Annotated in this window: 38 protein-coding genes, 1 tRNA gene and 1 pseudogene (1 of these 40 cut by a window edge); 16 read left to right on the forward strand and 24 right to left on the reverse strand. The window is 63.5% G+C overall.

Annotated features, from left to right (window positions below):
• On the forward strand, positions 1-624 hold the end of the coding sequence (hflX, locus tag RFM98_RS23965; protein WP_320311116.1) for a GTPase HflX. It extends 765 nt beyond the left edge of the window; only the last 624 of its 1,389 coding nucleotides appear in the window; its start codon lies beyond the left edge, outside the window; the stop codon is at positions 622-624.
• 8 nt (positions 625-632) lie between these two features.
• On the opposite strand, the gene mazG is transcribed toward hflX, so the two are convergent.
• Complete coding sequence (gene mazG / locus RFM98_RS23970; protein ID WP_320311117.1) at positions 633-1,457, reverse strand: nucleoside triphosphate pyrophosphohydrolase; 825 nt, start codon at positions 1,455-1,457, stop codon at positions 633-635.
• Positions 1,458-1,536: 79 nt separating this feature from the next.
• Positions 1,537-2,721, reverse strand: coding sequence for an amino acid aminotransferase (locus RFM98_RS23975; RefSeq protein ID WP_320311118.1), 1,185 nt, complete (start codon positions 2,719-2,721; stop codon positions 1,537-1,539).
• A gap of 137 nt (positions 2,722-2,858) precedes the next feature.
• Between RFM98_RS23975 and RFM98_RS23980 the strand changes: the two genes are divergently transcribed.
• From RFM98_RS23980 to RFM98_RS24000, 5 genes are all read left to right on the forward strand, one after another.
• Positions 2,859-3,392, forward strand: a complete 534-nt coding sequence (locus RFM98_RS23980; RefSeq protein WP_430682343.1) for a sigma-70 family RNA polymerase sigma factor — start codon at positions 2,859-2,861, stop codon at positions 3,390-3,392.
• On the forward strand, positions 3,389-4,162 hold the full coding sequence (locus RFM98_RS23985; protein WP_320311120.1) for an anti-sigma factor family protein: 774 nt from the start codon (positions 3,389-3,391) through the stop codon (positions 4,160-4,162). The genes RFM98_RS23980 and RFM98_RS23985 overlap by 4 nt, the downstream gene beginning before the upstream one ends.
• A gap of 41 nt (positions 4,163-4,203) precedes the next feature.
• A complete protein-coding gene (locus RFM98_RS23990; RefSeq protein WP_320311121.1) occupies positions 4,204-4,920 on the forward strand; it encodes a Bax inhibitor-1/YccA family protein in 717 nt (238 codons plus the stop codon).
• Positions 4,921-5,104: 184 nt separating this feature from the next.
• On the forward strand, positions 5,105-5,980 hold the full coding sequence (locus RFM98_RS23995) for an aldose 1-epimerase family protein (RefSeq protein WP_320311153.1): 876 nt from the start codon (positions 5,105-5,107) through the stop codon (positions 5,978-5,980).
• 179 nt (positions 5,981-6,159) lie between these two features.
• Entirely contained in the window at positions 6,160-6,588 is a 429-nt protein-coding gene (locus tag RFM98_RS24000; protein WP_320311122.1) for a hypothetical protein, read from the forward strand.
• Between the two features lie 175 nt (positions 6,589-6,763).
• Here RFM98_RS24000 and RFM98_RS24005 read toward each other — a convergent pair whose 3' ends face one another.
• The gene (locus tag RFM98_RS24005) at positions 6,764-7,207 is read right to left on the reverse strand and encodes an SAM-dependent methyltransferase (RefSeq protein ID WP_320311123.1); all 444 of its coding nucleotides are present in this window, start codon (positions 7,205-7,207) and stop codon (positions 6,764-6,766) included.
• 12 nt (positions 7,208-7,219) lie between these two features.
• Entirely contained in the window at positions 7,220-8,131 is a 912-nt protein-coding gene (locus RFM98_RS24010; protein WP_320311124.1) for an agmatinase, read from the reverse strand.
• 40 nt (positions 8,132-8,171) lie between these two features.
• On the opposite strand from RFM98_RS24010, the gene RFM98_RS24015 reads away from it, so the two are divergent.
• Together RFM98_RS24015 and RFM98_RS24020 are read left to right on the forward strand one after the other, a co-directional pair.
• Entirely contained in the window at positions 8,172-8,801 is a 630-nt protein-coding gene (locus RFM98_RS24015) for a lysozyme inhibitor LprI family protein (RefSeq protein WP_320311125.1), read from the forward strand.
• 50 nt (positions 8,802-8,851) lie between these two features.
• Positions 8,852-9,169, forward strand: a complete 318-nt coding sequence (locus tag RFM98_RS24020; protein WP_320311126.1) for a hypothetical protein — start codon at positions 8,852-8,854, stop codon at positions 9,167-9,169.
• Between the two features lie 300 nt (positions 9,170-9,469).
• Here the strand turns inward: RFM98_RS24020 and RFM98_RS24025 are convergent, their stop codons facing one another.
• Positions 9,470-10,387 carry an NADP-dependent oxidoreductase gene (locus tag RFM98_RS24025; protein ID WP_320311127.1) on the reverse strand — a complete coding sequence of 306 codons (918 nt, stop codon included), beginning with the start codon at positions 10,385-10,387 and terminating at the stop codon, positions 9,470-9,472.
• Positions 10,388-10,634: 247 nt separating this feature from the next.
• On the opposite strand from RFM98_RS24025, the gene RFM98_RS24030 reads away from it, so the two are divergent.
• Positions 10,635-11,054, forward strand: coding sequence for a hemin receptor (locus RFM98_RS24030; RefSeq protein ID WP_320311128.1), 420 nt, complete (start codon positions 10,635-10,637; stop codon positions 11,052-11,054).
• Between the two features lie 40 nt (positions 11,055-11,094).
• On the opposite strand, the pseudogene RFM98_RS24035 reads toward RFM98_RS24030, so the two are convergent.
• The 8 genes and pseudogenes from RFM98_RS24035 to RFM98_RS24070 all read right to left on the reverse strand — a co-directional run.
• Positions 11,095-11,281: pseudogene (locus RFM98_RS24035) on the reverse strand (helix-turn-helix domain-containing protein); the annotation flags it as partial.
• Between the two features lie 174 nt (positions 11,282-11,455).
• Positions 11,456-12,277 carry an MBL fold metallo-hydrolase gene (locus tag RFM98_RS24040; RefSeq protein WP_320311129.1) on the reverse strand — a complete coding sequence of 274 codons (822 nt, stop codon included), beginning with the start codon at positions 12,275-12,277 and terminating at the stop codon, positions 11,456-11,458.
• A 3-nt stretch (positions 12,278-12,280) separates the two neighbouring features.
• Positions 12,281-13,075, reverse strand: coding sequence for a TatD family hydrolase (locus tag RFM98_RS24045; RefSeq protein ID WP_320311130.1), 795 nt, complete (start codon positions 13,073-13,075; stop codon positions 12,281-12,283).
• A complete protein-coding gene (metG, locus tag RFM98_RS24050) occupies positions 13,075-14,622 on the reverse strand; it encodes a methionine--tRNA ligase (protein ID WP_320311131.1) in 1,548 nt (515 codons plus the stop codon). The genes RFM98_RS24045 and metG overlap by 1 nt, the downstream gene beginning before the upstream one ends.
• Before the next feature lie 132 nt (positions 14,623-14,754).
• The gene (locus RFM98_RS24055; protein ID WP_320311132.1) at positions 14,755-15,810 is read right to left on the reverse strand and encodes a DNA polymerase III subunit delta'; all 1,056 of its coding nucleotides are present in this window, start codon (positions 15,808-15,810) and stop codon (positions 14,755-14,757) included.
• Positions 15,807-16,481, reverse strand: coding sequence for a dTMP kinase (gene tmk, locus RFM98_RS24060; protein ID WP_320311133.1), 675 nt, complete (start codon positions 16,479-16,481; stop codon positions 15,807-15,809). The genes RFM98_RS24055 and tmk overlap by 4 nt, the downstream gene beginning before the upstream one ends.
• Before the next feature lie 73 nt (positions 16,482-16,554).
• The gene (locus RFM98_RS24065; protein ID WP_320311134.1) at positions 16,555-17,733 is read right to left on the reverse strand and encodes a D-alanyl-D-alanine carboxypeptidase family protein; all 1,179 of its coding nucleotides are present in this window, start codon (positions 17,731-17,733) and stop codon (positions 16,555-16,557) included.
• Positions 17,734-17,863: 130 nt separating this feature from the next.
• The gene (locus tag RFM98_RS24070; protein WP_320311135.1) at positions 17,864-19,126 is read right to left on the reverse strand and encodes a septal ring lytic transglycosylase RlpA family protein; all 1,263 of its coding nucleotides are present in this window, start codon (positions 19,124-19,126) and stop codon (positions 17,864-17,866) included.
• Positions 19,127-19,719: 593 nt separating this feature from the next.
• On the opposite strand from RFM98_RS24070, the gene RFM98_RS24075 reads away from it, so the two are divergent.
• Positions 19,720-19,809, forward strand: a tRNA-Ser gene (locus RFM98_RS24075).
• 673 nt (positions 19,810-20,482) lie between these two features.
• On the forward strand, positions 20,483-20,653 hold the full coding sequence (locus RFM98_RS24080) for a hypothetical protein (protein ID WP_320216866.1): 171 nt from the start codon (positions 20,483-20,485) through the stop codon (positions 20,651-20,653).
• Positions 20,654-20,829: 176 nt separating this feature from the next.
• Here the strand turns inward: RFM98_RS24080 and RFM98_RS24085 are convergent, their stop codons facing one another.
• Together RFM98_RS24085 and RFM98_RS24090 are read right to left on the reverse strand one after the other, a co-directional pair.
• The gene (locus RFM98_RS24085; protein ID WP_320311136.1) at positions 20,830-21,336 is read right to left on the reverse strand and encodes a cupin domain-containing protein; all 507 of its coding nucleotides are present in this window, start codon (positions 21,334-21,336) and stop codon (positions 20,830-20,832) included.
• A 393-nt stretch (positions 21,337-21,729) separates the two neighbouring features.
• Positions 21,730-28,551, reverse strand: a complete 6,822-nt coding sequence (locus tag RFM98_RS24090; RefSeq protein WP_320311137.1) for a hypothetical protein — start codon at positions 28,549-28,551, stop codon at positions 21,730-21,732.
• Between the two features lie 753 nt (positions 28,552-29,304).
• On the opposite strand from RFM98_RS24090, the gene RFM98_RS24095 reads away from it, so the two are divergent.
• The 3 genes from RFM98_RS24095 to rimO all read left to right on the forward strand — a co-directional run bounded on the left by RFM98_RS24095 (position 29,305) and on the right by rimO (position 31,995).
• Positions 29,305-29,712, forward strand: a complete 408-nt coding sequence (locus RFM98_RS24095; protein WP_320216868.1) for a DUF930 domain-containing protein — start codon at positions 29,305-29,307, stop codon at positions 29,710-29,712.
• 185 nt (positions 29,713-29,897) lie between these two features.
• Positions 29,898-30,557, forward strand: a complete 660-nt coding sequence (locus tag RFM98_RS24100) for a TerC family protein (RefSeq protein ID WP_320311138.1) — start codon at positions 29,898-29,900, stop codon at positions 30,555-30,557.
• A 124-nt stretch (positions 30,558-30,681) separates the two neighbouring features.
• Positions 30,682-31,995 carry a 30S ribosomal protein S12 methylthiotransferase RimO gene (rimO, locus tag RFM98_RS24105; RefSeq protein ID WP_320311139.1) on the forward strand — a complete coding sequence of 438 codons (1,314 nt, stop codon included), beginning with the start codon at positions 30,682-30,684 and terminating at the stop codon, positions 31,993-31,995.
• Positions 31,996-32,075: 80 nt separating this feature from the next.
• On the opposite strand, the gene RFM98_RS24110 is transcribed toward rimO, so the two are convergent.
• From RFM98_RS24110 to RFM98_RS24145, 8 genes are all read right to left on the reverse strand, one after another.
• Positions 32,076-33,143, reverse strand: coding sequence for a BMP family ABC transporter substrate-binding protein (locus RFM98_RS24110; protein ID WP_320311140.1), 1,068 nt, complete (start codon positions 33,141-33,143; stop codon positions 32,076-32,078).
• A 51-nt stretch (positions 33,144-33,194) separates the two neighbouring features.
• Positions 33,195-34,169 carry an ABC transporter permease gene (locus tag RFM98_RS24115; protein ID WP_320311141.1) on the reverse strand — a complete coding sequence of 325 codons (975 nt, stop codon included), beginning with the start codon at positions 34,167-34,169 and terminating at the stop codon, positions 33,195-33,197.
• Positions 34,169-35,299 carry an ABC transporter permease gene (locus tag RFM98_RS24120; RefSeq protein ID WP_320311142.1) on the reverse strand — a complete coding sequence of 377 codons (1,131 nt, stop codon included), beginning with the start codon at positions 35,297-35,299 and terminating at the stop codon, positions 34,169-34,171. Before RFM98_RS24120 ends, RFM98_RS24115 begins: the two co-directional genes overlap by 1 nt.
• Positions 35,296-36,873, reverse strand: a complete 1,578-nt coding sequence (locus tag RFM98_RS24125) for an ABC transporter ATP-binding protein (protein ID WP_320311143.1) — start codon at positions 36,871-36,873, stop codon at positions 35,296-35,298. The genes RFM98_RS24120 and RFM98_RS24125 overlap by 4 nt, the downstream gene beginning before the upstream one ends.
• A gap of 326 nt (positions 36,874-37,199) precedes the next feature.
• Positions 37,200-38,177, reverse strand: a complete 978-nt coding sequence (locus RFM98_RS24130) for a quinone oxidoreductase family protein (RefSeq protein ID WP_320311144.1) — start codon at positions 38,175-38,177, stop codon at positions 37,200-37,202.
• A gap of 133 nt (positions 38,178-38,310) precedes the next feature.
• Positions 38,311-39,072, reverse strand: a complete 762-nt coding sequence (gene pcsA / locus RFM98_RS24135) for a phosphatidylcholine synthase (RefSeq protein WP_430682344.1) — start codon at positions 39,070-39,072, stop codon at positions 38,311-38,313.
• Positions 39,073-39,125: 53 nt separating this feature from the next.
• A complete protein-coding gene (locus tag RFM98_RS24140; RefSeq protein WP_320216061.1) occupies positions 39,126-39,740 on the reverse strand; it encodes a DUF1326 domain-containing protein in 615 nt (204 codons plus the stop codon).
• A 12-nt stretch (positions 39,741-39,752) separates the two neighbouring features.
• Positions 39,753-40,643 carry a DUF2182 domain-containing protein gene (locus RFM98_RS24145; protein ID WP_320311146.1) on the reverse strand — a complete coding sequence of 297 codons (891 nt, stop codon included), beginning with the start codon at positions 40,641-40,643 and terminating at the stop codon, positions 39,753-39,755.
• Between the two features lie 101 nt (positions 40,644-40,744).
• On the opposite strand from RFM98_RS24145, the gene RFM98_RS24150 reads away from it, so the two are divergent.
• Both RFM98_RS24150 and hspQ read left to right on the forward strand, forming a co-directional pair.
• Positions 40,745-41,956: a UbiH/UbiF family hydroxylase gene (locus tag RFM98_RS24150; protein ID WP_320311147.1), complete on the forward strand. Its 1,212-nt coding sequence runs from the start codon at positions 40,745-40,747 to the stop codon at positions 41,954-41,956.
• A gap of 212 nt (positions 41,957-42,168) precedes the next feature.
• A complete protein-coding gene (gene hspQ, locus RFM98_RS24155; RefSeq protein WP_164772605.1) occupies positions 42,169-42,492 on the forward strand; it encodes a heat shock protein HspQ in 324 nt (107 codons plus the stop codon).
• A gap of 4 nt (positions 42,493-42,496) precedes the next feature.
• On the opposite strand, the gene RFM98_RS24160 is transcribed toward hspQ, so the two are convergent.
• A partial coding sequence (locus tag RFM98_RS24160) for a hypothetical protein (RefSeq protein ID WP_320311148.1) occupies positions 42,497-42,690 on the reverse strand: 194 nt, incomplete at its 5' end.

Genomic DNA, 42,690 nt, shown 5'->3' on the forward strand with positions numbered 1-42,690 from the left:
CTGGCCGAAGACATGCTGTTCGCGACGCTTGATCCGACGTTGCGGCGCGTGCGGCTGCCGCACGGCACGCCGGTTATCCTGTCGGACACGGTCGGCTTCATCTCCGACCTGCCTACGCATCTGGTGGCGGCGTTCCGGGCAACGCTGGAAGAAGTCGTCGAAGCCGATCTGGTGCTGCATCTGCGCGATATCTCCGATCCCGACACGGCGGCCCAGGCCGAGGACGTCGAACGCATCCTTGGCGATCTCGGCGTCGATGCCGCCGACACGAACCGTGTGATCGAGGTCTGGAACAAGATCGACCTGCTCGATGAAGGCAACCGGGAGCGGTTGCTCGCCGAAGGGGCAAGCGGCAAATCTCCGCCGATCGCCATATCGGCTGTGACCGGCGAAGGACTGGACACGCTGAAGGCGCTCATCGAGACGCGCGTGTCGGGCGAGCTGGAAACGATGACGGTTACGTTGAGCCCGGCCCAGCTCGGCCAGGTCGACTGGCTCTACCGCAACGGCGACGTTGTTTCGCGCACCGACAATGAGGATGGCAGCGTCACCCTCTCGCTGACGGCCACACACAGCGCCAGGCAGGAAATCGAGAGCCGCCTGCATCGCAAGCACGGCAGCTAACCGGCTGTTTACTTTGCGCTTTTGGCCTGCTGCCAGAGCGCTTCCATTTCGTCGAGCGTAGCCTTCTCCAGCGATCTGCCCGAAGCCTCCAGGGCCTGCTCGACATAGTGGAACCGCGAGCGGAACTTTTCGTTGGTGCCGCTGAGCGCCGCTTCCGAATCGAGCTTGAGGTGGCGGCCGAGATTGACGACGGCAAACAGCATGTCGCCGAACTCGTCCTGGATGGGCGCGGCGTCGCCCGTGGCAAGCGCCTCGCGCAATTCGCCGATCTCTTCCTCGATCTTGTCGAGGATCGGTGCTGCCTCGCTCCAGTCGAAGCCGACACGCGCTGCTTTCTCCTGCAGTTTCAGCGCACGCGTCAGGGCAGGGAGCGCCACCGGAACGCTGTCGAGATAGCCCTTTCCGTGATCCTCAGGATCGAGTCCGCGCGCAATGCGGGCGTCGCGCTTCTCGGCTTTTTCGGCCGCCTTGATCTTCTCCCACATCCCCTTGGCCATGCCGGCGCTGCGCGCCTTCTCGTCGCCGAAGACGTGCGGATGGCGGCGGATCATCTTGGTGGTGATGGCTTCGACGACATCGCCGAAAGCGAACTCGCCAATCTCCTCAGCCATTTGCGCGTGATAGACGACCTGAAGCAGCAGGTCGCCCAGCTCTTCGCGCAGATCGTCGAAGTCGCCGCGCGCGATCGCATCGGCCACTTCATAGGCCTCCTCGATCGTGTAGGGCGCGATGGTCGCGAAATTCTGCTCGATATCCCAGGGGCAGCCGGTCTTCGGCGCCCTGAGCGCCGCCATGATCTCGATCAGCCGGGAAATGTCCTTGGAAGGCGTCATGGGTCGAGCCTATCCCGCGACTGGCGTCCGACCAATCCCGGCTGGACACCGAAACGAGTTGTCCACAGCCGTCGGGATCTCAGTCGAGCACCGAGACGATCGCCTTGGCGAGATCGTCCATGCCGTCCTCCGGCAGGCCGGCCACGTTGATGCGGCTGTCGCCCACCATATAGATGGCGTGCTCGGTGCGCAGGCGTTCGACTTGCGCCTCGGTCAGCCCCAGCCTCGAAAACATGCCGCGATGGCTGGCGACGAAATCGAAGCGGTCGGAGTTGGACTGACGCCGGAGCGCCTCGGCGAAGGCGACCCGCAGCCTGAGCATGCGCAGCCGCATCTCCTCGAGCTCCGTCTCCCAGTCCTTCTTCAGATGAACGTCTTCCAGCACCATGCGCACCGCCGCCGCGCCATGATCCGGCGGCATCGAATAGAGCGCGCGCGCGGCCGCCAGCATCTGGCTTATCGCCACATCCGCCTGGGCACCATCCTTGGCCATGATCATCGCGGCACCCACGCGGTCGCGATAGACGGCGAAATTCTTCGAGCAGCTCGAGGCGACGACCATTTCCGGCACTTTGCCGGCCAGCAGCCGCAGACCGGCGGCGTCGGCGTCGAGGCCCTCGCCAAAGCCTTGATAGGCGATGTCGACGAAAGGCAGCAGGCCGCGCTCCAACAGCACATCGGCGACCTTGGCCCACTGCGCCGTATCGAGGTTGGCGCCGGTCGGGTTGTGGCAGCAGCCATGCAGCAGCACGACATCGCCGCTGTTGGCTGTCTTGAGCGCCCCGAGCATCTCGTCGAAGCGCACGGCACCCGAAGCGGCATCGAAATAGGGATAGTCACGCACCTGCAATCCAGCAGCGCGCATCACCGGCAGATGGTTCGGCCAGGTCGGATCGGACAGCCAGACGGTGGCACCTGCGCGCGTGCGTTGCAGAAGCTCTGCCACCAGCCTGAGCGCGCCGGATCCGCCCGGCGCCTGCGCGGCACGGATGCGCGAATGGTCGGCCTTCTCGCCAAAGGCGAGCTTGATCATGGCGGCGTTGAAGCCGGTATCGCCGGCAAGGCCGAGATAGGTCTTGGTGTCCTGGGCGGCCAGCAGACGCTTCTCGGCCTCGCGCACGGCGCGCATCACCGGCGTCCTGCCGTCGATGTCCTTATAGACGCCGACACCGAGGTCGACTTTACCCGGCCGTGGGTCGTTGCGGTAGAGGCCGATCAGGGCAAGGATCTTGTCGGCGGGCGCGGGCTGCAGGGTCTCGAACATCGAAAAGGACTCCAATGGCGGCGGAGTGATACGCAAATCGATCCCGCCGCGCCAGCGCTTTCCTCCGTGCCGGCGACACGTAAGAAGAAAATGCCGGGCAGGGGGATTAAAACCCCTACATGCTCCGTAAACAGGGCATGAAACAGTCGATGGCACGCTTCGACATTGTCGGGCAATTGGGGTCGCTGCGGCGTTATGCACGCTCGCTGACGCGCGACAGCACTGACGCCGAGGATCTCGTCCATGACGCGCTGGTGCGCGCCTATGAGCGGCGCGCGACCTTTCGCTCGGGCGGCAATTTGCGCGCCTGGCTGCTGGCGATCGTGCACAACATCTTCATCGACCGCATGCGCTCGCGCCGTTCCGAGGCGGCACGCATCGAACAGGCCGGCCTTGTTGCCGACCAAAACATGCCGGCGTCGCAGGACCATTCGGTGCGCTTGTCGCAGGTCCGCGATGCATTTCTTTCGCTGCCCGAAGAACAGCGCTCCGCCCTGCATCTCGTCGCCATCGAAGGGCTTTCCTATCAGCAGGCCGCCGAAGTCATCGGCGTGCCGCTCGGAACTTTGATGTCGCGCATCGGCCGCGCCCGTGCCGCGCTGCGCGAGATGGAGGAGGGGGCTCCGCTGAAAGCCAGGCCTCATCTCAGGATCGTGGGAGACGATCAATGACCGCCATTGTCGACCCCGTAACCGATGCCGACCTCGACGCCTATGTCGACGATCAACTGGATGTTGCCCGCCGCATCGAGGTCGAGGCGCACCTCGCCGCGCGTCCGGAAGTGGCGGCGCGCGTGATGTCCGATCTGAGGACGCGCGATGAACTGCGCGTCGCGCTTGCCGGACCTTTCGGCATGGCGCGTCCGGCCACCACCGAAGCGGCGCGGCGGCTGGAAAGGGCGCTTGCCAGGGGGCGCATCCTTGCCGTGCTGCAGCGGGCAGTGGCAGCGGCCGTGCTGGTCGCGGCAGGCTGGCTGGCGAACGGCATTTTCGGGCCGATCGCTGTGACCAAGGTGGTCGCTTCGACGCAGCCGCCGGCCTATGTCGAGGATGCGGTCCGGGCGCACCGGACGACCTTGGTGCGCGAGACGATGCCGTCGCAGCGCGAAGCGCCGGGCTACAATGCCGACGAGATCCGCGCCGCGACGGCGATCGTGATGCCGTCGCTGCCCGACGACTGGAAGATCCGCGACGTCCAGGTCTATCCCTCGCAATTCGGGCCGAGCGTCGAGGTTGCGGTCGAGACCAAGGACATCGGTCTTGTCTCGCTGTTCGCCATCAGGCCGGGCACGTTCGATGTCGTGAAGCCAACGATCGCGCCCTCCGATGACATTTCAACTGCATATTTCCAGATCGGCGAGGTTGCCTACGCGGTGGTCGGACGCGGCGACGCCGGCAATCTCGACCGTGCCGCCGAAAAACTCGCCAAAACTCTCTACTGAAAACAGACGCTCTACTGAGACTTCCAGCTAAGGAGAACCAAATGAACAGCCCCAATCTGGGATACCGAATGGGCACCGGCGTCCAGGCCGGAGCCGTCTATGACGAGGGCCTGCGCAAGCACATGCTGCGCGTCTACAACTATATGGGCCTCGGTCTCGTCGTCACCGGCCTCGTCGCCTTTTTCGTGGCCTCGACGCCGGCACTCTATGTGCCGATCTTCTCCAGCCCGCTGAAATGGGTGGTGATGCTGGCGCCGCTCGCTTTCGTCATGATCTTCTCGTTCAAGATGCAGACGATGTCGGCCGCAAGCGCCCAGGCGATGTTCTGGGCCTTCTGCGCGGTGATGGGCCTGTCGCTCGCCGCCGTGTTCCTGGTCTTCACCTCGACCAGCATCGCGCGCACCTTCTTCATCGCCGCCACCATGTTCGGCGCCACCAGCCTCTACGGCTACACGACCAGGCGTGACCTGTCGCAATTCTCGTCCTTCCTGATCATGGGCCTGATCGGCGTGGTGATCGCGAGCCTGGTCAACCTGTTTCTCGGTTCGACCGCGCTGCAGTTCGCCATCTCGGTGATCGGCATTGCCGTCTTCGTCGGCCTCACTGCCTGGGACACGCAGACGATCAAGGAGCAGTATGCGGAGAACTTCGATGCGGAATCGCAGCAGAAGCTCGCCGTCTTCGGCGCCTTCTCGCTCTATCTGAACTTCATCAACATCTTCCAGCTGCTGCTGAATTTCACCGGCGAGCGCGAATAGGCCGGACCGTAGCAGGCAACACTGCTGACCTCGGCACGGCCGGAGGGAAACCTCCGGCCAATTCTTTTGCCAGTACGACGAAAGAGACCTGCACAACCGAGTGAGGTGCGGCATGCCTGCCACCCTTGAGTATACGCTTGGCCTTTTGGTAGCCTGCCGGCATGCGAGCGACCGCGAGGACGTAATGGAACAGCTGACGCTTCACGCTGACGGCATCTCGGCAACCATCGTCGGGCAGGGGGCCGAACTGGTCTCGCTGCGCGATGCCGACGGCACCGAGCTTCTGTGGCAGGCAGGCCCCGCGTGGCGCCGTCATTCGCCGGTCCTGTTCCCGATCGTCGGCCGGCTGAAGGGCGATCGGCTGCGGCATCGCGGACAAAGCTACCCGATGACGCAGCACGGCTTTGCCCGCGACAGGCGCTTTGCCTGGGCCGGGCAGGGACCGACCTCCTGCGTGTTGGTCCTGACCGATGACGCCGAGACGCGGACGCACTACCCGTTCGCCTTTCGCCTCACCATCGGCTACGACCTGAAACCACGGCAACTCGGCGTGACCTTCGAAATCGCCAACACCGGCGACCAACCGCTGCCGGCCTCGATCGGCGCGCATCCGGCGTACAACTGGCCGCTGCTGCCGGAACTGCCCAAGGAGGCCTACCGGCTGACCTTCGCCGACAATGAACCGGCGCCGGTCCGTCGCCTGAAGGACGGCCTGCTGCTGCCGGCCTCGCAACCAACGCCCATCGAGGGAAAGACGCTGCCGCTTTCCGAAAAACTATTCGACGACGACGCCGTCATCCTCGACCGTCCGGCCAGCACAAGCGTACGCTATGCCGCCGGGCGCGGGCCGGCGATCGAGATGTCGTGGCAGGGCTTCAACGAGCTGGGTATCTGGTCCAAGCCCGGCGGCGCGCCGTTCCTGTGCATCGAGCCCTGGCACGGCATCGCCAGCCCCGTCGATTTCGACGGCGAGTTCGCCGATAAGCCGGGCGTCATGCTGATCGAGCCGGGCGCGAAACGCACGCTGAGCTACCGGATCGCTGTCGGCCGGGAGCCATAGGCATGGCGTTTGCGATCAAGGCCGAAGTCTTTTCAGCGCGACGCGGGCGACCGGGGACTTGCGGCAACCGGGAACTATCCTACGCAACATACTCCGACAGCACGCGTTCTATTGATTGGCAGAGCCCTGGCCGATCTGAGGACTGGCTTCATGTGCTGACAATGTCGGAGGCGATTAGGATGGCTAAGTTCAAAGAAGCCCTTGAGCGCGGCAAGAAAGCCCACCGCCAGCAAGGGGAGGATGCGAATGCTCCGATGGCGGATTTCGGCACCCAAGCCAGGGCGTGGCTAAACGATGTCGTTGTTGCGGCGTTGGAAGCAGCAAAGGCTGAGGTGGCGGGCGAGATGACCATCGACGTAGACACTGCATCGCGCCGCCGGGTCAAAGAGTTAACGCCCTCCCTTCAGTTCCAGATCTACGGAAAGCCAGGATTGAAAAAGACGGCCGGAAGGGCATTCACCGTCAACGTTCAGCTAAGTGGGGAAGTATCGGTTTCCTCGCCAGGGATGGTGACTGAGGATGTTGGAAACATAGGAGATCGGTCTGCCGAACGATTTCGCAATTTGGTTGCCAAGCTGATCGAGGACGCCGCTAAGAGCATGTGCTAGCCCGTTGCTCGAGCGTAAAAATATGCTGGATTGAAGTAGATGTTCGCTGCCGTATTGGTGGGGCTCCTTATGGCACGGCACTCATTTGATTGGCTGTCGCTTCTGGTCTTTGTAGGACTTCGCGGCGTCGTCGATCTTGCGCCAATGCCGCACCGACGGCGCGGCGGCTTCTATTTCAAGATGTCAGGCCACCGACCAAATCGATCTCCTTCAATGGATCGCCGCCGTCAACGAAGAGCCGCCCACCTGGCTTCAGGGCAGCCCTGATGCGCGTCAGTGCCGCCCGACCAGCCTCGGGATGACGGCCGTCGAGCGCGCCGACCCTCATGGCGAAGGCGATGTCGAAAAGGGCGTCGCCGGAGCTCAATGCGAAGTCCTCGATTGCCACGCATCTGAAATCAACGCAGGCCGACGCAATCTCATCGGCCGATCCCGCCCGTGCCAATCGAATTGCCTTTTCCGAACGGTCGATGGCCAGAACGAAGCCGCCACCGATACGCTTCGCGACGGCACGGGCGGCAACGCCGGGACCGCATCCGATCTCCAGCACCCGAAATCCTGGTTTCAACGGGAGGGCTTCGACGAAGGCGGATATCCGCGCGGAGATTTCAGCAGCCATGGGAGCCGGGTTTCAAACCTGCCGGACGACGGCGCCTATCACATTGACGAGAAGGCGCGCGGCGGTGAGTGCCGATAGGCCGTCTATATCGGCGGGAGTGTAGAGTTCGACGAGGTCGAACCCCGCGATCACGGCCCGCTTGCCGAGGCCGGCGATCAGGTCGATGACCTGCGTGTAGGTGAGGCCGCCGGGCGTACGCGCGGCCACACCCGGCATGATGCCGGGATCGAGGCCGTCGCAGTCGAGGGTGACGACGACTCGCGCTCCGTCCGGAATATTCTTGAGAGCCGCTTCCACACCCAGGGTATGAACCTCGCGCGCGGTCACGAAGCGACTGCCATAACGGTGCGCCGCCTCGATTTCGGTGAGGCGGGCGCTGCCGACACTGCGCAGGCCGACCTGCACGATGCCGGCCACATGCGGCATCTCGCTCGCCCGCCGCATCGGGCTCGAATAGCCATAGCGTTCGCCATGCACTTCGTCGCGCCAGTCGATATGGGCGTCGATCTGCAGGATCCAGATTGGTCCGTGGCCGGTAAAGCCGGCGAGGAACGGAATGACGACGGAATCATCGCCGCCGAGCAGGATCGGCACAGCCGGCAATGCCAGCACCTCGCGCGTCTTCGCCTCGATCCGGGCCCGGTTGCCGGCATTGTCATGCATGGTGGTGGAGATATCGCCAGTATCGATGCAACTGGCCGGCTTGCCGTCGAACAGCGGCCCGTCCAGATCGAAATCCCAGTTTTCGAGAAGCGGTGCATCGTCCTGGCTGGCAGTGCGGATGGCATCGGCGGCCAAGGCTTGGCCGCTGCTGTCCTGGCCCGGATAGGTGGTGCCGTGACCGGCGCCGAAGATCACCGCACGCGGTATGCGGCCTTCGGCGAGGCGATCGGGAAAGCCGAGAAAGGAAAGCGAAGCGATCATTCTGTATGCCTCTTTGTTGCGTTCCAGATGCGACGGCAGTTTGGGGCAGGGTAGTTGCTTCAGCCCGGAGTTTTGCGACAATTCGCGTCTCGGGCAACAAAATGGGGCTGCAGCGATGAAGAGTCTTCCAATATTGGCGGGTTTGCTCCTTGCCACCTTATCGCCTGCGATGGCCGAGGAGAAACTACGTGCTTCGGATAAGGCCGCACTGGCCGAATGCCTGAAATATGTCGGCGATTTTCCCGGCGACGTCCCCGGGGTGAACGATAAGCCGACGCCGGCCATCCATATCGACAACGCCATCAAGCTCGCCGGACACCAGGCTGCCTCGTGCATCAACTACCTGACCGAGCTGTGCTCTTTCGAGAGCGACGACGGCCAGTCGCAGCTCGGAATGATCGATTGCGCCAACCGCGAGGTTCGTGTGTGGGAGGATCATCTCAACACGACCTATGCGGCGCTGATGGCCAAGGCCGCGCCCAGGGCGCGGGAAGGCTACCGCAAGATGCAGCGCGCCTGGATCGCCTATCGCGACGCGCGATGCGCGGCGGAAGCGTCCGCCGAAACCGTCAACACCGATCGTCAAAGCAACATCATCGTCAGCTGCCTACTTGATGCGACGGCCCGGCAGGCGCTCATCCTCGATGACGAGCTATCGGATCTCAAGTGATCGGGCTGAGCGCGAGGTATCGAAAAGGCCACGTCGTTTCCGGAGGTATGATGCCGAGGTTCTCATGGCGGGCAGGGCTCATTTTCGGCCTGTGCGCTACGCCTGTCGCCCTGCTGCTGGCGCTCTTCTCCGCCGGATCCGGGCATGGCGACTGGGTGTTGGCGCGCGCGCTCTATCCGATACCTATGCTGGTGACGCTCTTGACCGACAAAACCGTCACCAGCCTGTCCGTGGGGCTGGCTCTGGTACAGTTTCCCGCCTATGGGGCATTCGTCGCGCCAGGCGGAGGCATCCGATGGCTGGCGCTTGGCCTCGCCCATATCGTTGCGGCCGCAGCTGCCTTCAGCGGCATTCTCGACTATTTCTAATGCATGTCGCCCAGAAGTGTGCAGCGGTTCTGGGACAACGACATGCATCAAACTAAGGCGTCGCCTGAATCCGTTTCAGCGCGACGCGCTTTAGGGCCGCGGTGGCGACGGGTCGATGCTGTCACACGATGAAGGATGGCGCATCTCCGTCGATAAGACGCCCCTGACTGGCTTAGGGCGAGCGTATTGGCGCGTTCCCTGGAGGAAGCGGTCGATCCAAGGGGCGCGCGGGAACCAATCTGCCAGGAATATCCGTTGCAGATGCGAGGACTGTGAATACCATCATTTCTTCCAGACTTCTCACGAGCGAACGCGGATGACTGTCTTCCCGGCCCGTCGCTCAGTCGAATTGAAGGTAGCGATCGCATCTTCGAGGGACGAGACCTTGCCGATGTTCGTCCGCAGTCTTCCGTCCCTGACCCGCTGAACTATCTCCGAAAGCTGGGCGCGATCGGCCTCGACGACGAAGTCGACCGCCAGGCCATCTGGAGGTCGAATATCCGTCGGTCCGACGGCTGTCACAAGCGTTCCTCCGGCCCGGATCAGCGCTGCGGACCGCTTCTGAATGTCACCGCCGATGACATCGAACACCAGATCGACGCCGCCGACGTCTTCCAGGGTGTCGTTCCCGAGGTCGACGAATTCATTTGCACCGAAGTCGAGCGCCTTCTGGCGATCGGCGGCGCGGCCGGTGCCGATGACATAGGCTCCCGCCTCTCGTGCAAGCTGCGTCACGACCGAACCGACGGCGCCGGCCGCGCCATGCGCAAGCACGCTCTGCCCAGCCTGAAGACGGCCATGCTGGAACAGGCCCTGCCATGCGGTGAGGCCCGAGATCGGCAGGCTCGCGCCCACGGTGAAGTCGACGTCGCCCGGCAATGGCGCGAGATTGCGTGCTTCCATGGCGACATACTCGGCGAGCGTGCCGTCGCGATGCCAGTCGGACAGGCCGAATACCCGCTGACCGATTGACAGCCCGGTTGTGCCGTAGCCAAGCGCGGTGACCACACCGGCCAATTCATGGCCGAGGATCGATGGCGTCCGGTCACGAAAGGCCCGATCCGCCCAGGTCGAAGGCCACTCCAGTTCGGTGTTGACGAACCCCGCCGCATGAACCTGAACGACGACGTCGTTTATCGCAGCTTGCGGCTCGGGCCGCTCCACCAGCTTCATCCCGGCCGTTCCCGAAGCCTGATCAGTGACAACGATTGCTTTCATCGGAATTGCCTTTTCTTTCGTCTGTCTCTTCGGTGGAAATGCTGCCTGCTGGCCGGATTTCCTGAACTTGGCGGACACCCTCGCAGCCCGATCGGGTGCGGTCGAGCCTAGCTCCCCGGCTTTAGCTTTGACGGTCTGTAAACGACCTGGAACGAAGGGGAGGGCCCGTCCCTTGTCGACCTTAGCGCATTGCTGAGAAAAGTGTTTCTTGCGACGATGGGGCGACCAGAGGATTTGGAGATGCCTCATGACAAAACGCACACCCCCGCCTGGCATTGGGCCGCATAATGGCCGCGAACTGCAAATGATGCTTCAGGGTGAGAAGCCAATGGCGTTGTTCGCGGCAGAACCCGGTATGTATGCAGAAGATATCGGTGATGCGCATTTCAAACCCTTTGTCGATGATGGACGTATCCTCAAGTTCACCTACATTGATCCTGAAACCTCTATTGAGGAACGTCGCTACTGCCTGCCAACAGAGGAATGGCGCTGTAAGCTTAGCCAGATGATCTCACGAATGTGCCGCAACGGGGCGGCCTTTGACGTCTTCACGACGAATGATTTAGCGAGGCTAGAAGGCACTCTTCTTGGCTACCCAAAGGACGGTATTGAAGCGTTCATTGCACATGCCACGGCGCTGAAGATCTCGAACTTCAGAACAGATTAAACGGCTGCAGCCCACATTGGCGCGATGTCACTGAGGATCGATCCAATGCGGCGTTGCGGAAGTCCTCATCATGACGGCGATTGCTCAGCTGGCCGCGCTTCTTCGACGCCAGCCCGCAGGCGCCGTCCTGGTCATAGGCCTGCAACAGCCGGTGAACCTGACTGCGGCTGAGAATCCAGCAGCTCCGCGGCCTGGACGACGCTCAGTCGTCGGTCGCGGAGCCACATGAGAAAGTCGCATAAGATATATTATGGAACTATCGCGTCAGCCGCAGGCCCGGGAATTGCTGGGGCTTTCGCCGCTGGTGACAAACTCCGCAGAATGCTCCATGCGGCGCTTCGCGAATTCCAAACTAACGGGCAAACGAGCGACGAGCTGCAATGCCAACTGAGCAGTCGTCGCTATCGCTCTGACTCGTAAGGGATTTCGATCGCCATGCCATCGTAGGCCGGCACCACATGCTCCGGCGTCTCGGCCATCACCGCGGCATAGTCCAGCGGCACATGCATATGCGTCAGCACGGCATTCTTTGGCGCCAGCTTCTCGATCCAGCCCAGCGCCTGACCAAGCGACAGATGGCTGGGATGCGTGTTGTACTGCAGCGCGTCGATCACCAGCATGTCGAGGCCGCGCAAACGCTCGGCGGTGGCATCCGGGAAGCCGCTGATATCCGGGCAGTAGGCAAGCCCGCCGATGCGAAAGCCCAACGAGATGATGTCGCCATGGAACTGCGGCAGCGGCTCGAGGGTGAGGGCGCCCCCCTCGCCTTCGATCACCACCGGTACCACGTGGTCGATGATGTGGGCCTTGACGATCGGCGGATACGAACTGCCGGCCGGCGTCTCGAAGCAATAGCCGAACGCCTCGCGCATCCGCCGCATCGTCGGCTCATCGGCATGGATGTCGATCCGGTGCCGCTGGTCGTGCACGTAGCCGCGCAGATCGTCGATGCCGTGGATATGGTCGGCATGCGGATGGGTATAGACGACGGCGTCGACGCGCCTGACCGAAGCCATCAGCATCTGCTCGCGGAAATCCGGTCCGGTGTCGATGACGACCGTGGTGCGCGCGCCATTGGCGGCAATCCGCTCGACCAGGGCCGCGGTGCGCATGCGCCGGTTCTTCGGATTCGCGGGATCGCAATTGCCCCAGTCACCGGTGATGCGCGGCGTGCCCGGCGATGAGCCGCAGCCGAGAATGGTAAAGCGCAGCCGGTCGCCCATGTCTCAGCCTGCCGCCATGTCCGGGCGCGGCATCTTGGTGAACAGCCGAAAGAAGTTCCCGGTGGTGATATCGGCGATCTCGGCCTCGCTGACGCCGATGGTCTCGGCAAGCACCTTCGCCGTGTTCGCCACATAGGCCGGTTCGTTGCGTTTTCCCCGATACGGGATTGGCGCGAGGTAGGGCGCATCCGTCTCGACGAGCAGCCGGCCGCGCGGCACGTCGGCGGCGATGGCGCGCAGTTCGGTCGAGTTCTTGAAGGTCAGGATGCCGGAGAAAGAGACAAAGCCGCCCAGCGCCACGCCGACTTCGGCCAGCCTGCGCCCGGACGAAAAACAGTGCAGAATGAAAGGGAAGGCGCCCTTCCCTGTCTCGTCCTCGAGGATCGCCGCCATGTCATCGTCGGCGTCGCGCGAATGGATGACCAGCGGCAGGCTGGTCCGGCGCGAGGCCGCAATGTGGGTGCGAAAACCTTGCGCCTGCGCATCGCGCGGCGCCTTGTCATAGTAGTAGTCGAGCCCGGCTTCGCCGATCGCCACCACCTTTGGATGGCCGGAAAGCCGCACCAGTTCGTCGGCGGTGACGTCGAGCTCTTCCGCCGCATTGTGCGGATGGGTGCCGACCGAGCAATAGACTTCGTTAAAAGTTTCAGCGATTTCAAGAATTTGCTGAAAACGCTTCACGCGCGTCGAGATCGTGACCATGCGGCCGATCCCGGCGGCGAGAGCGCGGGCGACGATCGTCGCCCGCTCCTCGGCGAAGTCCGGAAAGTCGAGATGGCAATGGCTGTCGACCAGCATCAGGCGTTGCCATCCTGCTCGACATAACGTGGGAACACGCCCTCGGGCGCCGGCAGCGCGGTGCCCGGCACCAGCGCGTGGTCGGCATGGACGTGCTCGAAAGCGCGCCTGTCCGCGGGCACGGCCAACAGGTCGAGCAGCTTGGCGGCCGATCCGGGAACGAAGGGCTGGCAAAGCACCGTCACCCGGCGCACGACCTCGGCGGTCGTCCAAAGCACCGTTTCCATGCGCTCCGGATTGGTCTTCTTCAGCGCCCACGGTTCCTGGGAAGCAAAATAGCGGTCCGCTTCCGCCACCACACCGAAGATCGCCGCCAGCGCCAAATGGATGCCCTGCTCCGCCATCGCCCTGCGCGAAACGGCCAACGCTTCGATCGCCTGGTCGAGGATCGCCGTGTCGGCCTCGGTCAGATCGCCGCGCTTCGGCACCGCGCCGCCGCAGTTCTTGGCAATCATCGACAGCGAGCGCTGCGCCAGATTGCCGAGGCCGTTGGCGAGATCGGCATTGGTGCGGTTGACGATTGCTTCATGGCTGTAGCTGCCGTCCTGGCCGAACGGCACCTCGCGCAGGAAGAAGTAGCGTACCCGGTCGACGCCGTAATGCTCGACCATGGTGAACGGATCGACGACGTTGCCGACCGACTTCGACATCTTCTCGCCGCGGTTGAACAGGAAGCCGTGGGCGAAGACACGCTTCGGCAATTCGATGCCGGCCGACATCAGGAAAGCCGGCCAGTAGACCGCATGGAAGCGCACGATGTCCTTGCCGATGATATGCGTGGCCGGCCAGTAGCGCCATTGCTCGGCCTGGGTGTCGGGATAGCCGGCCGCGGTAATGTAGTTGGTCAAGGCATCGACCCAGACATACATGACGTGCTTGTCGTCGCCTGGCACGGGCACGCCCCAGTCGAAGGTGGTGCGCGAGATCGACAGGTCCTTCAGCCCCGACCTGACGAAGCTCATCACCTCGTTACGCCGCTCGGCCGGGCCAACGAAGTCGGGCTGGCTCTCATAGAGCGCCAGCAATTTGTCCTGATAAGCGGACAGCCGGAAGAAATAGCTTTCCTCCTCGTTCCATTCGACCGGCGAGCCAAGCGGCTCGCGCCGCACGCCATCCTCGCCGAGCGTGGTTTCGCTCTCGTCGAAATAGGCCTCCTGCCGCACCGAATACCAGCCGCTGTAGCGGTCCAGATAGATGTCGCCATTGGCGGCCATCGCCTTCCAGATCGCCTGGCAGGATGCGTAGTGGCGTTGTTCCGTCGTGCGGATGAATTCGTCGTTTGAGGCGCCGACCGTCTCGGTCATCAAGCGGAAGATTGCCGAATTGCGGTCGGCAAGCGCCAGGGGCGTGATGCCTTCCTTCTCGGCCGTCTGCTGCATCTTGAGGCCATGCTCGTCGGTGCCGGTGAGGAACAACACATCCTTGCCGTCCAGACGCTGGAAGCGAGCAAGCGCGTCGCTGGCAATGACCGTATAGGCATGGCCGATATGTGGCTTGCCGTTCGGATAAAAGATCGGAGTGGTCAGGTAAAATTTTTCGCGTGACATGAATGAACCGTCATGAATGTCTGAATGTGAGTTGTGGCGGTGGATATCGCATCGGGACGGCGATTGCCATCCCGTTGCATGCCGCCCAAAGTGGCCCCGGTTTTGGGGCGGCGGCATGCACCAAAGCAATCGTCACATTCGCATCGCAGAATTCAGGCGGTCGATCATGGTCAGGGCGTGCTGCTTCTTGTCGAGATTGTAGGTCTCGGCCTCAGATATCGTGTTCAGCGCCTCGTGCCAAGCCTCCGACAGGGTTTTGGCCCTGGCGAGGTCGCCCGCAAGTGCCGCTTCGCTGGCGGCGGCCGATAGCAGATCGAGCGCGCGGCGGTTGAAGATGTCGAACTGGATCGCCTGGTCGCGTCCCGCCACGGCCTCGGCCAAGCGATGCGCGGAGGCAATGTCCGGCTTGCTGGCCGCCACCAGCGTGTCGAGCGCGCCGGCGATCTCCAGCCCGCCATATTGGGTGAGCAGGATCGCGTTGCGGGCGCTGCCCCCTGCCCGCTCGGCAAGTGCTGCGCGCGCGGCCGGATCATCCGGCGGCGGCGGCTCGACATTTTCCAGCACCGCCATCAACTCGTCGGCAGCCAGAGGCGCCAGCCGCACCATCTGGCACCGCGAGCGGATCGTCGGCAGCAGGCTGCCCGGCGCGTGCACGATCAGAATGAACAGGGTGCGCGCCGGCGGCTCTTCGAGATTCTTGAGCAAGGCATTGGCGGCGTTGGTGTTCATGTCGTCGGCCGGATCGACGATGACGACGCGGTAGCTGCCGTCATGCGAGGTCATCGACAGGAAGCGGCTGACCCTGCGGATCTCGTCGACGGTCAGCACCGTCTTGAAGCTCTTGGTCTTGTCGTTGGCCGGACGGGTGAGATGCAGCACCGAAGGATGCGCACCGGTGGCGATCTGGCGAAACAGCGAGGAAGCCGGATCGGGAACGGCGAGCGTGTCGTGCGCCGCCTTGAAATCCGGATATTTCAGAAGGTGGTACGCCAGGTGGAACGCCAGCGTCGCCTTGCCGATGCCGTGCGGTCCGGCAAAAATCAGCGCGTGCGGCAGCTTGCCGGCGCGGTAGGCGCTCACGAGCATTGCCGCCGCCGGCGCGTGGCCGATCAGCCGCGGCGTTTCTGCCGGCTCAGGCACGCCATCCAGCGTGTCGTGCTGTTCTGGGGCGATGCGTTCGAAGATCATGCCGGCGCCGTCTCAATCCTTTGCGCCTGCATCCGCGCTTCCAGCGCCGTGAAGACGGCGGCGGTGACGACATTTTCCACCGCATCAGGATCGGCGGAGGCGTCGATGACGATGCAGCGCTCCGGCTCCGCTTCGGCGATGGCCAGGAAAGCCTCGCGCCGTCGCTGATGGATAGCCAAAGTCTCCTTCTCGAAGCGGTCGGCGGCATCACCGGCGCCGCGCCGCGCGGCGGCCCGCCTCAGGCCTTCAACGGGATCGATGTCGAAGATCAGCGTCATGTCCGGCATCATGCCGTTGATGGCAACCGCTTCCAACGCCTTCATGAAGTCGGCATCGATGCCGCCGGTGACCCCTTGGTAGACGCGCGAGGAATCGATGAAGCGGTCGCACAGCACGATCGAGCCGCGCTCGACCGACGGCCGGATGACCTGCTCGACATGATCGGAGCGCGCGGCAGCGAACAGGATTGCCTCCATCTTCGGACCGAACGGCTCGGCCGCCCCCGACAGAAGCACATGCCTTACGGCCTCGGCGCCGGGCGATCCGCCAGGCTCGCGGGTGACCAGAACCTCGTATTTCTTGGCGCGCATGCGCCGTGCCAGCCGCTCGATCTGCGTCGACTTGCCTGCTCCTTCGCCGCCCTCGAAGGTGATGAAAAATCCGCTCGCCAATCGCGACTGCCTTTTGCCCGTGCTGGCCGCTGTCATAGCTCCCGTCCGACAAAAGGTCCACGAACTTGCCCGATCACAAATGTTTCCGACGCAGCCAGCCGACAGCGAGTTCCTTGGCGGCGTCGAGCGCGCGCTGCGGCAGCGTGCCCACTTTCACTGACTCGGCGGCATAGAGTGGCGTCTGCTGGCTGAGCGTGTCGCCTATCCAAACGCGCAGTTCTCCGACCGGTTGCCCCTCCTCGACCGGTGCCGACACCGGGCCCTGATAGACGATCCTGGCGGTCAGCTTGTCGCGGTTGGCGATAGGCAGAAAGATGTCCACCGGACCTTTTGCTTTCAAGGCCAGGCCGGACTTGGCGCCGCCGAAGACCTGCGCCTCGCCGACCACCTCGTCCTTGGCGAAAATCTCGGTCTTCTGGAAGGAACGCGAGCCCCAGTCGAGCAGCTTGCGCGCCTCTTCGGAGCGTTCGCGGTCATTCGCCAGTCCGCTGAGCGCGGCGATCACGCGGGTGCCGTTGTGGCTGACGGTGCCGACCAGGCCGAACCCCGCCTGCTCGCTGGCGCCGGCCACGAAGCCGTCGGCTTCGATGCCCATGGCGATCAGCGGATTGCGGTTCCTCTGCGCGATCTTGTTCCAGGTGAAGTCCGGCTGGCCGTAATAGTGGAAGAACTCGGGATAGTCGCGCCACAGATGCAGCGCCAGCATCGTCAGCTCCCGCATGGTCGTCTGCTGGCCGTCGGCCGGCAGGCCGGTCGAATTGACAAAGGTCGACTTCGACAGGCCGAGTTGGCGGGCGCGATCCGTCATCTGCGCGGCGAAATTTGCTTCCGAGCCCGCCATGCCCTCGGCGAGCACGATACAGCCGTCATTGGCGGCCTGCACGGTGACGCCTTGGATGAGGTCCTCGACGCGGACCGCGGATTTGAGCTTGGCGAACATGGTCGAGGTGCCGGACGGCGCGCCGCCGGTGCGCCAGGCGTTTTCACTGACGACGAAAGTATCGTCGAGCGTCATGCGCTTCGACTTGATGGCGTTGAAGACCATCTCCATCGTCATCAGCTTAGCCATCGAGGCCGGCGGGATCGGCTTGTCCGGGTCCTTGGCGAAGAGCACCGTGCCGGTGTCGGCATCGATCATGAACGCCTGCGTTGCCTTGGTCTCGAAAAGCTGCGCGCTCGCCGGAACGGCGCAAAGTAGCATCAGCACCAATCCCAGAAGGCTGGCGAAAGGTGGAAAAATGCGGAATTGCATGAAATCTCGACCCAATCTGAGCAACACCGGAAAACGCGCAGCGATTGTTCGCCCGGAATTGCGCAAAGACTACCCCGCGGCCAAGCTATCAGGGTTTTTTCGGCCGGATCAACGGGCAGTCCGAATTTGATCAGTTACGCACAGCCAGCGCGTCCGGCGCGCCATGCGACCAGGCTGCCTGGAGCAGGTCGTCGATGCTGCCATGGCCGTCCGGATAGACATTGACCGCATACCAGTCATTGCCGTCGAGTTCGGTGCGCTGGATCTCGGTCCGGCCGAACGGCTCGAGCGCCGCGGCCACGCGCTTTGCCTCGGCGGCCTCGTCGAAGGAACCGGCGGCGACGTAGTCGGATCCAGGAACCTGTTCCTGGCGATTCGATTTCTTCCACGACTGCAGGATATCGGCCGGCGACATGCCGCCGGTGTCAAGCGCGGCAAAGACATCGGCGCGCTCTACCCGTTCATCCGCATAGGACAGCGAAGCCATGGCGAAAGGCGAATTCGCCGGCAAGGTGATCTCGGGCCGCTGCGGCACGATCGGTCCGAAATCCGGCAGCACGACATCGCTGGCGCCCGGCACCGAGAACGCCGCCGGCTGCACGGCCGGCTGATCCGACAAGCCCGGCTGCGCGGCAAAGGCTTGCCCCGAATTGGTCAACTGGCCGGGGAACGGAACGGCGGCTGGCGGCGCGCTCACCGGCACGCTCGGCGACGGGCCGTTCATGGCCACCATCACGCCGGTCGGCAGGCCGTCCGACGGATCCGGCCGGTTGTTGCCGGGGTGATAGGAGGCCACCAGATACCGGTCGTCATCGCCGTCGAGCGGCGCGCGGCCGACATATTCCACTTTGACCTTGGCCGTGCCGACCTTGTCATAGTCGAGCATCTGCGCGGCGCGTTCGGAAACGTCGATGATACGGCCTTCATGGTAGGGACCGCGGTCGTTGACACGCACGATCACCGAACTGCCGGTCTCGATATTGGTGACGCGGGCATAGCTCGGCAGCGGCATCGTCGGATGCGCCGCCGTCAGATGCGTCATGTCATAGACTTCGCCATTGGCGGTTAAACGGCCATGGAAGGCGTCGCCGTACCAGGAAGCCAGGCCGACCTTGGCGTAATTCTTGTCTTCCTTCGGGTAATACCACTTGCCGCGTACCTGGTAGGGCTTGCCGAGCTGGTCGCGGCCGCCGCCGCGCCGTATGAACTCGACCCGCGGGCTCGCCTTCACGCCATATTCGGATTCGGCGAAATATTCCTTGGAGCGGGCCTTCTTGTAGACCATCCCCTTCGGTTCGGGTTGCGACGCACAGGCAGCCAGCAGCAGGCCCGAGAGGGCGCACAGGGCGAAAGCAGAAGCGCGGCGAAGACGCGGGCGCGCCGAAGTCTGCATGTTTTCGATTGTCCCCTATCGTGCTGCCATCCGACGGAACCAAACGTCCGCCAATGCCAGCAACACCTTGATCCCAATCCCTTTGTGCACAGGAATTGTTTATCACGATGTTAATCGATTATGGTCGCAACAGGGCGAGATTATGGCGAGAGGTGATGCCGCCGCCCTCGGAACATCCGTTCCCGTTTCGAAAATGCTCTGCTGCCAATACGAGCGCCAGCGACAAAGATCGCTGGCGTGTCGAATCCGCATGGGAGTAAAGGTTCGTCCGCTATTCCAACTGCCCGGATAGCGCCTGCTGGGCCGTCGCCCGAGACAGCATCTCGCGCTTTGTCAGTACGGGTTTCTCGTAGGTTTTCTTCACGATTGTCCCCCTATTTGCAATATTAGCAGGTTGAGATTGACAGGGTCTTTGCGACATTGTCAATGCATCGAACCGGCTTTCCGCCGCTGTCCCGTTCCGCAAACAATGGATTGAGCCGTTCCTGCGATTGACAGATCTTTACGCGTCGCACTAGAGCATGGGCGCTCTCGTCCTGTCGGCACGGTCTTCGGGACCAAACAGGATAAGGCGCCTCGTGAAAGATCACGATGGAGGGATGGCCGAGCGGTTTAAGGCACCGGTCTTGAAAACCGGCGTGGGCGCAAGTTCACCGTGGGTTCGAATCCCACTCCCTCCGCCAACCACCCCTGAAATGCGTAGAAAACATAAGGCTTGGCAATTTTCGGTTAGTGGCCAACTAACCAATCTACTAACCAGTAACTGCTGTTGATACAACTTCGGAAGCCATCTCAGTTAGGCCGTGCTGGTAGATGTGAGAGTGGGCCATGTAAATTCGGTAGGCTCTTTCGCTATCCCCAAGATACCTTTGCATCTGCCCCTCCACGTTTCAATCCAGTGACAACATCGCACGACCGGGAGTAGGTCCGCAACTTTTCGCCAGCGCATCGAGCCGCTGTTGAAGGTGCTCATTGAGCAGGTTCATTTCCTTTTGCACTTCACGGGACCGCCATTGTGAAGCGCAATGAACTTGTCGGCCATGGCTTGCAATGCGGTCTCTAGCGACTGTCGAGCCTGACAATGTGATCCATTTCATTGTCTCCCGATGGTCCGCTGATAGGAATTGCGCCGTGAGCGGGTGCTCTCTGTGTGATATGGAGCGGAAAATGTCTGTATGTGAAAGTGAGCACTGGGTCCTCGACTGTGGCTCAGGCGGGTGTGCGCTTTGGGAGGGGGAGAGCGGCGAGGTCCTGTTCTGGAAATGCTACCCCACCATACTGTCGGCGAACCAAGTGGTCTCCGCGCGGAGGAAATCTCCTGGTGCGGAGCGGCTTGTTCTGGATCCTTCGCAAAAGATGACACTTTGCTATTCGGACCTGGATAAGTCGCAGATCGCCGAGGCCTTTACTGAGTTGACCGGCCGCTCGATCGTCGTATCGCAGACCGGAGACGCCGGCGCCCGGACGCTGTGCCAGACCGGCACCTTCGATGAGCTGCTTCAGGCAAGCGGGCTGGTTCAGAAGTAGGCACGCCTCCGAAGACACAGAACGGCCGTCCCCACGGTTGCAGTGCGGCTGATGGGGGCGGTTCGCTGCGAATTTCGCGCCTAGTGTTGTCCGAGTCTGTGTTGCTCCCGCCGATCAGGCCCGGCTAAGTGCTGGCCTCCGCCAGACCGAGCCGGGCCGCCAGGGACAAGGGCTTCTCACTTCTTCTTCGGAGCATCAGCCGGGTTGGCGAACGTTATGCCGCCAGGGGCACTGACCTGAACGTCAATGATCCCGCCTTCGTCTCCGGTCCACACATAGTGCATACCGCCAGGTTGTAACGCGAAAAAGGCTCCCGGCTTGAGCCACGGGCCGGTCTTATCGAGCTTATCCCCGAAGCCGAACCCGACCTCACCGCTGATCAGCCACACGGCCTCGGCATTAGGATGGCTGTGCGGCGGGACGACGTAATGGGGCGGGAACTTCACGCGTGCCACACTCCAGTTACCGGATTGCGCCAGGACAGCGACCTTGGCGCCAGGCGGCAGGTCGCCAATGTCCTGCCACTTCAGGTCCGTGCTGTCGGTCGTCAGAACGGGGGTCGTCTTTACGCCCTCCTGACCCTCGACAGCGAAGGCCGCGCCCCCAGACATAAGGGCTGCCGCACTGGTGAGGCCGAGCACAATGAGCATTGATCGGCCGTTTGAGCGCGATGAAATCTTCATGATTGCATCCTCCCAGGTTGGTCACACGAGTGAACGTGCGAGAAACCTCATATTAGCATAACTGCATCTATCTGGCGTTAGGCGTTTGCTGGCCCCCGGCCACCCGCCGGCTCCATCAGCGGCGCCGCTTGTCCGGCGTCAGCGGCGGCTAAATTTAAAACTGAGACACTACCGACACGCTATTTCCTTCACGCCCAAACCCGTGACCGGAGTAGTCGAATGCTGCCGGGAATCTGGGCGCCGCAATCTGTCATCGTCGGCGGCAGCATTTACCTGGAAAGCCACGCGACGCATGAGAACGCAGTAGAAAGCGCGAAGGAGTTGCTCAATTCGACTTCCTGCTGGCAGTCCACTGATCCCGCTTGTTTTTACTTCGGGCGCACACCCCCGCCCCTACCAGTTCAGCTTGAAGCCGACATCGCCGCCATAGCTCTGCAAGCCGTCGCCGAACTTGCCGTCGAAGGCGGCGAACACCGCGGTGTTTGAGCCCCAGTTCATCTTCAGGCCGGCATTTACGGCGACCGCGTCTTCGGCTGCCGAGGCGCCCTGGATGACGAAGGAGGTGCCGGGCGCCGCCTGGAAGCTGGGCTTCACCGAGCGGTCCTGCTCGAACTCATGCACCCAGGCCGCGCGGCCCCAGGCCTGCAGCGACTGGCCGTCGCCGACGCCGATGGTGGTGTCAAGCTGCAGGCCGAGCGAGACCGGCAGCGAGGTGATGACGCGGTGATCGAAGCTCAGCCCCAGCGCGCCGCCGTCGTCGGGCGACGTCTCGTCGAAAGAGTCCATCGACAGGAATGCGAACTGCAATCCGGCGAAAGGCGTGATGGCCGCGGCACCCACCTGCTGTCGCCACCCGGCCTCGATATTGGTGCCAAAGCCGGCGCTCAGGAAATTGCTGCGCCAGTTCTCGGCCGTGATGCCGGCCACCGGGTTGATCGGCGAGTCCGAACCAGGCACCGCCGTGGCCCGGTGGATGTTGTTGTTGTAGAGGCCAAAGGCAAGCGCGCCGTCGATATAGAACTGGTCCCATTTATGCGCGACATAGGCGCCGGCCTGCGCGCCGACTATGTTGCCGGAAGTCTGTCGGTCGTCGACGGCAAATGAACCCGCCGAGCCACCCAGGGCGAAGCCCACCAGCGTGTCGGGATCGCCGACGGTCTCCATGCCCGCCGCGAGATTGCCGCCCTTGTAGGTGGTGCCGGCACTGCCAGCCGCCGCATCGCCGCTGATCTCACCGCCATTGCCGCCGGCGCTTGCCCAATAGCTCCAGCGCCGCTGGTCGGGCTGCAGGGCCTTGAACGGATCCTTTTTGGGCTTCGTCGGTTCGTCATAGGCCTGCGGCGTGGCTGTGTGATCCGTCGGGTCGGTCCCGAGGCCGGTGCGCCAGAAATCGGCCTGGCGGCCCATCGAGGCGAAGAAGCTTTCATAAGCACCGAACTGCGGCTGCTCGAACCCGGAAACGCCCTCGCCCGAGATCGAATCGTAGACGGCGCCAAGCTGGGTGACCGTCGGGATATAGAACAGCGCCTCGGCGATCTTCTGGAAATCCGGCGAGGTCGGGCCGCTCTGAATGGCGTTGACCGCGTTCGCGACCGGAATCTGGTTCCCGGTCAGGCCGGTGGGAGCGAAGGTTATGTCGACAGCGAGATAGACATTGTTAAGATCCGGATACTGCAACTGATATTGCGCGACCGCGCTTGCGATCGAACTGAGCTCCAGTCCGCTGTGCGAGACACCGCCATCAGCATGCAGGATGTGGAACGTTTGGCTGCCTGGCTTCGCCGCGGCCGCGTCCATGATGTTGAGGTCGATGGCGCCGCCGAGATCCGCCGTGCCGGCGACGTTGATGAGATCGGCTTGCGGATCGAGGTCGACGTCGAGCTTGTAGGCGCCGGTCGAGGCTTGGTTCCAATTGCCGACGAGGTTGGTCGTCATCACATTGTTGTCGCCGCCCGGCGAGAAATAGCCGCTGTCGGCGAAGAGGTTGCCGATGCCGAGCTTGGCGTCGGCGCCGGCATTGAAGGTGGCGTTGGCCGCGTTGGTGAAGCTGTTGGTGCCGGCTCCGAGATCGAAGGAGCCGGTGACCGTGCCGTAATTGGTGATCGCCTCCTTGCCGCCGCCGGACAGGATCGCCCAGCCGCCGGCCGTGCCGCTCGCGGTCGTGATCGTGCCCTTGTTGCTGATCGTGTTGTTGTTGCCGTCGATGATCCAGACACCGACACCGGTATGGTCCGCATCGGTGACGCCGCCCAGGACCTTGCCGGTGGCGCTCGTCAGGTTGATGGCAATGTCGCCATTGCCATCAACGGCCTTGCTCTGCGCGACGATGGCGTCGGTGCCGGCGGCATGGGTGACGACCGACCCGTCGAGATCGACGGTGATGTTGCCGGCTGTGCCGAGATAGTTCTGCGTCGTGTCCTTCTTGCCGCCATTGCTCTGGGCGAAGATGCCGATGGAGCCGTCGCCATAGGTGTCGATCGTGCCGGCATAGTTGACGTGGACGATGCCGGAATCACCGGCGTCGCCATTGCTGCCGACAGCCCAGTTGGTGACGGTGCTGACACCCGGGATCAGCTCGTTGCCGAGCGTACCCAGGATGCCGCCGCCGCCGCCGACCGACTGGGCGAAGATGCCGGCCGAGGACGAGCCACGGGTGATGATCGCGCCGTTGCCCTCGACGGTGACGTCCTTGCCCGAGCCGCCATTGCCGCCGCCCTGGCCGAAAGCAAGGCCGATGCCGAGGTTGAGTGCCGGGATCGGCCCAAGTCCGTTCGCCAGCACGCGATCGACATTGCCGGCGACGCCGCCGCCGCCACCCACTGACTGGGCGAAGATGGCGTTGGACGCCGCGCCGAAGGTCTCGATCTTGCCGTTGCCGTTGTTGATGACGTGGACGATGCCGCCGTCGCCGCCGCTGGTGCCCTTGCCGCCGACGCCGATCGTGCCGGTGGCGCCGATATTGGCCTTGCCGCCGACGCCGCCGCCGCCGCCCACCGACTGGGCGAAGATGCCGTTGGAATTGCTGCCCTTGGTCGTGATGTTGCCGGTGTTGGTGACCTCGACAAGTCCGCCAATGCCTGACCCGCCGCCATTGCCGCCAACGGCGGCGCCAAGCGCGCTGTAGATCTTGGTCTTGCCGAAGAGGACGTTGGCGATCAGCGCCGCCGGGACCGGGATCAGCTCGTCCGTGCCGAGGATGCCGTTGCCACCTGCGCCACCGCCGCCACCCACGCTCTGCGCATAGATGCCGTCGGCAAGCGAACCATTGGTCGTGATGCTGCCGTCATTGGTGACGGTCACGTGTCCGCCATCCCCGGCCGCGCCGCCCTGGCCGCCGACAGCGACCGACATGGCGACGTTGATCAGCGCATCCGGGGGAGCCTCGCCCTTGCCGACCAGCACGTTGATCGAATTGGCGCGGCCGCCGATGCCGCCGCCGCCGCCGATCGACTGGGCGAAGATGCCATAGGCGCTGTTGCCGGTGGTCACCGTATCCCCAGCGATGTCCGTGTCGGTGGTGACGAGGCCGGTCTCGATGTTGCCATGGTTGTTGACGGTGACGTCCTTGCCGTCGCCCGCCAAGGCGCCTTTGCCGCCGATAGCCACCGAGATGTTGGTGTTCTGGGCGCTGGAGCTCGTCGCGTTCGCCCAGCTTCCGACCGCCGTGATCGCGTTGCCGCCATCGCCGCCGCCGCCGCCCGCGCTCTGCGCAAAGACGCCGGCCGAATTGTCGCCATAGGTACGGATGACCGACCAGTTGTTGACCGTTGCGCTCGAACCGTCGCCGCCAAGCGCGCCCTGGCCGCCCACGGTGACGCCGATCGACGCCAGCGGCAGGTCGCTGTTGTTGATGCCGAGATTGACTCCGATCGCGAAGCCGCCATCGCCGCCGCCGCCGCCTATCGACTGCGCCCTGATGCCGTCGGCGCCAAGGCCCCAGGTGGTGATGGTGGAGCCGGCGACGATCGCGCCGAGCTTATCCTTGCCCGCATCGACGATGACGGCGCCGCCGTTCCCGCCGGTGCCGCCCGTGCCGCCGACGGCGACCGATATGTTGGCCCCCGGCCCCAATGAACCGGAGCCCGATCCGGCGTAGCCGCCGGTGCCGCCGCCGCCGCCGACCGATTGCGCCCAGATGCCGTGGGCCCCGGTGCCACGGGTGGTGATGTTGCCGCCATTGGTGACATGCACCGTGTCGCCGATGCTGCCTACACCGCCACCGCCGCCGACCGCGACCGAAACGGCGACCGCCGGAATCTCTTCAGGATCGGGCGAAACCGCGAGCGAGAAGGCGATGGCCCCGCCGCCATTGCCGCCGCCACCGCCGACCGACTGCGCGAAGATGCCGTAAGCCTTGGCGCCCGAGGTGGTTATGTTCCCCTGGTTGCTGACCGTGACGGTGCCGCCGCTGCTGCCGTCGCCGGCATCGCCGCCGATGGCGGCCGATATCGCGCCGACCGCGAGCGCGCCGGCGATGGAGAAGCCGCCATTGCCGCCGCCGCCGCCGACGCTCTGAGCGTTGATGCCGATCGACCCGTCCGCATGGGTGATGATCGAGGAGGCGTTGTTGACGGTAACGGCCTTGGCGATACCACCCGCGGCTCCCTTGCCGCCGAGGGTGACGGTCAGCGCGACCGCGCCGATCGTGCCGCCGCCGGCAAAGCCGCCATTGCCGCCGCCACCGCCGACCGATTGCGCGAAGATGCCATGGGCCTGGAGACCGTAAGTCTCGATCGTGCCGCCCATGGTGTTGACGGTGACGATGTCGCCCTTGCCTCCGACATTGGCAGCGCCGCCCATCGCGAGGCCGAAGTTGAACGCGCCACCGCCGCTCACCGCGACGGCGCCGCCGCCATCGCCGCCGCCGCCGCCGACGCTCTGCGCGAAGATGCCATAGGCACCGTCACCCTGAGTGGTGATGTCGCCCTTGTAGTTGACGGTCACGTCCTTGCCGTCGCCGCCGGGGCCGCCCTTGCCGCCGAGCGCGAAGCTGGCGCCGGCGCCGGATGTGGCGGTCGAGACCGCGACCGCAAGGCCTCCCCTGCCGCCGCCACCGCCGACCGACTGCGCGAAGACGCCATAGGCCTTGGCGCCGGTGACGACGGTTTGGCCCTGACCGTTGGTGGTGCGCGTGCCGGTACTGATGTCGGAGGCGACAAGGCCGCTGAGATTGCCCGGCGTGGCCACGTGATTGACCTCGACCGATCCGCCATTGCCGCCCTTGTCGCCGGCGCCGCCGATGGCGATCGCCACCGCTTCGCCGACAGTATACGAGCCGCCGCCATTGCCGCCGCCGCCGCCCAGCGACTGGGCGAGGATGCCGACCGAATTGTCGCCGGTTGTCGTCAAGTGGTTTGAGGAATTGACGGTGACGTTCTGGCCATCGCCGCCCCCGCCCCCCGAGCCGCCGATGGAGAAGAGGCCGCCGCTGGAGCCTCCATCGCCGCCACCGCCGCCGATCGACTCCGCCTGAATGGCGGTGCCGGCGGTCTTGATTATGCCGGTATTGTTGACGGTCACCGTGCCGCCGTTGCTGGTGGAGGAGCCCTTACCGCCGATGGCGACAAGGCCGCCTGAATCGCCGCCATTGCCGCCGCCACCGCCGATCGACTGGGCGAAGATGCCGCGCGCCTTCGGTCCGGTGGTGATGAGCGTGCCGTCATTGGCGACGGACACCGATCCGCCCGCACCGCCCGCGGTGCCCTCGCCGCCGATGGCGACCAAGCCGCCGCTGCCAGAGCCGTTGCCGCCGCCGCCGCCGATCGATTGCGCCACGATCGCGTCGGCGCCGACATCCTTGATGGTTGGACCCAGATCGGTGACGCTCGTGTCCGTGCCGCCGTATGTCGTGATGTTCGCGTGGTTGGTGACAATGACGGTCTTGCCATCGCCGCCGGAGCCGGCGTCGCCGCCGATGGCGACGAGGCCACCAGCGCCGCCCGCATCGCCACCACCGCCGCCGATCGACTGCGCCAGGATGCCGAAGGCGCCAACGCCATAGGTCGTAATGTTGCCGCCGACATTGTTGGTGACGGTCACGGTGTCGCCGGTGCCGCCGCCGGAGCCGAGCTTGTTGCCCAGCGCAACGATGCCCCCAGAATCGCCGGCATTGCCGCCGCTGCCGCCGAGCGACTGCGCCCAGATGCCATAGGACCGCGCGCCCTTGGTCCCGATGACACCGGTGTTGGTGACGGTGACGGTGCCGCCATTGCCGCCGGCCGAGGCGGAGCCGGGCTGACCGACGATGCCGAAGCTGTCGCCGCCCGAGCCGCCGCCGCCGCCGATCGACTGGGCGAAGATGCCGACGGACTTATCTTTGTTGGTGCTGATCTGGCCGCTGTTGTTGACGATGACCGTGCCACCTTTTGTCGGCGGGCCGCCGGAGCCGCCCTGACTCAGTATGTAGCCATTGCCTCCCGCGCCCCCTTGGCCACCCTTGCTCATCACAAAGATGCCATCGGCTCCGACTGCGTCTGTGGTGATCGTGGCCGCCGAATTGAGCGTGATGTCGCCGCCCTGGCCGGCAGCGCCACCCTGGCGCGCGTCCTGGTTGCCGTAGGAGTCGCCGCCCTTGCCGCCGTCACCGCCAATGCTGACGATCTCGACCGCGGCCTTGCCGTCCTGGCTGGAATTGTAGCTGGTGCCTACCGGCAGCGTGTCATTGATCGTCGGGCCATTGCCGCCTGGCTGGCCGTCGGAGCCGCTCACGCCGATGGTCAGGCTGCCGAGAATGCCGAAATCGATCTCGATGCCGTAGGCGTTCGAGCCGCCAGAGCCGTTTGAACCGGTCTGGCGGTCGACATAGCGCACATCGTTGCCCTGGGTCACCGTGCCGCCGCTGCCCGAGCCGCCAGCGCCGCCGCCCGCGGTCGGAACGTTGAGCTGATAGGTGTTGAGCGTGGTTTGCGGTTTGCCCGAGTCGGTCTCGTTCTCGACCACGATGCCGGTGTAGTAGGTGGTGCCGTTCACCGTCGTCGTGGTGTAGGATAGAACTTTGTAGGTCTTTCCGCCGGAAACATAGGTGGTGTTGACGGCGGGCGGCGTGACGATAACGGCGTTGTAGGTAGTCGTGCCGCCGGAGGTCACCTTTGTCACCACCCAGCCATTGGGTGGCGACGGGATTTGGAAGACCGTCTCGAAACTGCTGGTGCCGGGATTGTACACCGGATCGCCGACCGCCACCGCGAACGCGCTGCCCATAGGCAGAAGCAACATCGAGCCCGTGAGCATTCCGAATACGCTCGATCGGGCAGACCGCCGCAGAGCCTTCAGACCGATCGCAGGCAAAGTGATAATCTTCATTGCCGCGGTCGCGCCCCGCCAACTGTCGACGCTGGCGGCCAGCGCTGCCTTTGGGGCGATCAACAGGAAGGGCGCGGCGACTGAGGTTGGGCCAGGACGACAGGCGTGCAACGCGTGTCCGCAGCCGGACTCCGACCCTTTGGCCGTCTCGATCTTCGCCATTGCCGCAGTCCCCCCGGGTCGTTCAACCCGTCCCCGTCTGGCTATGGCGTGACCCAAGGGAACCGCCTTGTCAACTTCGCTCCACCTGCCAGCCGGCGGTCGAGTTCACGGGATTTGTTATCGGCGCCAAGTAATCCGGCGCATGTCGGACCGTCGCAGAAAGTATTGAACTATTTGGGTTTTCCGGCTTTTCCTGCCGCGCAGTGCGCAGTGGCGATGGGCCGACCGGTCCGCCATGCGGCCGAATGGTACTCCGCGCGTGGATATCCGAGGCAGGCTCTCATGGTTGACTTTTTCTGGGCGTATCGCGGTCCATTTGCAGGAAAGCTCGACGTGGCGGCTCCGATGACAACACGGGCATTCCAAACTTGTTGGTGATTCTGCAAATTGCGGCCACCAATGGTTGCACGGCAGGGGCATCGGTTGATGAACTGAAGCGGCACCGGCCCGGCATGACCGCCAACGGCTGGTAAAACAGCGGTTATTTGATTTCTCAGACAAAATATGCTGCTTGTCGCGCCCATGAAGAAGCTCTGCCTGATGGTTCTGGCGTCACTGACGCTGGTCTTGCCGGCCAAGGCGATGGACAATGCGTTGCGCGCCGGCCTGATGAAACTCGATCCGGAGACCCGTCTCGAGCAGCGATGTGACGCCGAGGTGCTCGACCGGATCAGTCATGACGATCGCAACTACAAGGCCGACCGCGTCGTGGCCTACGCCTTCGCCACGCCGCAGATGAGCGCCGACGCCATCAGGAGCTCCGGCGCCGCCTTCCGCAGCAAGGGCCAATGGTACCGGCTGAAGTTCAAATGCCAGACCGCGGCGGACCACATGGAGGTGCTGCAGTTCCGCTACAAGATCGGCGACGAGATCCCCGAGGCCGACTGGGCAAAGTATAATCTCTACGACTGATCGGCGATCGCGACGAGCCGTCCCCGGTCGACATAACAGCCGCAAATTCCTATCATATTCGGTGTAACGCGGGCTCTGAAAGGGCCCGTCCCGGCCTGTTCTCTTGACGCGCGTGAACCATCCACGTTAGGGCGTCAGAATAGTCGACGATCGAGACTCAGCGAACAGCAAAGGGCCTCCAGCCGATGGACATTTTCAGCGCCGCAAGCCTGACCGCTCTGCTCCAGGTCATTGCCATCGACCTCGTGCTCGCGGGCGATAATGCCATCGTCATCGGCCTTGCGGCGGCAGGTCTGCCTGCAGATCAACGCAAGAAGGCAATCCTCATTGGTGTTCTCGCGGCGACCGTGCTGCGCATCTTCTTTGCGGCCATCACGGTGAAACTGCTTGCCATTGTCGGCCTGCTGCTTGCCGGCGGCATCCTGCTGCTTTGGGTGTGCTGGAAGATGTATCGCGAGTTGCGCACCTCCCATGCCGATGAGCACGAGGCAACGGAGGCATTGGCCAATTCCGACCTCGACAACGACAAAGCGATCGCGGGTAAGGCGCGGCGCAAGACGCTTGGGCAGGCGGCGCTGCAGATTGTCGTCGCCGACGTTTCGATGTCACTCGACAACGTATTGGCTGTCGCAGGCGCGGCGCGCGATCATTTCCCGGTGCTGGTCATCGGCCTGGTGTTGTCGATTGCCTTGATGGGCCTCGCCGCGAGCTTTATTGCCAGGCTGTTGCACCGCTATCGCTGGATCGCTTACATCGGCCTGCTGATCATTCTCTACGTCGCGCTCGACATGGTCTATCGCGGTGCGGTCGAAGTCTGGCCGCACGTCAATGCCGCGGTGAGCTGAGGCTCTCCATCTGCTCCAAGGGTTGCGCTGGGCAATGCGTTTTGCCGCAGGATGGGTCAGCCCATACCAATGCCGCAATTAGTGTGATATTGCGCCGCCCATCCCCAAAAGCCCGGAAAACCCTATGTCCGCCCCTCGCGTCAGTTTCGTCAGTCTTGGATGCCCGAAGGCGCTCGTCGATTCCGAGCGCATCATCACGCGGCTCCGCGCCGAAGGCTACGAGATCGCGCGCAAGCATGACGGTGCCGATCTCGTCGTCGTCAACACCTGCGGCTTCCTCGATTCCGCCCGCGACGAGTCGCTCAACGCTATCGGCTCGGCTCTTTCGGAAAACGGCCGCGTCATCGTCACCGGCTGCCTCGGCGCCGAGCCGGAGGTCATCCGCGAGAAGCACCCCAATGTGCTGGCGATCACCGGCCCGCAGGCCTATGAGAGCGTCATGGCGGCCGTGCACGAGGCGGCTCCGCCCAGCCACGATCCCTATGTCGACCTGCTGCCGCCGCAAGGTGTGAAGCTCACACCGCGCCACTACGCCTATCTGAAGATCTCGGAAGGCTGCAACAACCGCTGCACCTTCTGCATCATCCCGGCGCTGCGTGGCGATCTCGTCTCGCGCCCGGCTGCGGACGTGCTGCGCGAAGCCGAAAAGCTCGCCAAGGCCGGCGTCAAGGAGATCCTCGTCATCTCGCAGGACACAAGCGCCTACGGCATCGACATCAAGTACCAGACGTCGATGCTCGGTGACCGCGAAGTGCGCGCGAAATTCCTCGACCTCGCTGAGGAGCTCGGCAAGCTCGGCATCTGGGTACGCATGCATTATGTGTACCCCTACCCGCATGTCGCCGACGTCATTCCGCTGATGGCGGAAGGAAAAATCCTCCCCTATCTCGACATTCCCTTCCAGCATGCCTCACCGCAGGTGCTGAAGAACATGCGCCGCCCAGCGCATGGCGAAAAGACGCTGGACCGCATCCGCGGCTGGCGCGAGATCTGCCCGGATCTCGCCATCCGCTCGACCTTCATCGTCGGTTTCCCCGGCGAGACCGAAGACGATTTCCAGATGCTGCTCGACTGGCTTGACGAAGCAAAAATCGACCGCGCCGGCTGCTTCAAATACGAGCCGGTCAAGGGCGCGCGCTCCAACGATCTCGGACTCGAGCAGGTACCGCAGGAGATCAAGGAAGCGCGCTGGCACCGCTTCATGCAGCGCCAGCGGAAGATCTCCGCGACACAGCTCGCAAAAAAGGTCGGCAAACGCCTGCCGGTGCTGGTCGACGAGGCGCATGGCACATCGGCCAAGGGCCGCACCAAATATGACGCGCCGGAGATCGACGGCTCGGTGCACATCCAATCGCGGCGGCCGCTGCGCGCCGGCGAGATCGTTACGGTCAAGATCGACCGCGCGGACGCCTACGATCTCTATGGATCAGCCGTCTGAGCCTCCTTGCGAAGGAAGCACCGCGAATAAAAAGGGCGCCGCGCGGCGCCCTTTTTCGTTTTGGCTTTTCGACTTGCCGCTTACTGCGGCAGCTTGTCGTCGATGCCCTTGACGTAGAAATTCATGCCGAGCAGCGTGCCGTCGTCGGCGACCTCGCCGTCCTTCAGCCAAGGCGAGCCGTCCTGCTTGGACACCGGGCCGGTGAAGGGGTTCCAGCCGCCTGCGATCTTCTTGGTGGTCGCTTCTGCCATCGCCTTGACGTCGTCGGGCATGTTGGTGAAGGGCGCGAGCTTGACCGCGCCGTCCTTGATGCCAAGCCAGACATTGTCCGGCTTCCAGGTGCCGTCGAGAGCAGCCTGGACGCGGCTGATATAATACGGGCCCCATTCGTCCGTCAGCGAGGTCAGCTGCGCGTTCGGCGCGAACTTGATCATGTCGGACGACTGGCCGAAGCCGTGCAGCTTGCGTTCCTCGGCGACCTGCAGGGCCGCGGTGGAATCGGTGTGCTGGACGATGATGTCGGCGCCCTGGTCGAACAGCGCCTTGGCGGCGTCGGCTTCCTTGCCCGGATCGAACCAGGAATTCACCCACACGATCTTGACCTTGAAGTCGGGATTGATCGACTGTGCGCCGAGGATGAAGGAGTTGATACCCATCACCACTTCCGGGATCGGGAAGGAGACGATGTAGCCGGCAAGGCCCTTCTTCGATTCCTTGGCCGCGATCTGGCCGAGCACATAGCGGCCTTCATAGAAGCGGGCGTTGTAGATGCCGAGATTGTCGCCGGTCTTGAAGCCGGTGGCATGCTCGAACATCACCTTGGGGAACTTCTTGGCGACCTTCACCTCGGCATCCATGAAGCCGAAGGAGGTGCCGAAGATGATCTTGCACTTCTCGCGCGCCAGGCGCTCGAAAGCGCGGTCGGCGTCGGGACCTTCCGAGACGTTTTCGAGATAGGCGGTCTCGACCTTGTCGCCGAGCGCCTTCTCGACCTCGAGGCGGCCCTGGTCGTGCTGGTAGGAATAGCCGAAGTCGCCGATCGGACCGGTATAGACCCAGCAGGCCTTGAGCTTGTCGGCCGCCTCGGCGGTTGCCGCCAGCGACAGGGCCGCGGCCGTGGTCATCAACGCAATAAGCAGTTTTTTCATTGTGTTACCTCTCTGAGTTAAGCCTTGGAGCTTCCCGTCTTTTTGTTGTTGTCAACGATCCGGAACGAATGGCTGCCCCAAGGAAGCCGGCGTGTTCATCATCGTCAAACGCTTGTTGCGCGAGATTAGAACGAGAACCACGACGGTTGCCAGATAGGGCAACGAAGAAAGCAGTTGAGATGGAAACGATTTTAGGAAAGCGATGACTTGGTAGATCACCCACGGTGAGTTGACGAAGTCCTGGAGGTTGATTGCTTGTACGTGAAGCTGGCCAATCCAAATGGCGCCAAAGATATAGGCACCTGCCAACACCCGCCACGGACGCCATGAGGCGAACACGACAAGCGCCAAGGCGATCCAGCCGCGCCCCGCGCTCATGTTCTCGACCCATTGCGGGGTGTAGACCAGTGACAGGTGACCGCCGGCAAGGCCGGCGCAGGCGCCGCCGAAGATCACGGCGAGATAGCGGTAGCGGATCACCTTGATGCCGAGCGCATGCGCCGAGGTGTGGCTGTCGCCGATCGAGCGCAGCGTCAGGCCCGTCCGGGTTTTGAACAGGAACCACATCACCGCTGCCGTCAGCGCGATCGAGATGTAGAAGACCGGGTCCTGGCCGAAGATCAGCTTGCCGATCACGGGAATGTCGGTGAGGACCGGAATGTAGAGATTTGGCAGTCTTTCGCCGGGCAGCCCGACGAAGCTCGTTCCCATCATGCCGGACAGACCCAGCCCAAGAAGCGTCAGCGACAGGCCGGTCGCCACTTGATTGGTGGCTAAAGACAGCGTCATGACAGCAAAGAGCAGCGAAAACAGCACGCCGACGATGATTGCGGCGAGCAGGCCGATCCATGGCGACCCGGTGAGGTAGCCGGCGCCGAAGCCGCCGACGGCGCCCATGATCATCATGCCCTCGACGCCGAGATTGAGCACGCCGGAGCGCTCGACCACCAGTTCGCCGATCGCCGCGATCAGAAGCGGCGTCGCCGCGGTCGCGATGGTCAAAAGGATGTTGACGGTGATGTCCATCAGCGGACCTCCTCGAGCTTCGGCGCTGCTTCGAGTTTCGTGGCGCCATTCGGCTTCGTCAGCGCCATGCCGATCAGGCGGATGCGGTAGTGGATGAGCGTGTCGCAGCCGAGCACGAAGAACAACAGCATGCCCTGGAACACGCGCGCCACCTTGTCCGAGATGCCGAGCGCGCTCTGCACCGCCTCGCCGCCGAGATAGGTCAGCGCCAGCACAAGGCCCGCGGCCACGATGCCCAGCGGATTGAGCCGTCCGAGAAAGGCGACGATGATGGCTGTGAAGCCGTAGCCGGGCGAGATCACCGGCTGCAGCTGGCCGATGGCGCCAGACACTTCCGAGATGCCCGCCAGACCCGCCAACGCGCCGGACAGAAGGAAGGTGAAGAAGACCATCCGGTTGAAGCCGAAGCCGGCGAAGCGCCCTGCCCTCGGGCTGGAGCCCAGCACCCGCACCTCGAAACCCTTCAGCATGCGGCTCATCATCAGCCAGACCAGCACGGCGGCAACAATCGCGAAGACGAAGCCCCAATTGGCGCGGCCGGCGTCGGGCATCAGTTCCGGCAGGACGGCCGAGTCGCCGAACTGGATGGTCTGCGGAAAGCCATGCCCCTGCGGATCGCGCCACGGGCCGCGCACCAGCCAGTCGAGAAAGAGCTGCGCGACATAGACCAGCATCAGGCTGGTCAGGATTTCATTGGTGCTGAAGCGTGTCTTGAGCAGCGCCGGGATCGACGCATAGAGAGCCCCGCCGACCATGCCGAGCAAGAGCATCAGCGGCAGCACCAGCGGTCCCTCGAATTGCGGAAACAAGACCGGGATGATCGAGCCGAAGATAGCTCCGAAAACCAACTGGCCTTCGGCGCCGATGTTCCAGATGTTGGCCTTGTAGCAGACCGACAGGCCAACTGCGATCAGGATGAGTGGCGCCGCCTTGATCGCCAGCTCATGCAACTGCCAGACCTGGCTGATCGGCTCGACGAAGTAGATTTCGAAGGCATTGAAAGGATTGACGCCGAGCAGTGCGAACATGATGGCGCCGGCGACGATCGTCAGCGCGAAAGCGATGAACGGTGACAGCACCGAGAACAGCGCCGAGCGCTGCGGACGTTTGACCAGTTCGATGCGCATCACGCAACCTCCAGGCTGTGTTCGGCGTGGCCGGGCTCGGCGCCGCCCATCAACAGGCCGATCTTCTCGAAAGTCGCCTCGGCGATCGGCAGCGGCGTCGACAGGTCTCCGTTGTGCATGACGGCAATCGCGTCCGACAGTTCGAACAATTCGTCGAGGTCCTGGCTGATGACCAGGACCGCGGAGCCGCTGCGGGCAAGCTCGATCAGGGCCTGGCGGATGTGTGCGGCCGCACCTGCGTCGACGCCCCAGGTCGGCTGGTTGACGACCATGACGCTCGGCTTGCGGTCGAGTTCGCGGCCGACGATGAATTTCTGCAGATTGCCGCCCGATAGCGCGGCCGCCTCCGGATCCGGCGCGCTCTTGCGCACATCCATGGCTGTGATGATGCGCTGGGCGGCGCTGTAAACTGCACCGTGCTTGACCATGCCGCCCGAGCCTACAAAAGCCTTGCCGTCGGTGGCGTGACGAGAAAGCAGCAGGTTCTCCGAAAGCTTCATGCGCGGGGCGGCGCCATGGCCGAGGCGCTCTTCCGGCACGAAGGCGGCCCCCATCAGGCGGCGGCCGGTGATCGATAGGCCTCCGGCGTCCTTGCCGCGAATGCGCACGGAACCGGCGTCCTGCTGCAGCACTTCGCCGGAGACGGATTCGAAAAACTCGCCCTGGCCGTTGCCGGCGACGCCGGCGATGCCGATCACTTCACCGGCGCGCACGGCCAGGTTGATGTTCTTGAGCGGAATGGCGAAGGGCGTCGCTGGTTTGCGGCTGAGGCCGCGGATTTCCAGCAGCGCCGGCGCGGTCTCGATGCCTTCCGCCGGCGCGCGCACCACCGCCTTCACCTCGCTGCCGACCATCATGCGGGCCAGCGATGCGGCGGTCTCCTGGCGTGGGTTGCAGTGGCCGACGACCTTGCCGTGGCGCAGAACGGTAGCGCGGTCGCAGATGCGTTTGACCTCCTCCAGCCGGTGCGAGATGTAGAGGATCGATTTGCCTTCGGCGCGCAGCCGTTCCAGCGTTTCGAACAGCTTGTCGGCCTCCTGCGGGGTCAGCACCGAGGTCGGCTCGTCGAGGATGATGAGCTGCGGCGTCTGCAGCAGGCAGCGGATGATCTCGATACGCTGGCGTTCGCCGACGGAGAGATCGCCGACCAGCGAATCCGGATCGAGCGGCAGGCCATAGCTGAAGGAAAGCGCCCTCGCCTTCGCGGCAATCGTGCCGATCGGCGAACCGTCATTAAGGGAAAGCGCGATGTTTTCGGCCGCCGTCAGCGCCTCGAACAGCGAGAAATGCTGGAACACCATGCCGATGCCGAGCTTCTTGGCGACGCCCGGGCTGGTGATCTTGACCGGCTTGCCGTCCCAGAATATCTCGCCCGAGTTCGGCTCGAGCGACCCGAACAGCATCTTGACCAGCGTCGACTTGCCGGCGCCGTTCTCACCGAGCAGCGCGTGGATCTCGCCTTTTGCGATATTGAGATCGATGTGATCGCACGCCGTCAGCGTGCCAAAAATCTTGGTAAGGCCACGAACCTCAAGCAGGTTCGCCCTGTCATGATTTGCACTCACAGTGCCTCCCATCCAGTTTCCCGGACATGTTCCGTGTTCCCGAAAGCATGGTATGCGCGGCCGGCTCCCATCGGAAAGCAGCACCCAACTTGAAAGAGCTTCAAGAATTTCAGCGGAAACTCAAGGGCTAAGATAGGCCTGTTGAGAACGCAGGCAAATCCGGAGCGGTTTCCAGGCAAGCCGTGCCTCCAGGCACGGCAAGTCGCTGAAAAACGAGGCAGCCGGCTAGGGCATGATGCCGAAAAAATGTGAAGCGGTTTTCGGGCGACATCATGCTCTATCTCTTTGATCTAGAGGCGGATTCAGATTTCAGGTCGATTCGACCTGAAACCATCCGGCTAGGGAATGAGGACAGTCGTTCCCGTCGTCTTGCGGGCCTCGAGATCGGCCTGCGCCTTTGCAGCGTCCTTCAGCGCGTAGCGCTGGTTGATCTTGATCTCGACGGCACCACTGAGCACCACGTTGAAAAGCGCATCAGCCGACTTCACCAGATCCTCGCGCCTGGCATTGTAGACGAACAGCGTCGGCCGGGTGGCATAAAGCGAGCCCTTCTGTGCCAGGAGCGACATCGAGAAAGGCGGGATCGGCCCGGACGACTGGCCGAAGCTGACGAACATGCCGAGCGGCCGCAGGCAATCGAGCGAGGCTGGAAAAGTGTCGGCGCCGACGGAATCATAGACGACATCGCATTTCTTGCCGCCGGTCAGCGCCGCGACGCCGGCAACGAAATCCTGCTCCTTGTAGTTGATGACGTGATCGAAGCCATGCGCCCGGGCGATTTCGATCTTGTCGGCGGAGCTCGCGGTGCCGATCACGGTCGCGCCGAGATGCTTCGCCCATTGGCCGAGGATCAGGCCGACGCCGCCGGCGGCCGCGTGGTAGAGGATCGTGTCGCCGGCCTTCACGGCAAAGGTGCGGCGCAACAGATACTCCGCCGTCATGCCCTTCAGCATCATTGCCGCTGCCTGCTCGTCGCTGATGCCGTCCGGTACCTTGACCACGCGGTCGGCCGCGATAACCCGTTGTTCGCAATAGGCGCCGACATTGACCGCATAGGCGATGCGGTCGCCAGGCTTCAGCCAGTCGACGCCGGTGCCGAGCGCCAGCACGACGCCCGCCGCCTCCCCGCCTGGGATCAGCGGAAAACCGCCAGGCGGCGGATAAAGCCCGGAACGGTGGTAGACGTCGATGAAGTTGAGGCCGATCGCGGTGTGCCGGACCAGGATCTGGCCTTCTCCCGGCCGGCCGGGATCGGCATCCTCGTAAATCAGGACCTCAGGGCCGCCATGGGCGTGAATGCGGATTGCCTTGGACATCGCTCAACTCTCTGAAGGGTACGAACCGGGTCTGCACGATCCCGAAAGCGAGAACCGATTTCGGAAAAGATCATGCTGCGATAGACAGCTAGGTCAGGATGACGATTCAACCAAGAATTATCCTGACCCAGGATCAGGACTTCTTGACGCCCAGATTGGGAAACATCTGCATGACGGCCCCGATGCAGGTGAGATAGAGGCCCGTGATCGTGATGCCGATCTTGGTGAAGTCGCCGACCTGCTCGCCGAGCACGCCGATCTTGTCGTAGAAGGCCGCAAGCGCCGCCTGCGCCAGCGCCAGCGCGCCGAAGGCGCACCACAAAAGCGTCATGCCGAGATTGAGAGGTCTCAACCTCACGACGCGCACCGGATGAATGAAATTGATCGGCAGGAAGGTCAAAATGCCGGCAACCACCACCACGGCGAAAGACACCCATTGCCCCGGCTCGATGACAAACAGCGTGAACACCACCATGTTCCAGACGACAGGGAATCCTTTGAAGAAGTTCTCCTTCGTCTTCATGCCGGTGTCAGCATAGTAGATCGCGCTGGAGACGACGATGATGGCCGCCGACAGGAAAGACAGGTTCTCGCCCATGAAACCGCGTTGATAGAGCGCGAAGGCCGGAATGAGGACGTAGGTGACGTAGTCGATGATGTTGTCAAGGAGTTCGCCCGACCATGTCGGCAGGATCTCCTTGACCTCGAGCTTTCTTGCGATCGGGCCGTCGATACCGTCGACAAAGAGCGCCAGTCCCAGCCACCAGAACATCGCCGTCCAGCGTTCCTCGCTTGCCGCCACCAGCGACAGGAAGGCAAGGAACGACCCTGACGCAGTGAGCAGATGGACGGAGAAGGCGCGCGCCTGCGGCCACGTCACCTTCTTCTTCGGCAGAGGAATCCGCTCCGCGATCTTCTTTGCCGCTTTCCTGGCCGCTGTGTTCTTGCTCACGGTCCCCGCCAGTCCAGCTTGCAGATTTCGGCCGAGCGGCCGGCGAAATTCCAGTTGCGGCCGAAGGCGCGCATCTTGCTCTTGTCGGACTTCGCCACGATGATTTCCGGCGCGATCCAATATTCGGAATTGGTGATCACCGTATCCTTCTCGCGGTCCTTGCCTTGTATAGGCGTCACAGCGCCGTCGATAATCCGCGGTATCTGGAAGACGCGTGTCTTGTCACGCGTCTCATAGGTGATCGGCACCTGCTCGACGCCGAGGAATTTCCCGACAAGGATCGACAGCAGCGAGGTGGTGCCGCCGGCCTTGCCGGTGAAGATCCTAGTCAGCGCCTTCACCGCATAGACGGAAGCACGCTTGTCGATGAACAGCCCGGCCGTCCAGTTGCCGCGGCTCATGTAACCGGGGATTTCCATGATCAGGCCGAGATTGAGGCCCGAAAGGTCGACTTCGCCGAAATGGCCCGCGTCGATGCGAAAGCCCGCCCAGGTCTGGCAGTAGCCTTCCGTCGGCGGATGGCTGCCGAGCGACAGCACGCAGGGACAAAAAACCGTGCAATTGCAGGAGAGTACCAGCTCCCCTTTCATTGCCCAGCTTTGGTCGGTCATCGAATTCTCCCCTCACGCCGAAACTAATAGAAGGGCAGCCGCCCACACAAGCAGTATCGCACCGGCAACCCGGCTGGCCACCCTGCCGGTGGTCTGTTTTTCGATCAGAGTGAACAGGCCAATCAGCGCCATCCAGAAGACGTTCATCGCGCCGACCGCAAACATGACCAGCATCAGCGCCCAGCAGCAACCGAGGCACCAGACGCCCTGCTCCATTCCCAAACGGAAGATGCGGCCCGGTTTCGTGCTCCAGTTGGCGAACAGGATCGAGAACGGGTTGCGGCACTTTTCCAGGCATGCCTGTTTCAGGCCGCTGAATTGATAGAGGCCGGCAACGAGCAGCGCGGCGGCACCGGCAAGGCCGACGGCGGGATCGAGCATCCGGCCGGAGCTGGCAAAGGCATAGACCGCGAGCGTCAACACGGTGAAAGCCGCGGATGCGCAAAGCCACGTGGTGAGGTATCCGCCGACAAGCACCAGCGGATGAACGACCGGCTCGCCCTTGATCCTCGCCGTATCGGCGATTTCGCAATAGGTGTGGATCAATGGCGCCGCGGAAGGCAGCATCGTCGCCACGGCCATCAGAAACCACATCAGCACAAGCGCCGGCGCCTGCAGGCCGGTTGGGCCGACAAGCGGTGCCGGCGCAAGGCAGAGCGCGAAGAACCGGTCCAGGAAATCCGGCAATGGCAGGCTCGGCAGATTTTTGAGCAGCACGTCGCCGGGCGCGCCGCCAAGGCGGCTTTCAGCGCCGCGGATCGCCATCGCGCCGAGAAGGAACCACGCAAGGGCGACGCCGATACCGATCGTGAGCATGACGGCGAGGTGCGGGCTGCGCGCCACGCCAGCCGTCGCGCGGCTCGCGCGGTCGAGATGGCTGAAATCGTGCTCCTGGCCGCTCATGGCAATCGAATGGGCTGAATCGCCGCGTTGATCAAGCCGGCTGATTTGACCTATATCCTGACAAAGGCCCGACGGGTCGCCTCTCATCGTGGAAGCCTGGCGTGGAGTACAACGACAAAGCCCGCATTCTGGTTGCCGGCAGCGGTCCGGCCGGCCTGATCGCCGCGCTCGGCTTCGCCGGGGCCGGCTTTGACGTGACGCTGGTCGGGCCTGAGGCCAACAGCGCTGACGGCCGAACCACGGCCCTCATGAATCCGGCGCTGAAAGTCCTCGATCGGCTGGGCGTTCTTGGCGAACTGATACCACAGGCCGCGGCGCTCAAGGTGATGCGCATCGTCGATGCCACCCGGCGGCTGATCCGAAGCCCGACCGTGACCTTTCGCGCCAGCGAGATCGGCGAGGAACAGTTCGGGCTCAATCTGCCGAATAAGGTTCTTATCCCGATCCTCGCCAAGGCCGTTTTAGCTCATGGCAGCATTCAATGGCTGAAATCCATCGTCGAGTCATGGCGCCTTGACGCCGATCTGGCTCATGCCCGGCTGGCCGATGGCAGCGAAATCTCGGCGTCCCTGGCAGTCGCCGCCGACGGGCGCCTGTCTCCGGCGCGCGAGGCCGCCGGCATCCGCGCCTCCGCCCGGCCCTATCCGCAGTCGGCGCTCGTCCTCAACTTTGGCCATCGCAGCGAGCACGGCTTCGTTTCGACCGAATTCCACACCGAAACAGGACCGTTCACGCAGGTGCCGCTGCCCGGCAGGCGCTCGAGCCTTGTCTGGGTGGTGAAGCCGGAGACGGCGCAGGAACTCGTGGCGCTCGACGATGCAACCTTGTCGGGACGCGTCGAGGAGCAGATGCAATCGATGCTTGGCCGGGTCTCGGTCGAGCCGGGCCGTCAAGTCTATCCTTTGTCCGCGGCCTCACCCGGCCGCTTCGCGCAAAATCGCGTCGCGCTTGTCGGCGAGGCAGCGCATGTGTTTCCGCCGATCGGCGCCCAAGGTCTCAACCTCGGCATCAGGGATATCGACGATCTGGTTGGAATCGCGAGCGAAAACCGTGACGACCCCGGGTCGCGCCGGAGCCTCGCCGCCTATGACACCAGGCGCCGGCCCGACATATGGGCGCGCAGTGGCGCGGTGAACCTGCTCAACATGTCGCTGCTGTCCGACATGTTGCCGGCACAACTGGCGCGCAGCGCCGGCCTCAATGCGCTGGGCAGCTTCGCGCCGTTGCGCGCCTTCTTCATGCGCGAGGGATTGCTGCCCGGCAGCGGTTTTCGCGCGATTGCCGGCGGACTGCGCAAACAGGTCGGGCATTAGAAGCTCACACCGTGCCTTTCCGTGCCGCCTCCGAAACCTTCCGTCCTGGTATCCGTAGCTTGCAGCATGGGGCTGCGGCATTGAATTGAGGCAGCGCCTGCGCCAAATAGGCAACAGCCCGAAAGTCGGGGTCGATTTTTGGCAACGTAGGGCGTAATTTCAAGATGTTAGCGGCGTTTTGTATCGAGCAAAGTCGCCTGATGGTGAGTGTGATGAAAACGGCCAAGTTCTCGATTGGACAAGTGGTTCGCCACAGGCTGTTTCCGTTCCGCGGCGTGATCTTCGACGTCGATCCCGAATTCGCCAACACCGAGGAATGGTACGAAGCCATTCCCGCCGACGTGCGTCCGCGCAGGGACCAGCCTTTCTACCATCTTCTGGCGGAGAATTCGGAGACCGAATACATCGCCTATGTGTCCGAGCAGAACCTGCTCGAGGATCGGTCGGGCGAGCCGGTGCGGCATCCGCAGATCGGCGAGATGTTCGACAAACTGCCGGACGGCCGCTACGAGCCGAAGCGCCAGTCGAAGCACTGAAGCGTTAAAAAGCATGTCGTCCAAAGCGCGCAGCGCGGCGACAACAAAAAAGCGGGGCGAATTGCCCCGCTTCAGACTGCTGACAAACCCCGTCGATTTCGGCGGGGTTTTGTTTTTGGGTATTGATTGAGCTGAGTAACTTGGTGTCTGGAGCAACTGTCAGGAAGGCACGGCGGCCGATAGGCCTCATGCGAGGCT

It is taken from the genome of Mesorhizobium australafricanum, assembly GCF_033977265.1.
Lineage (GTDB): Bacteria > Pseudomonadota > Alphaproteobacteria > Rhizobiales > Rhizobiaceae > Mesorhizobium > Mesorhizobium australafricanum.

What these genes read in the sequence shown, in the direction of transcription:
- mazG (WP_320311117.1), bottom strand. Translation starts at nt 1,457, where the DNA reads ATGACGCCTTCCAAGGACATTTCCCGGCTGATCGAGATCATGGCGGCG.
- RFM98_RS23975 (WP_320311118.1), bottom strand. Translation starts at nt 2,721, where the DNA reads ATGTTCGAGACCCTGCAGCCCGCGCCCGCCGACAAGATCCTTGCCCTG.
- RFM98_RS23980 (WP_430682343.1), top strand. Translation starts at nt 2,859, where the DNA reads ATGAAACAGTCGATGGCACGCTTCGACATTGTCGGGCAATTGGGGTCG.
- RFM98_RS23985 (WP_320311120.1), top strand. Translation starts at nt 3,389, where the DNA reads ATGACCGCCATTGTCGACCCCGTAACCGATGCCGACCTCGACGCCTAT.
- RFM98_RS23990 (WP_320311121.1), top strand. Translation starts at nt 4,204, where the DNA reads ATGAACAGCCCCAATCTGGGATACCGAATGGGCACCGGCGTCCAGGCC.
- RFM98_RS23995 (WP_320311153.1), top strand. Translation starts at nt 5,105, where the DNA reads ATGGAACAGCTGACGCTTCACGCTGACGGCATCTCGGCAACCATCGTC.
- RFM98_RS24000 (WP_320311122.1), top strand. Translation starts at nt 6,160, where the DNA reads ATGGCTAAGTTCAAAGAAGCCCTTGAGCGCGGCAAGAAAGCCCACCGC.
- RFM98_RS24005 (WP_320311123.1), bottom strand. Translation starts at nt 7,207, where the DNA reads ATGGCTGCTGAAATCTCCGCGCGGATATCCGCCTTCGTCGAAGCCCTC.
- RFM98_RS24010 (WP_320311124.1), bottom strand. Translation starts at nt 8,131, where the DNA reads ATGATCGCTTCGCTTTCCTTTCTCGGCTTTCCCGATCGCCTCGCCGAA.
- RFM98_RS24020 (WP_320311126.1), top strand. Translation starts at nt 8,852, where the DNA reads ATGCCGAGGTTCTCATGGCGGGCAGGGCTCATTTTCGGCCTGTGCGCT.
- RFM98_RS24025 (WP_320311127.1), bottom strand. Translation starts at nt 10,387, where the DNA reads ATGAAAGCAATCGTTGTCACTGATCAGGCTTCGGGAACGGCCGGGATG.
- RFM98_RS24030 (WP_320311128.1), top strand. Translation starts at nt 10,635, where the DNA reads ATGACAAAACGCACACCCCCGCCTGGCATTGGGCCGCATAATGGCCGC.
- RFM98_RS24040 (WP_320311129.1), bottom strand. Translation starts at nt 12,277, where the DNA reads ATGGGCGACCGGCTGCGCTTTACCATTCTCGGCTGCGGCTCATCGCCG.
- RFM98_RS24045 (WP_320311130.1), bottom strand. Translation starts at nt 13,075, where the DNA reads ATGCTGGTCGACAGCCATTGCCATCTCGACTTTCCGGACTTCGCCGAG.
- metG (WP_320311131.1), bottom strand. Translation starts at nt 14,622, where the DNA reads ATGTCACGCGAAAAATTTTACCTGACCACTCCGATCTTTTATCCGAAC.
- RFM98_RS24055 (WP_320311132.1), bottom strand. Translation starts at nt 15,810, where the DNA reads ATGATCTTCGAACGCATCGCCCCAGAACAGCACGACACGCTGGATGGC.
- RFM98_RS24065 (WP_320311134.1), bottom strand. Translation starts at nt 17,733, where the DNA reads ATGCAATTCCGCATTTTTCCACCTTTCGCCAGCCTTCTGGGATTGGTG.
- RFM98_RS24070 (WP_320311135.1), bottom strand. Translation starts at nt 19,126, where the DNA reads ATGCAGACTTCGGCGCGCCCGCGTCTTCGCCGCGCTTCTGCTTTCGCC.
- RFM98_RS24080 (WP_320216866.1), top strand. Translation starts at nt 20,483, where the DNA reads ATGACACTTTGCTATTCGGACCTGGATAAGTCGCAGATCGCCGAGGCC.
- RFM98_RS24085 (WP_320311136.1), bottom strand. Translation starts at nt 21,336, where the DNA reads ATGAAGATTTCATCGCGCTCAAACGGCCGATCAATGCTCATTGTGCTC.
- RFM98_RS24090 (WP_320311137.1), bottom strand. Translation starts at nt 28,551, where the DNA reads ATGTTGCTTCTGCCTATGGGCAGCGCGTTCGCGGTGGCGGTCGGCGAT.
- RFM98_RS24095 (WP_320216868.1), top strand. Translation starts at nt 29,305, where the DNA reads ATGCTGCTTGTCGCGCCCATGAAGAAGCTCTGCCTGATGGTTCTGGCG.
- RFM98_RS24100 (WP_320311138.1), top strand. Translation starts at nt 29,898, where the DNA reads ATGGACATTTTCAGCGCCGCAAGCCTGACCGCTCTGCTCCAGGTCATT.
- rimO (WP_320311139.1), top strand. Translation starts at nt 30,682, where the DNA reads ATGTCCGCCCCTCGCGTCAGTTTCGTCAGTCTTGGATGCCCGAAGGCG.
- RFM98_RS24110 (WP_320311140.1), bottom strand. Translation starts at nt 33,143, where the DNA reads ATGAAAAAACTGCTTATTGCGTTGATGACCACGGCCGCGGCCCTGTCG.
- RFM98_RS24115 (WP_320311141.1), bottom strand. Translation starts at nt 34,169, where the DNA reads ATGGACATCACCGTCAACATCCTTTTGACCATCGCGACCGCGGCGACG.
- RFM98_RS24125 (WP_320311143.1), bottom strand. Translation starts at nt 36,873, where the DNA reads ATGGGAGGCACTGTGAGTGCAAATCATGACAGGGCGAACCTGCTTGAG.
- RFM98_RS24130 (WP_320311144.1), bottom strand. Translation starts at nt 38,177, where the DNA reads ATGTCCAAGGCAATCCGCATTCACGCCCATGGCGGCCCTGAGGTCCTG.
- RFM98_RS24140 (WP_320216061.1), bottom strand. Translation starts at nt 39,740, where the DNA reads ATGACCGACCAAAGCTGGGCAATGAAAGGGGAGCTGGTACTCTCCTGC.
- RFM98_RS24145 (WP_320311146.1), bottom strand. Translation starts at nt 40,643, where the DNA reads ATGAGCGGCCAGGAGCACGATTTCAGCCATCTCGACCGCGCGAGCCGC.
- hspQ (WP_164772605.1), top strand. Translation starts at nt 42,169, where the DNA reads ATGAAAACGGCCAAGTTCTCGATTGGACAAGTGGTTCGCCACAGGCTG.